Origin of the sequence: Streptomyces sp. NPDC018964 (genome assembly GCF_044390325.1) — a bacterium.
GTDB lineage: Bacteria > Actinomycetota > Actinomycetes > Streptomycetales > Streptomycetaceae > Streptomyces.
Map to the genome: position 1 here is coordinate 275,454 of NZ_JBIRYZ010000006.1, position 56,328 is coordinate 331,781.

The following is a 56,328-nucleotide window of genomic DNA, read 5'->3' on the forward strand; positions in this document are numbered from 1 at the left end:
CCGCCCCCCCCCCCCCCGCCGGGCCCCCCCCCCCCCCCCCCCCCCCCCCCCCCCCCCCCCCCCCCGGGGGGGGGGGCCGCGGTCCCCCCCCCCCCCCCCCCGCGGGGAGAGCTGGGCCTCCGGACTGGGGAGACCGCCGCTTCAGGTGGTACCGGTTACTGCATGACCGCCATGGCGAGCGCGCGGCGGGCGCGCCGGGAGGCGCGCTCGGCCCGGCGCTGCATCCGGCGAGCGGTCACCAGGCCCGCGGCCCGGCGCTCCCGCTGCGCCTCCTGCAGTCGCTCGTGCATATGCGCACGGGCCAGGGCTTCTGGGATGAGTTGCATCTCTCGGGTCCTGTTCTGGCGCGAGTCGTTCGCACCGCTGGTGGTGAAGTCTTCGGTCGCGGAGCCTGCGGGCTCGTGAGTGGACGGCATCATCGGGGCCTGCTTCTGGGGGTCGTGCGTGAGGGGGCGGTCGATCGTTCCTGGGGTGTTCATGCCGTGACCGGGTTCTTGCGCGGGCGGCCACGCGGCCGCTTGCGGGCGACGACAACTCCCTGGACGAACAGCTCGCCACCCCAGACGCCCCAGGGCTCGCGCCGCTCCTTGGCGCCGGCGAGGCAGGCCTCGATCAGCGGGCAGGTGCGGCAGAGGGACTTGGCGTACTCGACGTCCGCCGGCGACTCGGCGAAGAAGACCTCCGGGTCGTAGGAGCGGCACGGGACGGGTACGCCGAGGTTCTCGATGGCGTCGTCGAGCGCGGTGAGCGCGGTGAGCGGAGTCAAGGTCGGGTCCTCCGTGGAGCCGGGCTTGGGGATCGTGTCGGAAGGCGGTACGAACGGGACGTGCGCTTCGAGTTGCACGGGTCGTCTTCCTCGTCTGGTCGTTTCCGGCCGGTCGGCCGGGTGGCGGCTGGTACCGGGGTCTTTTCTTGTCCCGGGGCGCTTCGTTCTCCCCGCTTGAGGGAAAACAGAAGGGCCGCGGATCCCGGATGGGGTTCCGCGGCCCTGAAGGCGCCGGCCTGATCGGATCAGGCTGGATCACTCCAGGGTTCTGGCCCACGGAAGGCCCACATCAGGTGGTGCTGCGTCGTCTGCTTCCGGAATCCGGCACCGGCTGCCGCAAAGGCATAGGCCTTCGCCTGTGCCACTACCGCTTCCAGTGCCTCGGTCGGTCGCTCATCGCGCTCACGGACGGCAGGAGCCGCGGGAGCAAGGGAGGACGCCAGGTGTGCGGCACGGATGCCGGACAGACCGGTGCCCTGGTTCGAGGCGCCGAGCATGCACAGGGAGACGGCCGAGCGATCGGTCAGTTTGACGCTGGTGCTGGTGTTGATGCTGATCACTGGACTCGCCTCCTCTCGGCGTCTAGGGGACCGGGGTGAGCCGGTCCGCGGATATGCAAGTACAACACGGAGTCAGGGCCTTGGAGAAGGCCACCGTCCCCGTGCCTAAGAACCTATGGGGATTGCCGGGGCATGCGCAAACTATTTTTCCGACGAGTTGGGATCAGTCCTGATCCCGTTCCCCGTCGATGTCACGACCTGCGCAGATGGCCAGGACATCGGTTCCGTAGCGGCTCAGCTTGCGCATCCCCACTCCGGGGATCCTGGCCAGTGCGTGCGCGTCGTCGGGGACCGTCTCGGCGATGGCCATCAGCGTCTTGTCGGTGAAGACGCAGAAAGCCGGCTGCCCGCTGCGTCCCGCCTGGTCGGCGCGCCACTCACGGAGCCGCTCGTACAGGCCCTCGTCCATGTCGGTGGGGCAGTCCTCGCAGCGCATCAGCTTCATCTCGCCCGCGTCGGTCAGCGTGCGGCCGCACACCCGGCAGCGCGCGGGGCTGCGCTGCCCGCGCCTCGGACGCCGGACGTCCGAGGCGGACGCCGCCCCGGACGAGCCGTGCTCCACACCTCCCGTGCCGACCGCGCCGCCACGGCCCGCGGCGGCGTTCGAGCCGGGACGCAGCCCTTGGAGGAAACGGCTGGGGCGACGGTTCGGCCGGCTTCCGGGTGACCGGGAGAGCGCCCAGGAGAGATGGAGGCGCTCGCGGGCGCGGGTGACACCGACGTAGAGGAGACGGCGCTCCTCCTCGATCTGCTCGTCGGTCTTTGCGTAGGTGATCGGCATCATGCCCTCGGCGACGCCGACCAGGAAGACGACGTCCCACTCCAGGCCCTTGGCCGAGTGCAGCGAGGCGAGGGTGACGCCCTGGACGGTCGGGGCGTGCTGGGCGCCGGCCCGCTCGTCGAGTTCGGCGACGAGGTCGGCGAGGGTGGCGCCGGGCCGGGCGGCGGCGAAGTCATGGGCGAGGTGCACCAGCGCGGCCAGTGACTCCCAGCGCTCCCGGACCGCTCCGGAACCGGCCGGCGGCTGGGGTGTCCAGCCCTCGCCCGAGAGCACGGCGCGCACCTGGGAGGGCAGGTCGGGGGCGTCGTCGAGGAGGGTGTCGTTGCCGCCGAAGCGGGCCGCGCCGCGCAGGGCGATGCCGGCCTTGCGCACCTCGGGACGGCCGAAGAACCGCTCGGCCCCTCGCATCTGGTAGGGCACGCCGGCGTCGGCGAGGGCCTGCTCGTAGGTCTCGGACTGGGCGTTCGTCCGGAACAGGACGGCGATCTCGCTCGCCGGGACCCCCGCGTCGATCAGCTCACGGATGCGGCGGGCGGCACCCTCCGCCTCGGCGGGCTCGTCGGGGTACTCGGTGAAGACCGGCTCGGTCCCCGCGGCGCGCTGGGAGACCAGCTCCAGCCGGTGGTCGGCGGCCCGGCCACGGGCCTGGGCGAGCAGGCCGTTCGCCAGGTGGACGACCTGGGGGGTCGAGCGGTAGTCACGGACCAGCTTGACGACGGTGGCCCCGGGATGGCGGGTGCGGAAGTCGAGCAGGTGGTCGGGGGTTGCGCCCGTGAACGAATAGATCGTCTGGCTGGCGTCGCCGACCACGCACAGGTTCTCCCGCTCGCCGAGCCACAGTTCCAGCAGGCGTTGCTGGAGGGGGCTGACGTCCTGGTACTCGTCGACGACGAAGTGCTGGTACTGGGCGCGGACCTGCTCGGCGATGTCGTGCCGGTCCTGCAGGACCGCGACGGTCAGCAGCAGCACGTCCTCGAAGTCGATGACGGCGCGCTCGCGCTTGAGGTCCTCGTAGGCGGAGTAGAGCTGGGCGATCTCGGCGGGGTCGCGGGGGGACTCCCGGCCGGCCTTGGCGGCGGCGGCCGCGTAGTCGGCCGGGACGGTCTGGGTGACCTTGGACCACTCGATCTCCGCGGTGACGTCCCGCAGCTCGCCCCGGTCGAGCCGGATGCGGCAGGCGACGGCCGCGTCGGCGACCAACTGGATCTTGCGGTCGACGAGCCGGGGCAGGGAGCCGCCGATCGCTTTCGGCCAGAAGTACTGGAGCTGACGCAGTGCCGCGGAGTGGAAGGTGCGGGCCTGGACGCCGACGGCCCCGAGCTGGCGCAGCCGGCCGCGCATCTCCCCGGCGGCGCGGTTGGTGAAGGTGACGGCGAGCACGCTGGAGGGCTGGAGGATGCCCGCGCGCACCCCGTAGGCGATCCGGTGGGTGATCGCCCGGGTCTTGCCGGTGCCGGCGCCGGCCAGTACGCACACCGGTCCCTGCAGGGCGGTGGCCACGGCGCGCTGCTCGGGGTCGAGCCCTTCGAGCACCGCGTCGGCCGAGTCCGGTACCCGTGGGAAGAGGGTGGAGTGCGTTGCTGCTGTCACACAGCCATGCTGCCAGGTCGCCGGAGACGGATGAGCCGGTTGTCCACAGGGAGGGCCTCGCGGTCGTACTAATGCGGCGGGCATCACGGGGAGCCGTGCGGCACCCGGCGGGAATACTTGCGCTTTCACGTACGTTCCTCCCGCATCGAGGACTTCCCCGAGCCGCCGAAGGAGCGCGAGAGTCATGCAGAGCACTGTGACGATGTACAGCACCACGTGGTGTGGCTACTGCCGTCGGCTGAAGAGTCAGCTGGACCGCGAGGGCATCGCGTACACCGAGATCAACATCGAGCATGACCCGGAGTCCGCGGCCTTCGTCGAGAAGGCGAACGGCGGGAACCAGACGGTGCCCACGGTGCGCGTGGTCCCCTCCGTCGGCGGTGACGAGGTCGTGATGACGAACCCGAGCCTCGCCCAGGTGAAGCAGGCCCTCGCGGTCTGACGTCCTCCTGCGTCGTGCCCCCTCCGGTCGAGGTCACCGGAGGGGGCACGCTCGTGTTCAGGGGCGCGGGGAGGGCGGAACCGGCCGGATTCGAACCGGCGTCCTCGCGGTTTTGGAGACCGCGCGCGACGACCCCTGCGCTACGGCTCCGTCCGGCCCGACAGCGTAGCCGGTGTGCGGGACGGAGCCCCGGCTGCGTGGCGCCGGGGCTCCGCCGGAGTCCTGGGCGTCCCGTCAGAAGGCGCCGCGGGTCGGCAGCTCCTTGCCGTACCAGCGCTCGATCAGGCGGGCCGCGATCGAGATGCCGTACGGCGGGAGCACCTCGCCGGACTCGAAGGCGGCGCCGAGTTCGTCGCGGGAGAACCAGCGGGCCTCGTGGATCTCGTCGCCGTCGACGTCGATCTCGGTCGTGGTGGCGCGGGCGGTGAAGCCCAGCATGAGGCTGGACGGGAAGGGCCAGGGCTGGCTGGCGACGTACTCGACCTCGCCGACGCCGATGCCGACCTCCTCGTGGACCTCGCGGCGCACCGACTGCTCGATGGACTCCCCCGGCTCGACGAATCCGGCGAGCGTGGAGAAGCGGCCCTCGGGCCAGTGGACCTGGCGGCCGAGCAGGATGCGGTCCTGGTCGTCGACGACGGCCATGATCACCGCGGGGTCGGTGCGCGGGTAGTGCTCGGCGCCGCAGGCGGGGCAGCGGCGGATGTGTCCCGCGGCGGCGATGACGGTGCGCTCGCCGCAGCGGGAGCAGAAGCGGTGCAGCCGCTGCCAGTTCTCCAGGGCGACCGCGTGCACCATCAGGCCGGCCTCGCGCGGCGACAGGAGCAGTCCCGCCTCCCGCAGGCCCGCCGGGCGGGCGGAGTCGTCCATGCGGCCGGGCAGGGAGTCCTTCTGGAGGGCGAAGTAGCTGACGCCGTCCTCGTCGTTGCCGAGGAAGTAGCGGTGGGCCTCGGTGAGCGGGGCCTCGAAGGACGGGGTCATGACGAGTTCGGTACGTCCGTCCGCCGCCTCGTCGATGAGGACCTGACCGCCGGAGACCACGAAGCAGCGGGTCGAGGGGTGGCTCCACGCCGCCGCGAGCCATGCCTCGTCGAGCCGGTGGTGGGCGGCGCGGTCGATGCCGCTCGGGGCGGTGAGCGAGATGGGTCGGTCGGCGGTGTGGTCGGTCCAGGTGGTCACGGGTGCTTCCAACTCCCCCGGTGGAACGGATTGGGTCGGCGGGCGGTTCGGCGGGACGTGCGGCGGGAGGGACCGGGTCCTGCGGGGCGTGGCGGCGGGTCCCTTCCAGTGTGCCCCGCGCGGGTGTCCGGTCCGGACGGTGTGCGGGATCAGGGGGCGGGCCGCCAGTGCTCGGCGAGGTCGCCCCACAGGTACGCGCTGGTCTCGACGCCTTTGAGGAGCAGGTCCAGGTCGACCTTCTCATTGGGGGCGTGCCAGCCGTCGGACGGGACGGAGATGCCGAGGAACAGCACCGGTGCGCCGAGGACGTCCTGGAGGTCGGCGGCGGGTCCGGAGCCGCCCTCGCGGGTGAAGCGGACGGGTGCGTCGAAGGCGCGGCCCATCGCGCGGGCCACGGACCGCAGGGCCGGGTGGTCCAGCGGTGTCAGGCAGGGGCGGGTGGCGGGGCTGAAGGAGATCTCGTGGCGGATGCCGTCGGGCAGCTGTCCGGGCACCCAGGCGCCCACGGCCTCGCGCACGTGCTCGGGGTCCTGGCCGGCGACGAGCCGGAAGGAGAGCTTCACCATGGCGGAGGACGGGATGACCGTCTTGCTGCCGGGGCCCTGGTAGCCGCCGCCGATGCCGTTGACCTCGGCGGTGGGGCGGGCCCAGACGCGCTCCAGAGTGCTGTACCCGGCTTCGCCGTGGGTGCCGTGGGACCTGGCGGTGCGCAGCCACTGGTCCTCGTCGAAGGGCAGCTCGGCGAAGAGTTCGCGTTCGCGGTCGGTGAGCTCGACGACGCCGTCGTAGAAGCCGGGGATCGCCACGCGCGCGTGCTCGTCGTGGAGGGCGGCCACCAGGCGGGCGACGGCGGTGGCCGGGTTGGGCACCGCGCCCCCGAAGGAACCGGAGTGGATGTCCTGGTCGGGTCCGTACAGCCGGATCTCGCACTCGGCGAGGCCGCGCATGCCGGTGCACACGGTGGGGGTGTCCTCGGACCACATGCCGGTGTCGGAGACGATCACGGCGTCGGCGGTGAGCCGGTCCGCGTGCTGTTCGACGAGCGCGCGGAAGTGCGGGGAGCCGGATTCCTCCTCGCCCTCGATCAGCAGTTTCAGGTGGACGGCCGGGGTGGTGCGGCCGGTGGCGGCGAGGTGGGCGCGGACGCCGAGGGTGTGGAAGAACACCTGGCCCTTGTCGTCGGCCGCGCCGCGCGCGTAGAGGCGGCCGTCGCGGACGACGGGTTCGAAGGGCTCGCTGTCCCAGCCGTCCTCGCGGGCCGCGGGCTGCACGTCGTGGTGGCCGTAGACCAGCACGGTGGGTGCCCCGGGGTCGGCGGAGGGCCATTCGGCGTAGACGGCCGGGGCGCCGGGGGTGGGCCAGACCTCGGCGGTCGGGAAGCCGGTCTCCTTGAGTGCGGCGGCGAGCCAGTCGGCGCTGCGGCGCACGTCGGGCGCGTGGTCGGGCTGGGCCGAGACGGACGGGATGCGCAGCCACTCGGTGAGGTCGTCGAGGAAGGCGACACGGTGCTGTGCGATGTACGTACGGACGGCGCTGACGGCGGTGTCAACGGACTGGCTCATGTCCTCGAGCCTATCGGCCCGCGCCGGTGTCCTCGGAGTGCGGTATCTCACCGGGCGGCTCCCCGAGCAGCAGCCGCTCCAGCTCCGCGCGGCCGGGCAGGGGGTCGGGGCGGACGACCTCACCGGTGCGTACGTACAGGAACGCGGCCGTGACGGTCTCCGGGGGGACGCCCTGCTGTTCGGCCCAGGCGAGCCGGTAGACGGCGAGCTGGAGCGGGTCGGCGGTGCGGTCGCGGCCGGTCTTCCAGTCGACGATCTCGTACGTCGTCCCGTCCTCGTCGTCCTTCCGGTAGACGGCGTCGATGCGGCCGCGGACGACGCGGCCGGCGAGCGACAGCTGGAAGGGGGCTTCCACGCGGTGGGGCGTGCGGTGGGCGTACTCCGTGCGTTCGAAGGCTTCCTTGAGGGCCTCCAGGTCGTGTTCGTCGGCGATCTCGGCGTCGCTGCCGGGCAGCTCGTCCGGGTCGAGCATGGGCAGGGTCAGTTCCTCGAAGCGCGCCTCGACCCAGGCGTGGAAGCGGGTGCCGCGGCGGGCCGCGGGCTGCGGTGGGCGGGGCATGGGGCGGGCCAACTCCTGGGCGAAGCCGTCCGGGTCGGCGGCCAGGTGCAGCAGCTGGGAGGCGGTCAGCGAGGCGGGCAGCGGTACCTCGGTGACGCTCGCGCGGAGGTGCAGGAGCTCTCCGGTGAGGGCGTCGAGGTCGCGGTCCCAGGAGGCGACGGTACGGGCCTCCTCGGGGGTGAGAGGGGGGCGCGACGGGTGGGCGGGCTCCGCCGGGACGGGGCGTGTGGTGGGTTCCGGCGCCGTCGCCTGGTGCGGGACGGTGGGGCGGGCGGTGCTCCAGGAGTCCCAGTCGTCCGGGCCGGCGTCGGCGAAGGGGTCCTCCTCGGGGAGGGGGTCCTCGTCGTCGGGCGGTGGCGGCCAGTCCGGGTCGTCGTGGGTGTCCGGGTCGTGTACGGCCGTGGCGGGGCCGTCCGGGTGGGCGGCGAGGCGGTGGAGGTGGGCGAGGACGGTGTCGGCGGCCGCGCGGCGGCGGGCGAGGGCGGCGTCGTCGAGGGGCAGGGGCCACACCTGGTCGTCGACGGCCCGGTGCAGGGCGGGGTTCTCCTCGTCCTCGGCGGGCTCGTCGGCCCACGCCTCGATCTCGCCGTGTCCGGCGGCGCAGTGCGCGTGGAGGGCGTGGAGGAAGTCGGAGGGCCCGCGCGGTTTCTTCTGGCTGGGCCCCCACCAGTGGCCGGAGCCGAGGAGCAGTGAGCGGGGGCGGGTGAAGGTGACGTATCCGAGGCGGAGTTCCTCGGTGTGCTGGTGTTCCTTCATGGCCTCGTGGAAGGCCTTCAGGCCGCGGGAGTCCCAGGACTCGACGTCGGGCAGGGTGTCGGCGTCGCCGCGCAGTCCGTGCGGCAGCACCTTGCCCTGCGCGGTCCACTTCTCGCGGCCCTGGCCGCTGGGGAAGGTGCCGGTGACCAGTCCGGGGACGGCGACGACGTCCCATTCGAGGCCCTTGGACTTGTGCGCGGTGAGGACCTTGACGGTGTTCTCGCCGCCGGGCAGCGCGTTGTCGAGGCCCTTCTCGTACTGGGCGGCGGTGCGCAGGAAGGCGAGGAAGGCGAGCAGGGTGGCCTCGTTGTCGCCGGCGGCGAAGGACGCGGCGACGTCGAGGAAGTTGGAGAGGGTCTCGCGCCGGCGGGCGGCCAGGGCGTGCGGGGAGGCGGAGAGTTCGACCTCCAGGCCGGTGACGGCGAGGACGCGGTGCAGGACGTCCATGAGGGGGTCGGCGAGGGAGCGGCGCAGCTCGCGCAGTTCGGTGGCCAGGCGGGCGAAGCGCACGCGGGCGTCCGGTGAGAAGGGCAGGCCGTCGTCGTCCCCGCGGCCGTCCAGCGGTGTCTCCAGGAAGGTGTCGAGGGCGTCGGCGAGCGAGATCACCTCGGCCGGGTCGACGCCCTCGACGGCTTCGGCGAGCCGCCGGTCGGGGTCGTCGCCGTCCACGCGCGCGTGGGAGACGAGCCGTCGTGCGCGCCGCCCCAGCAGGGCGAGGTCGCGGGGGCCGATGCGCCAGCGCGGGCCGGTCAGCAGCCGTACGAGGGAGGCGTTGGCGCCGGGGTCCTGGAGGACCTCGCAGACGGCGACCAGGTCGGCGATCTCGGGCAGGTGGAGCAGCCCGGACAGGCCGACCACCTCGACGGGGACGTCCCGCGCGACGAGGGCGCCCTGGATCTCGGCGAAGTCGCCGGCCGTGCGGCACAGCACGGCGATCTCGCCGGGGGCCTTGCCGGTGTTCACGAGGTGGGCGATGGAGTCGGCGATCCAGTCGATCTCCTCCGCGTGGGTGGACAGCAGGGCGCAGCGGACGGTGCCGTCGCGTTCGGCGCCGGGGGCCGGGCGGAGGGCCTCCACGCCCGCGTGCATGGCGCGCAGCGGCTCGGCGAGGCCGTTGGCGAGGTCGAGGAGGCGGCCGCCGCTGCGGCGGTTCTCGCTGAGGGACTGGCGGGTGGCGGGGCGGCCGTCGGCGTGGGCGAAGTGTTCGGGGAAGTCGTCGAGGTTGGCGACGGAGGCGCCGCGCCAGCCGTAGATCGCCTGGCAGGGGTCGCCGACGGCGGTCACCGGGTGGCCGGTGCCGCCGCCGAACAGGCCGGCCAGCAGGACGCGCTGGGCGACGGAGGTGTCCTGGTACTCGTCGAGGAGGACCACGCGGAACTCGTCGCGCAGGAGGCGGCCCACCTCGGGGAGGGCTGCGAGCCGGGCGGAGAGGGCGATCTGGTCGCCGAAGTCGAGCAGGTCGCGTTCACGTTTGGCGGCCCGGTAGCGCAGCACCAGGTCGGCGAGCTCGCGCCGCGCGGCGGCCGCTTCGGGGACCTTGCGCAGGTCGGCGTTGGTGAGCCTGGTGTTCTCCAGGGTGCGCAGCAGCTCGGCGTCGTGGGCGCGCAGGTCCTCGGGCCGTACGAGGTGCTCGGAGAGCTCGGCGTCGAGGGTGAGGAGGTCGCCGACCAGGTCGGGGAAGGAGCGGGTGAGCGCCGGATAGAGGCCGGGGGCCTCGCGCAGGACGCGCGCGGCGAGCTGGTAGCGGGTGGCGTCGGCGAGGAGGCGGGAGGTCGGTTCGAGGCCGATGCGCAGGCCGTGGTCGGTCAGCAGGCGGCCGGCGAAGGCGTGGTACGTGGAGATCACGGGCTCGCCCGGGGGGTGGTCCGGGTCCGACGGGAAGGGGTCGGCGCGAAGCGCTGTCGTCGAGGGGTGCTGGCCGGGTGACGGGAGGGGGTCGGGGTCGGTGACGCCGGCCTTGATCAGCGCCTTGCGGACGCGTTCGGCGAGTTCACCGGCGGCCTTGTTGGTGAAGGTGAGGCCGAGCACCTGTTCGGGGGCGACCTGGCCGGTGCCGACCAGCCACACCACGCGGGCCGCCATCACCGTCGTCTTGCCCGACCCGGCTCCGGCCACGATCACCTGCGGGGCGGGCGGCGCGACGATGCAGGCCGTCTGCTCCGGGGTGAAGGGGATGCCGAGGAGCTCCTTGAGCTGATCGGGATCGTTGATACGGGCGGGCACACGCAGAATCTAGCGGCGGTCACTGACAACGGACGCCGTCGGAGCGCTCCGGGAGTGGAGAACCGCAGGTCGGTGCGGGGGGTGCGATGCGTCACGCCGGTCACTCGACCACGTGCCGCCCTTCGGGCCGGGCGCTGCACGAGGCGCGGAACGCGCAGTGGGCGCAGTGCTGGCCCGCGGTCGGGGTGAACCGTTCGTCGAGGACCTTGCCGGCGGCCGTGGCCAGCAGGTCACCGATCCACTCCCCCTCCGGCGGCTCCTGGGCCTGCACCTTGGGCAGGGTCTCGCCGCCGTCCCGTTTGGCGGCCCCCTGGCGCAGCTGGACGAGTTCGGCACCGCCCGGTTCGGGGCGCTCGCCGCCGAAGAGGTCGTCGACGGCGCCCTCCTGGACGGCGAGCTGGTAGACGGCGAGCTGGGGGTGGCGCTCCACCTCCTTGGCGCTGGGCGCCTGTTTGCCGGTCTTGAAGTCGACGACGTACGCGCGTCCCTCGCCGTCGGCCTCGACGCGGTCCATCTGGCCGCGGACACGGACCTCGTAGTCGCCCGCTTCGAGGGTGACGTCGAAGTCGTGTTCACTGGCCACCGGGGTGCGTCCGGAGCGGTCCATGACGTGCCACTCGAGGAAGCGTTCGAGTGCCACGCGCGCGTTCTCCTTCTCCTGCGCCGACTTCCACGGCGCGTCGAAGGCGAGCGCGTTCCACACCGAGTCGAGGCGCTCCATGAGGACGTCGAGGTCGGCCGGGGTGTGCCCGGAGGCCACCTCGTCGGCGAGGACGTGCACCACGTTGCCGAAGCCCTGGGCGGCGGTCGCGGGTGCGTCGGCCTTCACCTCGCGGCCCAGGAACCACTGCAGGGCGCAGGTGTTGGCGAGCTGGTCTAGGGCGCTGCCGGAGAGCACGACGGGCTGGTCGCGGCTGCGCAGCGGCACCTTGCTCTGCGTGGGCTCGAACATGCCCCACCAGCGGTAGGGGTGCGCGGAGGGCACCAGGGGGCGGCCGTCCTCGTCGGCGAGCGCGGCGAGCCGGGCCAGCCGCTGGGCGGCGGCCTCCCGCAAGGTGTCGGAGACCCGGGGGTCGACCGTCGTGGCGCGCAGTTCGGCGACGAGCGCGGCGACGGACAGGGGGCGGCGCGGGCGCCCGGTGACGTCCTTGGGCTCGACGCCCAGTTCGGTCAGGAAGCGGGAGGGCTGGTCGCCGTCGTCGGCGGGCGCCTTCACGGCCGTCACGACGAGCCGTTCACGCGCACGCGTGGCGGCGACGTAGAACAGGCGGCGTTCCTCGGCGAGCAGCGCGCCGGGGGTAAGGGGCTCGGCGAGTCCGTCGCGGCCGATGCGGTCGGCCTCCAGCAGGGAGCCGCGGCGGCGCAGGTCCGGCCACAGTCCCTCCTGGACGCCGGCCACGACGACCAGGCGCCACTCCAGGCCCTTCGAGCGGTGCGCGGTCATCAGGCGCACGGCGTCGGGGCGGACGGCGCGCCGCGTGAGGGTGTCGGCGGCGATGTCCTCGGCCTCGATCTCCTCCAGGAAGTTCAGGGCGCCCCCGCCGCCGGTGCGTTCCTCCGCGCGGGCGGCGGTCGCGAACAGCGCGCACACGGCGTCGAGGTCCCGGTCGGCGTTGCGGCCGGCCGCGCCGCCGCGCCGGGCGGAGCGTTCCAGGCGCCCCGGCCACGGTGTGCCGTCCCACAGGTCCCACAGGGCCTCCTCGGCCGTACCGCCGCCCGCCAGGCGCTCGCGGGCCCGGCGCAGCAGGCCTCCGAGGCGCTGGGCGCCCCGCGCGTAGGCGGGGTCGTGCACGGAGAGCCGCTCCGGTTCGGCCAGCGCCCGCGCGAGCAGCTCGTCCGAGGGCGGCGGCAGCGGGTTGCCCGCGGCCCGCTCCTCCTCGCGCAGGGCCCGTCCGAGGCGGCGCAGATCGGCGGCGTCCATGCCGGCGAGGGGGGAGGTGAGCAGGGTGAGGGCGGTTTCGGTGTCGAGCCAGCACGCTTCCGCTTCGGGGCCGGGCCCCGCGTCCTCCCGTTCGCCCGCCTCCGCCGTCGCCACCGCGCGCAGGGCCGTCAGCAGCGGGGCCACCGCGGGTTCGTGGCGCAGGGGCAGGTCGTTGCCGTCGATGTCCACGGGGACGCCCGCCGAGGTGAGCGCGCGGCGGACGGCGGGGAGGGTCCGGGCGCCCGCCCGGACCAGGACGGCCATGTCGTTCCAGGGAACGCCGTCCTCCAGGTGCGCCCGGCGCAGGATGTCGGCGATGTTGTCCAGCTCCGTGCCGGACGTCGGGTAGGTGTACACCTCGACCCGGCCGCCGTCCCGGTCCGGGGTCAGCTCCCGGTGGGCGCGGGCCTTCTCGGCGGGCAGGCGGGGCAGCGGCATGCGCCGGGTGAGCCGTCGGGTGGCCTCCAGCAGGGCGGCGCCCGAGCGCCGGGAGGTGCGCAGCACCGCGACCGGGGCCGGGCGGCCGTCCGCGCGGGGGAAGGTGTGCGGGAACTCCAGGATGCCGCCCACGTCCGCGCCCCGGAAGGCGTAGATCGACTGGTCGGGGTCGCCGAAGGCGACGAGGGTGCGTCCGCCGGCCAGTGCGCGCAGCAGCCGTACCTGGGCGGGGTCGGTGTCCTGGTACTCGTCGACGTAGACGGCGTCGTACCGCGCGGCCAGCTGTCCGGCGATCTCCGGGCGGCCGGCGAGGAGCACCGCGCGGTGGACGAGTTCGGCGTAGTCGAGGACGCCCTGCAGGTCGAGGACGTCGAGGTACTCGGCGAGGAAGGCGGAGGCGGCACGCCAGTCGGGGCGTCCGATGCGGCGGGCGAAGGCGTCCAGGGCGTCGGGGCCGAGGCCCAGTTCGCGGCTGCGGGCGAGCACCGCGCGGACCTCGTCGGCGAAGCCGCGGGTGGTCAGGCAGGCGCGCAGCTCGTCCGGCCAGCGCACATGGGCGAGTCCGAGCCGTTCCAGGTCCACCTGGCCGGCGAGCAGCTCGCGGACGGTGACGTCCTGCTCGGGGCCCGACAGCAGCCGCAGCGGCTCCACGAAGAGGCCGCTGTCCTGGTGGGCGCGGATCAGGGCGTAGCAGAACGAGTGGAAGGTGGTCGCCTGCGGGGCGCGCGCGGTTCCGATGCGCAAGGACATGCGGTCGCGCAGCTCGACGGCCGCCTTGCGGCTGAACGTCAGCACCAGGATGCGCTCGGGGTCCCCGCCACGGGCGATCCTCGCGGCCACGGACTCGACCAGGGTGGTGGTCTTTCCGGTACCCGGGCCTGCGAGAACGAGCAGCGGACCGGTCCCGTGGTCAACCACGGAGCGCTGTGCGGCGTCCAGTCGAGGGGGATTCACGCGGGCCGGCGGGGTACGCACCAGTCGATAAGCGCCACGGTTCCCCCGCCGCACCTGGGGGTGCGACAGGCCGTTGGTGGAGGAAGAGGAGCTCACGTGGTTCGCCGGTCCTGGTGGGTGTGCTGTGGGGCCGTTCGCCGCGTGTGCGGGACGGGGGGCGCGGGGTGAAGGGGGCGCGCGCAGCCGACGCTACGCCGGTGAAAAGTACGGAAGCAGGCTTTCCGCTTCTTCCCTCCGGCCACTCCGGCCGCACATGTCCCTTGCCTCACGAACGTACGTCATGCCACGAATGTGCTCCGTGTCACCTCGGGGGAACAGGGGTCACACGGCGGCGTGCGCGAGGGCGGAAGCTGTCAGGTGTGACCCTCGGTGCACCCGCCGCCGTCCCACCGCGCCCGCCTCATGTCGAGGCGCGGCACATGGCCCTCCGCGGCCCGGCCCGCCCCCTTCAGGGGTGTGCCCTCCGCGCGGTAGTGGCCGAGGGCCCTCAGCTCGTGGCCCGGCAGCAGCACGCCGTCCGCGCGGACGACACGCCACCACGGCACCGCTCCCCCGTACAGGGCCATCACGCGCCCGACCTGCCGGGGCCCGCCCTCCCCCAGCCACTCGGCCACGTCCCCGTACGTCATGACACGTCCCGGCGGGATCAGCTCGGCCACCTCGAGGACCCGCTCGGCGTACTCGGGCAGGGCGTCCGGGTGCTCCGGACCGCCGTCGGGCGGAAGGCTCTCCTGACTCATCCGGCCCATCCTGCCCCACCCCACCGACAACGTGACGCGTTCGCGCGTGTGCGCACGGCTCGCTCCGGAGCGGCGCTTCGGGCAGACTGTGCCGCCCGCGTTCGGACCCTGATGCCCCCTTGTGTCGGTACGGCATGCCACCATCGTGCGGGCGGTGACTGGTGATACAAGATCGAGAAGAGACGATGAAGCAGCAGGGTGCGCACCCCGAAGGCACGGAGGGCACCCCTGACGCCTCGTCGCGCCCGGACGCCGCGGACCCCGAGACGGCGCACATCGACGAGGTGGAGGGCGACGAACCGCTGCTCCCCGCGCGGGTGCACCGCCCGTCCGACCTCATGCGGCTCCTGGCGGGCGTCCTCGCCGTCGTGGTGCTGCTGGCGATCGCCGCGTTCGCCCACGGCACCACCTCGGGCCTGGAACAGGACATCAACAAGGGCACCGGGCAGGCGCCCGACCTGCTCATCAAGATCGCGGGCCTGGCCTCCAGCATCGCGATCCTCCTGGTGCCGGTGGCCTTCGCCATCGAGCGGCTGATCAAGCGGGACGGACTGCGGATCGCCGACGGCGTGCTCGCCGCCGTCCTCGCGCACGGTGTGACACTCGCCACCGACCTGTGGGTCGCCCGTGCCGCTCCGGACTCGATCCAGGAGGCGCTCACCCAGCCCTCCCCCGGCGACATCCACGCCCTGACCGACCCGGTGCACGGCTATCTGGCCCCGGTGATCGCGTACATGACGGCCGTCGGGATGTCCCGCAGACCCCGGTGGCGCGCGGTGCTGTGGGTGGTGCTGCTCCTCGACGCCTTCTCGATGCTCGTCACCGGGTACACGACACCGTTCTCGATCGCCCTGACGGTCCTGATCGGCTGGACCGTCGCCTACGGCACCCTCTACGCGGTCGGCTCGCCCAATGTGCGCCCCACCGGCCGCACCCTGATGGCGGGCCTGCGCACCGTCGGCTTCCGCCCCGTGACCGCGTCCCGGGTGGAGTCCGGCGACGCCGCCGAGACCGGGGACCGGGGACGCCGGTACTTCGTCACCCTGGAGGACGGTCCTCCGCTGGACGTCACGGTGGTCGACCGTGAGCAGCAGGCACAGGGGTTCTTCTACCGCGCGTGGCGCAACCTGGCCCTGCGCGGCTTCGCCACCCGCAGCAGCCTGCAGTCACTGCGCCAGGCGCTGGAGCAGGAGGCGCTGCTGGCCTACGCGGCCATCGCGGCCGGCGCCAACGCGCCCAAGCTGATCGCGACCTCCGAACTCGGCCCCGACGCGGTGATGCTCGTCTACGAGCACAGCGGCGGGCGCACCCTCGACTCGCTGCCGGACGAGGAGATCACCGACGAACTGCTGCGCGACACCTGGCACCAGGTACGGGCCCTGCAGTCCCGTCGCATCGCGCACCGCAGGCTGGTGGGCGACGCCATCCTGGTGGATCGTTCCGGCACGGTGATCCTCACCGATCTGCGCGTCGGCGAGATCGCGGCCGGCGATCTGCTGCTGCGCATGGACACCTCCCAACTGCTGGTGACGCTGGGGCTCAGGGTGGGGGCCGAACGCGCGGTGGCCTCCGCGCTGAGCGTCCTCGGCCCCGACACCGTGGCGGACTGTCTGCCGATGCTCCAGCCCATCGCGCTGAGCCGCTCCACGCGCGGGACCCTGCGCAAGCTGGCCCGGGAGCGGGCGGAACGCGAACGCGAGGCGGTCCTGGAGGCCTACCGGCAGTCCAAGCCGGCCCGCGCGGAGCACGGCGCCCACCAGATCGTGCTCGACAAGCCCGACAAGAAGGCCGTACGCGCGGAGCAGCGGGCCGAGAAGCGGGCCGTCGACGAGGCCCTGGAGGAGGCGCGCGAGGAGGACCTGCTCACCCAGATCCGGCACGAGGTGCTGCGGATCAGGCCGCAGGCCCCGGTGGAGCCGGCCCGCCTGGAGCGGGTCCGGCCGCGGACCCTGATCAGTTTCATCGCCGGTGCGATCGGCGCGTACTTCCTGCTGACGCAGCTCACCCACATCGAGTTCGGCCCGCTGGTCGAGAACGCGGAGTGGGGCTGGGTGGCCGCGGCGGTGCTGTTCTCGGCGGCCAGTTACGTCGCGGCGGCCATGGCCCTGCTCGGGTTCGTACCCGAGCGGGTGCCGTTCGTGCGGACCGTGGCGGCACAGGTCGCCGGGTCGTTCGTGAAGATCGTCGCCCCGGCCGCGGTGGGCGGCGTCGCCCTGAACACGCGGTTCCTCCAGCGCGCGGGGGTGCGGCCGGGGCTCGCGGTGGCGAGCGTCGGCGCGTCGCAGCTCTTCGGACTCGGCTGCCACATCCTGATGCTGCTGGCCTTCGGCTATCTCACCGGAACCGAGAAGACGCCCTCCCTCTCACCGTCCCGCACGGTGATCGGGGGCCTGCTGACGGTGGCGGTGCTGGTGCTCGTGGTGACCTCGGTGCCGTTCCTGCGGAAATTCGTCGTCACGCGCGTGCGGTCGCTCTTCGCGGGGGTCGTACCGCGCATGCTCGACGTGCTGCAACGGCCGCAGAAGCTGGTCACCGGCATCGGCGGCATGCTGCTGCTGACGGCCTGCTTCGTGATGTGCCTGGACGCCTCGATCCGGGCGTTCGGCGACGAGACGACCTCGGTCAGCATCGCCAGCGTCGCCGTCGTCTTCCTCGCCGGCAACGCACTGGGGTCGGCGGCCCCGACGCCGGGCGGTGTCGGCGCGGTCGAGGCGACCCTGACGGTCGGTCTCATCGCGGTCGGACTGCCCAAGGAGGTCGCCGCGCCGGCGGTGCTGCTCTTCCGGCTGCTGACGCTCTGGCTGCCGGTGCTGCCGGGCTGGCTGGCCTTCAACCACCTCACGCGCAAGGCCGCCTTGTGAGCGAGGGCCCTGTACCTCGTACGGCCCGTGTCCCGCGCGCCCCGCTCCGGGCGGCCGCAGGATGGGACCATGCCCCACCCCTTCCGTCCGCGTGCCGCCGCCCTGACCGCCTGCGCCGTGCTGCTGACCGCGCTGCTGACCGGCTGCGGTGAGGACGACGACAGGGACGAGGACCTGACGGAGCAGCAGCTCGACTGGACGGACTGCCCGGCTCCGTCCGAGGCGCAGGGCGGGGGTCCCGCCCCGTCGCCCCTCCCCGGCGGCCGAGGCGCATGGAGTTGCGCCACCATGAAGGCGCCGCTGGACTGGGACGATCCTCGGGGTGACACCATCGACCTCGCGCTGATCCGGGTCAGGTCGAGCGGCGCGGCGAGCGAACGCATCGGCTCCCTGATCTTCAACTTCGGCGGCCCGGGCGGCTCCGGCGTCGCCGCGCTGCCCGGGTTCGGCGAGAAGTACGCGACCCTGCGCACCCGCTACGACCTGGTGAGTTTCGATCCTCGCGGGGTCGGGCGCAGCGCGCCCGTGACCTGTCTGGACGACCAGCGGCTCGACACGTACCTCCAGCAGGACGCCACCCCCGACGACCGCGCCGAGCGCACGGAACTCCTCGACAGCACCGAGGAGTTCAACGCGGCCTGCGAGAAGAACTCCGAGCGGGTGCTGCCGCATGTGCGCACCACGGACGCCGCCCGTGACCTGGACCTGATGCGCCAGGTCCTCGGTGACGACCGGCTGCACTACTTCGGCGTCTCCTACGGCACCGAACTCGGCGGCGTCTACGCCCACCTGTTCCCGAAGAAGGTGGGCCGCGCGGTGTTCGACGCGGTCGTCGACCCCACGGAAACCGCGGAACAGGGCTCGCTCGGACAGGCGCGGGGGTTCCAGCTCGCCCTCGACAACTACGCCGAGGACTGTGTCTCGCAGAACGAGGAGTGTCCCGTCGGCGACAGCGCACAGGAGGTGAAGGACCGGATCGCCGAGCTGCTGGAGGACCTCGACGGCACACCCGTCCCCGGCGTCTTCCCGCGCGAACTGACCCAGTCCCTGGCGGCCAACGGGATCCTGCAGGCGCTGTACTCGAAGGACCTCTGGAAGTTCCTCACCGACGGTCTCGCCCAGGCGTACGACGGTGACGGAACGATTCTGATGGTGCTGTCCGACTCACTGAACGGGCGCAGCGAGAACGGCGAGTACAGCAACCTCATCCCGGCCAACGTGGCCATCAACTGCGCCGACGACGAACCCCGCTACACCGCCGAGGACGTGGAGCGCCGGCTGCCCGAGTTCCGGGCCGCGTCCCCGCTGTTCGGGGAGTACCTGGCGTGGGAAATGGTCGGGTGCACCGACTGGGCGGTGCCCGGGGCCGCCGAACATCCGGACGTCCACGCCCCCGGTGCCGCTCCGATCCTGGTGATCGGCAACACCGGCGACCCGGCCACACCGTACGAGGGGGCGCGCAGGATGGTGCGCGCGCTCGGTACGGGCGTGGGTGTGGAGCTGACGTACGAGGGGCAGGGGCACGGGGCCTACAACAGCGGGAACAGGTGCGTGCGGGACGCGGTGCACGGCTATCTCCTGGACGGAAAGGTGCCGGAGGCCGGGACCGTCTGCTCGTAAGCGGTCCTGCGGTCTGTGGTCCTGCGGTTCCGTTGTTACGCGGTTCTCCGCAAAACAGCAGGTCATAGCGTTATCCACAGGTCGCCCCGACGGATGGCGAATCTGCCTACCATGGCTCGACCGCCATCCGCGGCACCTGCGGACGGCCAGCGAGGGGGGAATTGGCTCATGACCCGTTTCACACGGTGGACGGCCCTGACGGTCGCCGCCGCGCTGCTGGCGGCCGGCTGCAGCGGCGGCTCGTCGGACGACGACTCCGGCAATGGCGGAAAGGACGGAAAGAGCGGCGGGACGGCGCTCGACTGGGGGCGCTGCAAGGCCTCCGGGGACGCCCCCGCACCGGGCGAGGACTGGCAGTGCGCCACCCTCCGGGTGCCGCTGGACTGGTCGAAGCCGGACGGCTCGACGATCGGGCTCGCCCTGATCCGGGCCGAGGCGACGGGCGAGGACCGCCTCGGCTCACTGCTGTTCAACTTCGGCGGACCGGGCGGGTCCGGCGTGTCGATGATGCCGTCCTACGCCACCACGGCCTCCGCACTGCGCGAGCGGTACGACCTGGTGAGCTGGGACCCGCGCGGGGTCGCCGCCAGCGAGGGTGTCCGCTGCCGCAGCGACAAGAGCATCCAGGCCGCCGAGTCGTCGGTGGACGGCACCCCGGACACCCCGGCCGAGGAACGGACGTTCCTCCAGGACGCCGCCGACTTCGGCAAGGGCTGCCAGGACGCCGCCGGGAAGCTGATGGCCCACGTCTCGACCACCGACACCGCTCGCGACATGGACCGCATCCGGCAGGCCCTCGGCGACGACCGGCTGAACTACTTCGGCATCTCCTACGGCACCGAGCTGGGCGGCGTCTACGCCCATCTCTTCCCCGAGAAGGTGGGGCGGATGACGCTCGACGCGGTGGTCGACCCGAGCGCCGACACCGTGGGCCACGCCAAGAACCAGACCCGGGGCTTCCAGACGGCCCTCGACAACTACCTGAAGTCCACCGGGCGGGACCCCGAGCAGGGTTCCCGGGAGATCGCGGAGCTGCTGGAGCGGATCGACTCCGACCCGTTGCCGACGTCGTCGTCCGGGCGCGAGCTGACGCAGACGCTGGCACTGACCGGCATCGTCCTGCCGCTGTACAGCAAGACCAGTTGGCCGGTGCTGACCAGCGCGCTGGAGGCGGCCGAGGAGGGTGACGGCACGGAGCTGCTGGCGCTGGCCGACGGCTACAACGAACGCGACGCCTCGGGGCGGTACGGCACGACGACCCACTCCCAGCGGGTCATATCGTGCCTGGACGACAAGCAGCGTCCGACTCCGGAGGAGACGAAGGAGCTGCTGCCCAAGTTCGAGGAGCTCTCGCCCGTGTTCGGGGCCTTCCTCGGCTGGGACACGGCCGGCTGGTGTCACGACTGGCCGGTGCCCGGTCAGTTCGACACCCCGGAGGTGAGCGCGCCGGGCGCGGCACCGGTCCTGGTCGTGGGCAACACCGGCGACCCGGCCACACCGTACGAGGGCGCCCGGAAGATGGCGGACGAGCTGGGCGAGGACGTCGGTGTGGTGCTCACCTGGAAGGGCGAGGGCCATGGCGCGTACGGCAGTGGGAGCGACTGCGTCGACTCCACGGTGAACGCGTACCTGCTGGACGGCACGGTGCCCGAGGACGGCAAGATCTGCTCGTGACGACGGCGGGGGCTCCGCGCACTCGTGGTGCCCGGAGCCCCCGCGTCGGCTCGTGTTCGTACCGGGGTCGGTCAGTAGACCGGCTTCTCCGGCTCGATCTGGTTGACCCAGCCGATCACGCCGCCGCCCACGTGGACGGCGTCGGCGAAGCCCGCGGACTTCAGGACGGCGAGGACTTCCGCACTGCGGACACCCGTCTTGCAGTTCAAGACGATCTTCTTGTCCTGCGGCAGGCTCTCCAGGGCGTTGCCCATGAGGAACTCGTTCTTGGGGATCAGGCGGGCGCCCGGGATGGACACGATCTCGAACTCGTTCGGCTCGCGGACGTCGATGAGCTCGATGTTCTCGCCGTCGTCGATCCACTCCTTGAGCTGCTTGGGAGTGATCGTGGAGTCGGCGGCCGCCGCCTGGGCCTCCTCGGACACGACGCCGCAGAAGGCCTCGTAGTCGATGAGCTCGGTGACGGTCGGGTTGTCGCCGCAGATCGCGCAGTCGGGGTCCTTGCGGACCTTGACCTGGCGGTACTGCATCTCCAGGGCGTCGTAGATCATGAGCCGGCCGACCAGCGGCTCACCGATGCCGGCGAGCAGCTTGATCGCCTCGTTGGCCTGGATGGAGCCGATGGACGCGCACAGCACGCCCAGGACGCCGCCCTCGGCGCAGGAGGGGACCATGCCGGGGGGCGGGGGCTCCGGGTAGAGGCAGCGGTAGCAGGGGCCGTGCTCGGACCAGAAGACCGACGCCTGGCCGTCGAAGCGGTAGATCGAACCCCATACGTACGGCTTGTTCAGCAGCACGCAGGCGTCGTTGACCAGGTAGCGGGTCGCGAAGTTGTCCGTGCCGTCGACGATCAGGTCGTACTGGCTGAACAGGTCCATCACGTTGTCGGCCTCGAGCCGCTCCTCGTGGAGGACCACGTTCACGTACGGGTTGATGCCCTTGATCGTGTCACGCGCGGACTCGGCCTTGGGGCGGCCGATGTCGGACTGGCTGTGAATGATCTGGCGCTGCAGGTTCGACTCGTCGACCTCGTCGAACTCCACGATGCCGAGCGTGCCCACGCCCGCCGCGGCCATGTACATCAGACCCGGCGAACCCAGGCCGCCGGCGCCCACGAAGAGCACCTTCGCGTTCTTCAGCCGCTTCTGCCCGTCCATGCCCACGTCGGGGATGATCAGGTGGCGGGAGTACCTGCGGACCTCGTCTACGGTGAGCTCGGGGGCCGGCTCGACCAGGGGTGGCAGCGACACGGGGACTCCGTTGGTCGGTCAATCACTACGGTTGTTCTTCACTCAACACTGCCATGGCCTTTTTCATTCCGAGACACCCGTCCCGACACGCGAGACGATGTCGTCCCAGTAGCCGGGCAGGGGCTCCCAGGGGGCAGTGCGGGCGCGGTGCCCCCTGGGGTGGGTGTAGTCCGTGAAGTAGATCGTCGCGGCGCCCTGCCAGCGGGCGACGCGCAGGGCCTCGTCCAGGTGCGGGCGGGGCACTCCGTGCACGAAGTGACAGAAGCGTTCGGGCGGGTGGTCGGCGGTCCACTCCGCCACCTGCGACCAGCGGTAGTCGCTCCACGGGCCGGAGAAGGTGACCAGCTGGTCGGCGTGTTCGGCGTATCCCGGGTACGGGTGGGTGCCGTGGCCGAGGACGACGTGGGCGTCATGGAGCGCCCGGAGTGCGGTGATCGTGCGCCGGATCCCGGGGAGCGCGGCCCGGTCGGCGGGACAGCGGTCCAGCAGGAAGCCGTCGACCTGGTACCAGTCGATGAAGCGGTGGGCGTCCGAGATCACCTCACCGAACGCACGGGTGCCGTGTGCCGTGTCGAGGCGGCCGAGGACGCGGACACCGGCGTCGCGGAGGCGGCCGACCGCTTCCAGGCAGTGCGGGTCGGGCCGGATGCCGGGGCCGTCGGCCACGTCGAGGGTGACCCAGTGCAGAGGGGTGCCCCGGCGGGCGAGTTCCCTCCACTCGGTCGGGGCGACGAGGGGGTGCGCGAGGCCGGGGACGCCGATGTCCGTACGGACGCCGGTGCTCGCCGTACCGGCTTTGACGCTGGTCAGATACGGCATGCCGCCTCCATCCAGATGTCGGCGAGGGACTCCTCGAGGTTGATCCGGGGGCGCCAGCCGAGGCGGTCGCGGGCGGTGCGGACGTCGGCCTGCTGCCAGCTGCCGCAGCCGTCGGGGTACGGGAAGGCGACGGGGGTGGTGGGGGGGTGGTCGAGGTCGGGACGGGGGTGGCCGATCGTGGTGCGGAGGGGGGCGGAGGGGTGGGGCGCGTGGGGTACGTGCGGTGGGTGTGGGCCCGGAGGGGTGTCCAGTTCGTTGAGGGCGCCGCCGTAGCCGGCCACCCTGGCGAGGATCCCGGCGGCGTCGCGGAGCCGGACGGCGCGGCCCGAGCCGATGTTGATGACGCCCTGCGCGGCGGAGAGGGAGGCCGCGTGGACGGCGCGGGCCACGTCGCGGACGTCGATGAAGTCCCGTTGCGCGCCGAGACCGCCGAGCTTCAGCTCGTTGTCGCCGGACTGCATGGCGCGGCGCATCGCCTCGGCGAGGCGGCCGAGGGGGGAGCCGGCGGGGGTTCCCGGCCCGACGGGTGAGAAGACCCGGAGGACCACGGCGTCCAGGCCGGAGCCGAGGACCAGCTCGGTGGCGGCGAGCTTGCTGACGCCGTAGGGGCCGCCGGGGCGGGGGACGGCGTCCTCCGCCGTGGACGAGCCGGGCTGGCTGGGTCCGTACTCCGAGCCGCAGCCGATCTGTACGAGCCGTGCGCCGCAGCCGCTGCGGCGGAGGGCCTCGCAGACGGTGGCCACGGCGACGGTGTTGTGCCGGGTGAGTTCGCGGGCGCCGCCTCTCGTGGTGCCGGCGCAGTTGACGACCACGCCGGGGTGGACGGCGTCGAGGAACCGGGTGAGGGCGCCGGGGCTGCCGGTGGCGAGGTCGAAGCGGACGTCGGCGTCGTCGCCGCGGCCGAGCGCGGTGAGCTGGACGGCGGGGTCGGCGAGGAGGCGGTCGGTCACGAAGCGGCCGATGTAGCCGTTGGCTCCGATCAGGAGGACTCTCATCGGGCGGCTCCTTCGGCGTCCGGGATGGTCATGGGGTGGGCTCCTTCGGGTGTGTTTCCTGTGGCGCGGGCGCCTGATGCCCGTGGGTGGGGCGGGGTCTTCGGTGACCGCGGGCCGGTGCCGGGGCGGGGGGTGGTGGGTGCATCAGCGCTTCCCGGCGCTTGTGGGGTGCTCCGCGTGGGTGTGGGCCGGGGGGGCGCAGCCCGGCGCTTGCGGGGTGCTTCCCCTGGAGGGGGTGCCTCCAGCCCGCCCGTGCCGCCCCGGAAGCACCTCCCCGGCCCTTCGGACACCGGGGGAGGCACGACTGCCCGCGGACGGCGGGTGCCGGCCCCGTGTCGTCATCGCGGTCGCTCCGGGCTGATGTGCGCCGAGGCTCGGGCGAGTCTGCGGGAGGCGTGGATCAGCAGGGTCAGCGCCGCCACCCCGCAGGTGAGGGTGGGAAGGGCGGCCGGGCTCCAAGTGCCGGTCAGGGTCTGGACCGGGACGGCCAGGGCGTCGCAGCCGGGAAGGCGGGCCGCGAAGAGCGTGGCCAGGGCCGTCGCCTGAGCGGTCGCCGTGATCGTGAGGATCACTCTCGGCGCATGGGTGAAGCCGTGGATCGTGAGGAGGCGGGCCAGGAAGAGAAGGCCGCCCAGGGCGAGCGTCGAGGGCAGGGCGAGGGGCTCTCCGAGGAGCGTGGACGTCACCGTGAGCAGAACGGCCACCGCGCCCAGGAACAGGGCGAACACCCCGATGAGCACCGGGCGTACGGAAGCCGAGAAGTCCTTCAGACCACGGCTCGACGCCAGCCGGCGGCGGACACGGGCGGTGAAGAGGCGGGCCGTCCAGGCGGCGGGCGCGCAGGACAGGGCGAGCGCCACGACCGGGGCGACGGTGAGCGGCCAGTCCCCCTCCGCCGTGCCGTCGGGCGGACCGTCGGGGCCGCCGGTGACCGCCGTGCCGAGCAGACCGTCGCCCAGGAGGGCGTAGCCGAGGAGCCAGCAGGTCCAGGTCGCCGCGGCGGAGCGGGAGGGGATGTCGGTCCGGGTGCTCAGCGGGCCCCGGCGCAGTGCCGCGCGCAGGGCGAGGGTGACGGCCAGGATGCCGGTGGCCGCCACGTAGAGGCGGGTCTGGCCGTGGGTGAGGCGCAGGGCGGTCACCGTCGCCACGCACAGGGCGCCGGGGAGCAGGGTGAGGACGGTCCAGTCGGCGCGCGCCCCCGGACTCGTGGCGGCCGGGGCGGGCGGAGGGGGTGCGTCGTCGCGGGGGACCCTGGCGTAGAGCTCCTCCGCGAGGGAGAAGACGTCGCGGTGGCGGAAGCGGGCGGCGGTTCGGTCGGTGATGCCGTGGGCCTCCAGGCCCGCCGCGATCTCCAGGGGGTCCACCGCCCGTTCGCACAGGTCGCGGTGGTGGTGCAGCAGCGCCTTGACCGGGTCGGCCGAGCCGGTCGGAGTGCTGCGGTTCAGTTCGCCGAGGTCGTTCATCGGGCTGTCTCCGTGGCGGGTACCCGGGTGTCCATGGCCCACGTGGGAACGGCACGGGGGGCGGGGTCGGTCCAGTGGCCGGGGACGTGGGCCTCGGCGGGGGTGGCGAAGGGCAGTGGGCCGCCGGTGTCGTCGAGGAGGAGGCGACGGACCGGTGTGCGCGCGACGATCTCCAGGTAGAGGCCGTGGAACGCCGCGATGTTCTGGTCGACGGTGAACAGTTCGAGTGCGCGGGCGCGCGCGGCGGCACCGAGGCGTACGCGGCGCTCGGGGTCGCGCAGCAGGGAGACGCACGCCTCGGCGAGCGCCTGCGGATTGCGCGGCGGTACGACGAGACCGGTGCCGCCGATGGCCTCCACGACCGCGCCGACGTCCGTGGAGACCGTCGCGCGTCCGCAGAGCATCGCCTCGACGAGGCCGGCCGGGAAGCCCTCGACGACGCTGGAGAGGACGGTCACGGCGCCCGAGGCGTACGCGTCGGCGGGGGTGGCCAGGCCCGGGCCGCCGATCTCCTCGAAGGAAACCGGGCCGGCGCCCGCGGAGTGCGGGCCCTCGGCCTCGTCCGGGAAGAGGTGCGCGGCCAGTGCCTCGCAGTGGCCGAGGTAGGCGGCGCCCTCCGGGCCCGACGGGCCGCCGATGATCCGCAGCCGGGTCCTCGGCTCCTCCTTGCGGATCTCCGCGAAGGCGTGCAGCAGCGAGACCAGGTCCTTGGCGGGTTCCACGCGGCCGACCCAGACGAGGGTGTGCGGGTCCGCGTCCTCCGGGGACTCCCCCGCCTCCTCGAAGGGCGCGGCGTCCATGCCGGGGTACACCGTGCGGAGCTTCGCCCGGTCGGCGCCGCAGCGCTCCTGCCAGCGGCGGGCATGCGTGTTGCCCGGTGTGATGAACGCGGCCCGGCGGTAGGTCTCCGCGGCGAGCCTGCCGTGGAAGGCGGCGAGCAGGGAGCGGACCGCGGGTGGGGCGTCGGGGCGGGTGAGGTAGTGCGTCCGCAGGCGTACGCCGTACTCGGTGACGAGGAAGGGGACGCCGAAGAAGTGGTGGGCGAGCAGGCCGGGAAGGGCCGCCGCTCCGCCGGCGGCGGCGTGGCACAGGTCCACCGCGCCCAGTCCGTCCTCCTCGTACCAGTCGAGCGAGAGGGGGCGCAGGGCGCGCTCCAGGTGCGCGGCGACGGCCAGCAGATCGGGTACGCGGGCCTCACGCGCCGTACGCAGGGCGCCAGGCGCACGACAGGCGCGCTCCAGGGCGCGTACGGCCGTCTCGGAGCGGAGTGCGGCCACCAGGCCGCCTTCGTCGCGGGCGAGTTCGGCGAGGCCCCGGAGAGCGGTGGCGAAACGGTCCGCCTCGGGGGTCGCGGGTCCCGGGCCGGGAGTGGCGGGGTCCGTCTCGGCACAGAGGGCGGCGGCCAGTTCGCCGTAGTGCTCCGAGAAGCGCCGGCGTGCGCGGCGGCCGTACACCACCCCGTCGTCCTCGGCCGCCCACAGCGGCGCGGTGCGGACCCGGCCGACCTGGGGCGGCAGCGGGACCCAGCCCGCGTCCTCCTGGGCTTCACCGGTACTGAACGCGTAGACGTCGAACTCGTGTTGGCCGAGTCCCCGCACCAAGCGGTCGCACCAGAGCCCGCCCTCACCGCCCACGTACGGATAACCACCCTCCGTAAGCAGTCCGATGCGCACGTGTGCACCCCCGATCTCCCGTGTGGGGAGCCGCCGTTGTCCGGCGGCTCGCAACGGGACGAACGTATGCGGACGAGGAGGCGGCGTGATGGACGGTTGTCCGTCACGCCACCAAAAGGGGTGAACGGGCGTAACTTTCCCGCACGGGACGCGTTCCGCTGTGCTGGGCCGTCGGTCCGTGATCGGCGGGCATCCGTCGGACGTCCGCCGGGCGGTCAACTCTTCGGGTACGGCCAGGCGTTCGGGCGGCAGCTGATTCCGTCGTGGTCGAGGAACTTGGTCTGCTGCTGCATGACCGGGGCGAGGTCGCCGTCCTTGTCACAGGTGACGTGGTTGTGGCCCAGGCGGTGGCCGATCTCGTGGTTGATCAGCATCTGGCGATAGGCGTGCATCTCGTCGCCGTAGGTGTCCGCTCCCCGCGCCCAGCGGTCGGCGTTGATCATCACGCGCTCGGTGGCCGCCGAGTCGCAGGAGACGTTGTCCACGGTGGTGTCCAGGCCGGACTTGGCGCACCAGTCGGCGGTCGTGTCCGGACCGGCGAGGGTGATCACGAAATCGACCTCGCCGGAGTGGACGCGCTCGAAGGTGCGCGCGCCGTTGTGCGCCCAGCTGCGGTTGTCGTTGAGCGTCCTGTGGACCGCCTCGGCGAAGAGTTCGCCGTCGAGGCCGAGCCCCTGCTCCACGTCCACGCGGTAGGTGACCTTCTGCCCCTTGCCCGGAGCCTTGTCGATGCCGGGGATCGCGTCGAACTTCCCCGTGCCCCCGCGCGCGGCGCTCAGCGGGTACTTCTTGTCCATCTTCTGCTCGTACGTCAGCGGTTCGGCGCTGGGTGCGGAGGGGGTCTCCCGGTCCTCCCCGCGCGAGGCGGAGTCCCGGGCGTCGCGCGCCTGCTCGCCGGCGGCCTGCGCCCGTACGCCCGTGCCGTCGCGTTCGTCGGCGACCTGCCCGGCCACGACGACGGCCAGCACGGTGGTGACGGCGGCGGCCGCGATTCCGGTGAACGCCCGCCCCTTGCCGCCCCTGGCCGGTGTGGGCCCTCCGGTCGGCGGCGCACCGGCGCCGGGACCGGCGGGAACGCCGGCGGCCGGGACCGCGCTCCGGCCGGTGACGCCGGCACGGGGATCCGCGGAGCCCGGCGGGCGGGGCACGGAGGCGGACGCGCGGGGGGAGGAGAAGTCGGCGTCCTCGCCGAAGGCGTCGAGGTAGTCCTGGCGCGGCCCTCCGGGAGGGACCTGCCGCTGCCGCGGGAGGGGCGCGCCCTGGCCCGCCCGCGCGCCGTGGGCCCCGGCCGCCGTACGACCGTCCGGCGTTCCCCAGCCGCCCCCGGGTTCCCGCTGCTCGGGATGCCCGCCACGGGCCCGGGGAACGCCATGGGCGGGAGTTCCGTCGGGCAGCCGGGGAACCCCGTGCGCGGGGGTCCCGTCGGGCAGCCGGGGGAAGCCGTGCGCGGGCGTTCCGTCCGGGAAGCGCGGCACGCCATGTGCGGGCGTGCCGTCCGGGAGCCATCCGTCCGGGAGGCGCGGCACGCCGTGCGCGGGCGTGCCGTCCGGGAAGCGCGGTACTCCGCCGGCCGGTGTCCCGTGTTCCGCCGTTCCGTACGCCGGAGGAGCGCCGTGTCCCCAGGCTCCCCCCGTGGGCCCCTGTTGTGGCGGGGGCGCGGGCGTCCTGCGCGGTTCCGGGCCGGCCGCCCGCGCCCTGCTCGCCCGTCCGGTCCCTGACGAACCGTCCGGGGCCGGACGACCGTCCCGTACGGCGCTCTTGTCCGCGGTGCCGCCCTTCGGGGCGGGCCCACGGCGGCTGTGGCGTCCCACGTCGCGCCTCAGCCCCTCGTGTTCTCAGCGGTGGTACCCCCACCGGTGCCGGTGGGTGAACCCGGAGCGCCCTGCGCGCCCGGCTCACCAGTATCCCCCTGATCCGCCGAATCCGTTGTATCCGCGAGGAGTTCACGGAAGGCGAGGGCCACCGTCCCGGGGTACTCCATCATCGCGACGTGCCCCGCCTCCGGAATCGTCACCAGCCGGCAGTCCCGGAAGGCGCGCGCCGACCGCTGGGCCATGCGGAAGCCGACGAGCTGGTCCCGGCCGCCGTAGACGAGCAGGGTCGGTGCGAGCACCCGCTCGGCCTGGCGCCACAGCCCCTGCTGGCCACCCAGCAGATAGGCGCTGACGAGCCCACGCGCGGAGCGCGCCATCGCGTCCCAGAAGTACGGCAGCCGCAGCCGCCGCTCCATCTCCTGCACGGCGTTGCGGAACCCCTCCGGCGACACCCGCGCGGGATCGCCGTAGCAGAGCCGCACCACACCCCGGACGTGCTGCTCCGCCGTCCACTCGCGGGTGATCCGGGTGAACAGCGGCGCGACCCCGGGCACCGCCAGCAGCCCCGTGGGGACGGCGGTGCGCTGCACCCGCAGCTCCGGCAGGGCCGGTGACACGAGCGTGAGGGTGCGGACGAGGTCGGGGCGCACGGCGGCGACGCGGGTCGCGACCGCGCCGCCGAGCGAGTTGCCGAAGAGGTGCACCGGGCCGCGGCCGGTCGTGTCGAGATAACGGATCACCGCGCGTGCGTGCGCGGTGACGGAGTAGTCGCCGTCGTCCGGGGGCGGGGAGTCCCCGAAGCCCGGCAGGTCGACGGCCTCGCTGTCGACGACGTCGTCCAGCAGCGGCATGAGCGCCGACCAGTTCAGCGAGGAACCGCCGAGCCCGTGGACGTAGAGGGCGGACGGCAGCCCCTCCCGCGCGGGCGGCCGCGACCGCACCGACAGCGTGACCCCGGGCAGCTCCACCGAGCTCAGCCGCTCACCCTCCGCGACCCTGACCGCCGCCACTTCGGGAAGCACGCTTGCGGGCGGCACGGACGGCAGCTCGGTCGAAGACATGCGGCAATGTTACGAGACGATCACGCGGTGGTTCGTGTGTTCGCCGTCACAAGCCGCCACGTGGGGTGCCGCTCCGGACCACCCCTTGTGGCGGAGCCCGCCGCGCGCTCCCCGTCACGCTCCGGTCACGGATCGCATAGCGTCCGAATCGGGTGTCTCCTAGGCTCGTAGGGAGGGCACCCGCACATCGTCCCCGCGTTCTTCGGGGACGATCGCGGCAGACGTTCGCAGGAAGGGAGCCCGGCATGGCCGTAGATCCGACCGACCCCGAGACGTTCGTGGAGGACGAGGACACCCGCGAGGGCGAGGAGTTCGACGTCGAGGCGCCCGAGGTCGACGCGGCCGAGCAGCACACGGAGGTGAAGCCGGACCGCGACGACCCGATGACCGGCGTCGAACCCGACCGCGCCAGCGAGGCGGACCTGATGGAACAGGCCAGGATCGTCTCCCTCGACGAGGACGACTACCGGTGACGAGCGCACCGGCGAGGACCGCCGCCGAGCAGTGAGGAGGAAACTTCTTGCCCGCTCTGACAGCTTTTGAAACCGTCCGTATGGCTTTCACCGTCGTCCGGTACGTGAAATTCTGCGCTCTCACCGCGCACACCACGATTACCGAAAAGTACGATGGCGGCGCGGCTCACACCGCACGTGGACGACAATGGGAGGCGGCGTGACAGCCATCGAGCAGACAGACGCGGTACGCCCGAGGGGTACACGCCTGCCACGCCGTGCCCGACGGAACCAGTTGCTGGGCGCCGCCCAGGAGGTCTTCGTCGCGCAGGGCTACCACGCGGCCGCGATGGACGACATCGCCGAGCGCGCGGGCGTCAGCAAGCCGGTGCTCTACCAGCACTTCCCGGGCAAGCTCGATCTGTATCTCGCCCTGCTGGACCAGCACTGCGAGGCCCTGATCCAGTCGGTGCGCCACGCGCTGGCGTCGACGTCGGACAACAAGCAGCGCGTGCGGGCGACCATGGACGCCTACTTCACGTACGTCGAGGACGACGGCGGCGCCTTCCGCCTGGTCTTCGAGTCGGACCTGACGAACGAGCCCGCCGTGCGCGAGCGCGTCGACAAGGTGACCAACGAGTGCGCGGAGGCGATCTGCGACGTGATCGCCGAGGACACCGGGCTGTCGCGGGCGGAGTCGATGCTGCTCGCCTCGGGGCTCGGCGGTCTCGCCCAGGTGGTGGCGCGGTCCTGGCTGCACAGCGACCGCAGCGTGCCGCGCGACCAGGCGGTGCAGCTGCTGGCCTCGCTGGCCTGGCGGGGCATCGCGGGATTCCCGTTGCACGGCAACGAACAGCACCACTGAGGAGGGCGGCGGGCGTCGGCGGCCGTTTTGTTCCCGCCGGCTGTTCGCTCCTGGCGTTGCCGGGCGCAGCGTGTACGTCCCCTCACCGGGCTAATGTGTGCTGGTACGGCGCGGAAGGTCGCGCACTTCACTGACCGTCGGAGGGACATAGCCGTGGAGGTCAAGATCGGCGTGCAGCACGCGCCCCGCGAGATCGTTCTGGAGAGCGGTCAGAGCGCCGAGGAGGTCGAGCGCGTGGTGGCCGAGGCGCTGGCCGGGAAGTCGCAGCTGCTGAGCCTCGTGGACGAGCACGGCCGCAAGATCCTGGTCCCGGCCGACCGTCTCGCCTACGTCGAGATCGGCGAGCCGGCCCCGCGCAAGGTGGGCTTCGGCGCGCTGTAGGCGCGACCGGCAGTCGAGGGGTCGTGGAAGGGCCCGGCGGTGCGAGACCGCCGGGCCCTTCGCATGTGCACGAACGGCGCACAGATCCTTCACAGGGAGGATTGGATTTCGCAGGTCAGGGGTAGACCGGGCTACGACCGATGTGAGCAGGCCGGCCATGTGGGAGGGACCCCGACATGCTCTTGGAAGCGCTCAGCTCCGCGATCCTCGGCCTGGCTCTGGCGTGGGCGGCCGCCCGCCGTCTGCCGCATCGTCTGCCCGCCCGCGCCCTGGTCCTGCCGACCGGTGTGACCGGAGCGCTGTTCGGCGCCTTCCTCATGAGCACCGCGCTGGACGCCGGCAACCTGCTGACGATCCTGCTCGGTGCGGTGATCGTGTCCGTGGCGTCCCTGTCGCTGCTGCTGCGGCCGGCGGGAAGACTGCGCCGCCGGTCGGCGACCGCGTGAGCGGTCGCCGGGGGTGAGCCGGCCGGGTGCGGCATGCGGCGCCCCGGGGCGTCACTCAGCCCCTTCCTGGCTCGCGAGCCCCAGCACCGGGATCCGCTCGGCTTGACCGTGGTGCCGCGGGAGCGTCCCGTGTCGCGCGGGCGGCTGGACGTTCTCTCGCCCCCGCCGCCCCTTCCCGTCCCTAGGGGCTTCGCCCCCAGACCCCCTTCGCGCAGTTCCCCGCGCCCCTAGGGCCCGGCCCCCCTTGCGCCCACGCGGCGGAGCCGCATGTCGGTACAGCCCCGCGCCCCTAGGGCCCTGCCTACGCCGCCAGTCCCAGGGCCGCCATGCGCTTGGTGTGTGCCTCGGTGATGCGGGAGAACATCCTGCCGACCTCGGCGAGGTCGAAGCCGTCCGCGACGCCGCCCACGAGCATGGTCGACAGCGCGTCCCGGTCGGCGACGACCCGCTGGGACTGCGACAACGCCTCGCCCATCAGCCGCCGCGCCCACAGCGCGAGCCGTCCGCCCACGCGCGGGTCCGCGTCGATCGCCGCGCGCACCTTCTCGACGGCGAAGCCGCCGTGGCCGGTGTCGTCGAGCACCGCCAGCACCAGGGCACGGGTGTCGGAGTCCAGGCGGGCCGCGACCTCGCGGTAGAAGTCGCTGGCGATGGAGTCGCCGACGTACGCCTTGACCAGCCCCTCCAGCCAGTCGGAGGGCGCCGTCTGCCTGTGGAAACCGTCGTACGCGGCGACGAACGGCTCCATCGCGAGCGTCGGCTCCTCGCCGATCCCGGCGAGCCGGTCGCGCAGCCGCTCGAAGTGGTGGAACTCGGCCGACGCCATCTTCGCCAGCTCCGCCTTGTCCGCCAGCGTGGGCGCCAGCTTGGCGTCCTCCGCCAGCCGCTCGAACGCCGCCAGCTCGCCGTACGCGAGCGCGCCGAGCAGGTCCACGACAGCGGCGCGGTACTGGGGGTCGGCGGAGGCGGCCGCCCAGTCCATGGCGGCGACGCCGGTGGGTCCGGCGGAGGTGTCGGGGGTGTCCGCGGCGTTGTCAGGCTTGTCAGAGCTCGTCATGAAGCGCACAATAGCCCGCTCGTCACGCCCGGAAGGTCCTGGCCGATCAGTGTGACGACGACTACGTGACCAAATCGGCCATGGCGTGTGCGCGAATCCGGGGTATGGTGGTAATGCGCCTGCTGAGCACTCTCACGTACTCGACAGGCCGCATGTATGAGGATGCCCGGTCGGAGGCCCGATCGGCTCCGACCCGACAGCCCTCCTTGCCGTACACCACACTGTGTGCGGATTCCGGAGGGGGACCCTCAGCGGTACGAGCGCTCGAGCGTCGGCAGTGGTCCCGTGCCCTACGGCATCGCCCGTAAGGCAGCCGACGTCCCCGGCACGGTTTCTGCACGACCCCCGCGCTCGCCTCGCACCGCGCACACAGAAGAGGCAGCACCCTGACTACGACGTTCCGAGAGCTCGGAATCCTCCCCGAGACCGCCGAGGCCCTGGAGGCCGTCGGCATCATCACCGCCTTCCCCATCCAGGAGATGACGCTCCCCGTGGCCCTGTCGGGCACGGACGTCATCGGCCAGGCCAAGACCGGCACCGGAAAGACGCTCGGCTTCGGCCTTCCGCTCCTCGAGCGCGTCACCGTCCCCGCCGATGTCGAGGCCGGCCGCGCGAAGCCCGAGGACCTCACCGACGCGCCGCAGGCACTGGTCGTCGTCCCCACCCGCGAGCTGTGCACGCAGGTCACCAACGACCTGCTCACCGCGGGCAAGGTGCGCAATGTGCGGGTCACCGCGATCTACGGCGGCCGGGCCTACGAGCCGCAGGTCGAGGCGCTGAAGAAGGGCGTCGACGTGGTCGTCGGCACCCCGGGCCGGCTGCTCGACCTCGCCGGACAGAAGAAGCTCGACCTCAAGCACGTGAAGGCCCTCGTCCTCGACGAGGCCGACGAGATGCTCGACCTCGGCTTCCTTCCCGACGTCGAGAAGATCATCAACTTCCTTCCGGCCAGGCGCCAGACCATGCTGTTCTCGGCCACCATGCCGGGCGCGGTGATCGGTCTGGCCCGGCGGTACATGTCGCAGCCGACGCACATCAACGCCACGTCCCCGGACGACGAGGGCGCGACGGTCGCGAACACCACGCAGTTCGTCTACCGCGCGCACAACATGGACAAGCCCGAGATGGTCGCGCGGATGCTGCAGGCCGACGGCCGCGGCCTGGCCATGGTCTTCTGCCGCACCAAGCGCACCGCCGCCGACCTCGCCGACCAGCTCAAGCAGCGCGGCTTCGCCTCCGGCGCGGTCCACGGCGACCTCGGTCAGGGCGCCCGCGAGCAGGCGCTGCGCGCGTTCCGCAACGGCAAGGTGGACGTGCTCGTCTGCACCGACGTCGCCGCCCGCGGCATCGACGTCGAGGGCGTGACGCACGTCATCAACTACCAGTCCCCCGAGGACGAGAAGACGTACCTGCACCGCATCGGCCGCACCGGCCGCGCGGGGGCGAAGGGTACGGCGATCACGCTGGTCGACTGGGACGACATCCCGCGCTGGCAGCTGATCAACAAGGCGCTGGACCTGGGCTTCGGCGACCCGGTGGAGACGTACTCCACCTCCCCGCACCTGTTCTCGGACCTCGGCATTCCCGAGGGCACCAAGGGCATCCTGCCGCGCTCGGAGCGTACGCGCGCCGGGCTGGACGCGGAGGAGCTGGAGGACCTGGGCGAGCCGGGCGGGCGCGGACCGCGCGGGCGCGGTGGCCGGGGCGGGCGCGACGACGCTCGTTCCGCGGAGCGCGAGACCGCCGCGCGTACGCCGCGCCGCCGTCGCCGCACGCGCGGCGGTGCGGTGCTGGACGAGGCGGCGCGGCAGCCCGTGAGCCCGGCCGCCGAAGGCGCCGGCGCGGCGGAGACCGACGCGGTCGCCCGCACCCCGCGCCGCCGTCGCCGTACGCGCGGCGGGGTCCCGGCCGGGGCGACGACCGCGGTGGAGGCGGCGGAGTCCGCCGTCGACACGGCGGAGGGGACGGCGGCGGAGGCCGTCGAGACTCCCGCGAAGCCGCGCCGCCGCCGGACGCGCCGGGGCGCGGCGGACACGGCAGCCGCCGTGGTCACCCCGGTGGCCGAGGAGACCACGGTGGCCGAGGCGCCTCCGGTGGTTGCGGAGCCCGAGGCCCCGGTGGTCGCGGAGCCCGAGGCTCCGGTCGCTGAACCGCGCCGTCGCCGCACCCGCAGGACCGCGGACACCGCGGTGGTGGAGACGGAGGAGGCGACCACCGAGCCGGCCGAGGCGACGGAGGTCAAGCCCCGCCGCACCCGGAAGACCGCGGCCAAGAAGACCGAGGCCGCCGTCGACGCGGTCGAGGCCGGTGCCGAGGTGGTCGAGGAGGTCAAGCCTCGCCGCACCCGCAAGACCGCGGCCAAGAAGGCGGAGACCGCCGTCGACACCGCGGAAGGCACCGCCGAACCGGCCGAGGCGGTCGAGGAGGTCAAGCCTCGCCGCACCCGCAAGACCGCGGCCAAGAAGGCGGAGACCGCCGTCGACACCGCGGAAGGCACCGCCGAACCGGCCGAGGCGGTCGAGGAGACCAAGCCCCGCCGCACCCGCAAGACCGCGGCCAAGAAGACCGAAGCGGCCGTCGACACCGCGGAAGCCGCCGAGGCCAAGCCCCGGCGCCGCACCCGCAAGGTCGCCGAGGCGGAGCCGGAGCCGGCCGTCGCCGTCGGGATTCCGGCGCAGACGGTTCCGGAGGCCGAGGCGGTCGAGGAGACCAAGCCGCGCCGTACGCGGAAGGCCGCGGCCAAGAAGACCGAGGCCGCCGTCGACACCGCGGAAGCCGCCGAGGCCAAGCCCCGGCGCCGCACCCGCAAGGTCGCCGACATTCCGGCACAGGCCGAGGCGGTCGAGGAGACCAAGCCCCGCCGCGCCCGCAAGGCGGCGGCCGTGGTCGAGCCGGAGCCGGAGGCCAAGCCCCGGCGGACCCGCAAGGCGGCCGCCGCCGCGGAGTCCTCGGAGGGCTGACGCGACGAACCGACGGCCCGGCCCCACGGGGGCCGGGCCGTCGGCGTGTCCGCACCCGCTACCCTCACCCCGTGACCAGCCACTCCCCCTCCTCCCCGCCCGCCGGCTCCGGCGCCCGCGCCCGCCGACTCCGCACCTCGCGCGGCGAGTTCGCCGTCGTGGACGTGCCACCGGCCGCCGGGGTGACGGCGCGGGGGGTCGCGCTGCTGCTGCCCGGATACACCGGCAGCAAGGAGGACTTCACGCTGGTGCACGAGCCGCTCGCCGCGCGCGGCTACCGCACCGTCGCCGTGGACGGGCGGGGCCAGTACGAGTCGGACGGGCCCGCCGACGACGAATCCGCCTACGAACAGGACGAGTTGGCGCGGGACGTCCTCGCGCAGGCGGACGCGGTCGGTGCGCCCGTGCACCTCGTCGGGCACTCGCTCGGCGGCCAGATAGCCCGTGCCGCCGTCCTCCTCGACCACTCCCCCTTCCGCTCGCTCACCCTGGTCTCCTCCGGTCCCGCGCGGATCTCCGTCTCCCAGGAACAGCGCGTGAAGCTGCTGCGGGACGCGCTCGCGGTGATGTCGATGGCGGAGTGCTGGGAGGCGATCCTAGCCATGGGCCCGCCCGAGGAGGTGGGGGGTCCGGCGCGCGGGCCCGGCGGTCCGGAGCACCTGCGGCGCCGCTGGCTGGGCACCAGTCCCGCGCAGCTGCTGGCCACCGGGAGGCAGTTGTGCACGGAACCGGACCGGGTCGCGGAACTGGCCGCCGTGCCCCTGCCGTTCCACGTCCTGTCGGGGGCACGCGACGACACCTGGCCGGTGCCGGACCTCGACGGGATGGCCCTCCGCCTCGCGGCGCACCGTACCGTCGTCGACGGGGCCGAGCACTCGCCCGCCGCCGACCGTCCCGCACCGACCGCCCGCGCCCTCGCCGACTTCTGGGACGGGCTCGCCCGCACCCCTTAGCGCTGCTCAGTACTGCGCCTGCAAGTGGTCCCAGAAACCGTCGCGCAGGACGCGCCGCAGGTCCGCCTGGCCGCGCAGGGAGTACTGCAGCAGTCCCTCCGCCTCCACCAGCAGGTCCTGGTCGACGGATCCGGGCAGGTAGGGGTGGCCGGGGAGCAGTTCCACCAGCGTGTCCCGGCCCCGGGCGGCCAGCCACTTCGCGGCGATCTGCGCGCCGACGAACCGGACGTCCTCGCGGGCGGGTCGGCCCGTCGCGGGCTCGTACGCCTGTGCCGTGCGCCGGGAGACGTACGGCTTGAAGAAGTCCAGGTCGAGCGTGCGCTGGCTGTCGACCTCCCAGAGCAGCGGCTCGGCCTGGTTGCGGCCCTCGGGCGCCTCGATGCCCCAGAGGTGGACCCGGGCGCCGTACCCCTGGGCCGCCTCGACCGCCGAGACGAGGTCCTCGTCGCCGCCGAGCAGGGCCGCGTCGCTGATGGCGCGGTGCCGGGCCAGCGACTCCAGGTCGCTGCGGATCAGTGAGTCGACGCCCTTCTGCTGGTTGTTGGCGTTGAGGTTGCCGAGGCGGACCTTGACGTCCGGGAGTTCGGCGATGGACTGCTGCTCGGCGGTGTGGATGCGGCGCCTGGCCCCGTCGTACCAGTAGACCCGCAGCAGCCTGCTGTCCGCGAAGACGGTGCGTGCGCGGTCGATGAGCGCGTCGATGAGTCCCTCGGCGTCGAGGTCGAAGGCCCGGCGGTCCTCCGTGCCGGCCACGAGCCGTCCCGCGGCGGCGTACAGGTAGCCCGCGTCGACGAAGATCGCGTGCGTCGAGGGCGTCTTCGCCACCTCGGCGAGCATGCGCTGGAGCAGCTCGTTGGTGCGGTCGATACGGGCGTGCAGCGCCGCGAGGTCTTCGTTCATCACCTCCATTGTCCCGGTGGTCACGCTACGAACACAACCGGTCCCGGTCGGTCTCCTTCGAAACCCTTACCGGTCAGTATTTAGCTGATCGAAAAATTTCCTTAGCGTAGGGAATGTTTGCACCACACAGGCCGTTGAACCCGTCATGGAACAGGGGCCGAGCGGCCCGTGGACCACCCACCGAGTAGTTCTCCTCCAGGAGGATGACCAGACGAAGGGAGAAGCCCCATGCGCTTCGAGATCATGCGACTCGACGACGTCGACGGCACGCCCGTGGACACCACCGTCGTGGACGCCGCCTCCGTCAACCGCATCGTTCAGCAGGCCGCCGCCATCGGACAGCGCCTGTGGATCCGCCCGGCCGACACCCCGGCCTCATAACGCGCGACACGCGGAGGAGCGGCCACACGGGCCGGTCCTCGCGCACGTACAGCCCGGAGCCCCCGCACCGTCATCGGTACGGGGGCTCCGGGGCGTCCGGCGCCGGGTCAGCCGCCCCGGATCACCTGGGTGACGCCGTTGATGATCTGCTGCACGGCGATCGCGGAGAGCATCATGCCGGCCAGGCGCGTCACCAGCACCACGCCGCCGTCCTTGATGACCCGGATGATCAGCAGCGAGTACCGCATCACCAGCCACAGCACGACGTGGATGGCGAGGATCGCCGACCACACCGAGACCTGCCCGGTGACGCCGTCGGCCTTCTGCACGGCGAGGATGACCGACACGATCGCACCCGGCCCCGCCAGCAGCGGCATGCCCAGCGGGACCAGCGCGACGTTGACGTCCTTGGTCTGCTTGGGCTCGTCGGTCTTGCCGGTGAGCAGGTCCAGCGCGATCAGCAGGAGCAGCAGTCCGCCCGCGATCATCAGCGCGGGCACCGACACGTGCAGGTAGTCGAGGATCTGGTGGCCGAGCAGTCCGAACACGGTGATCACACCACCGGCCACGCAGACGGCCTGGAAGGCCATCCGCTTCTGCATCTTGGCCGGCCGGCCCGCGGTCAGGGCGAGGAAGATCGGGGTGATCCCAGGGGGATCCATGATGACGAAAAGGGTCAGGAAGAGGGAGCCGAAGACGGCGACGTCGAGCATGACAGCCTTGCTGGGAAACGGACGGAGAAAGCCGAAGCCGAGGAGCGGATGGAGAAAGGCGCGGGAGGAAAGGCGCCGGGGAAGGAGGAAGGCGCGGGAGGTGGAGGGGGAAGCCTCAGGCTCCGCCGGTCCCCGGCACCGGGAACGCCCCGGTCGCCCGTCGCGTGATCTCGCCGTACACCTCGGGGTCCGTCATGAACTCGCCGAGGACGCAGGTCTTGCGGCTGCCGTGGTAGTCGCTGGAACCGGTCACCAGGAGCCCCAGTTCCTTCGCGAGGCCGCGCAGCCGCGCCCGGGTCTGCGGGTCGTGGTCCATGTGGTCGACCTCGATGCCGTCGAGGCCGGCCGCGGCCAGCTCGGCGATCGCGGACTCCGGCACGGTCCTGCCCCGCTTGCTCGCGGCGGGGTGCGCGAAGACGGCGACTCCGCCCGCGCCCTTGACCAGCCGCAGGGCCTCGAAGGGGTCGGTCTCGTGCTTCTCCATGTGGGCCCGGCCGCCGTCGGCCAGCCACTCCCGGGTGAACGCGTCGTTCACCGTGGGTACGACGCCCAGCTCGACGAGCGCGCTGGCCACGTGGGGGCGGCCCACCGAGCCGTCGCCGGCGATCCGCGCCACCTGTTCCCAGGTGACCGGCACCCCCAGCGCGTTCAGCTTGGCGATCATGCCCTGGGCCCGCGGCACCCGGTCGTCCCGGACCAGCTCGCGCTCGGCGAGCAGTGCGGGCTCCTCGGGGTCGAAGAGGTAGGCCAGCATGTGCATGCTGATGCCGTCGAGCCGGCAGGAGAGTTCCGCTCCGGGGACCAGCGTGAGTCCCGGCGGGAGCGCGGAGAGCGCCTCGGCGTACCCGCGGGTGGTGTCGTGGTCGGTCAGCGCGACGACGTCGAGACCGGCGGCGGCCGCCTTGCGGACCAGCTCGGCCGGCGTGTCCGTACCGTCGGACGCGGTGGAGTGGGTGTGCAGATCGATACGCACGACGCATGACTCCAAGCGGGACGGGCGGACGGGGACGCTCCAGGATAACCGGATCTCACACGTCCCCTGTCACACCCGAACCCGCTGTGCGCCCCCTACCTGCCCGCTGTGCGGCGCCTACGCCTCCAGCAGGCGCGGTGACAGCGCGCCGCAGGGCACCAGCTCCACCTCGGCCCCCACGTCCCGCAGGTCGGCGAGGACCAGCTCGTCGTACATCAGCATCCCGGACTGCTCCGGCCACACCACCGCCCACAGCCACATCCCGAGCGCCTCGCCCGCGAAGACGGCACGGTCGTCCGGCGTTTTGGCGACGTGCCAGAGCGGGGTCGGGCGGCCGGCCGCCAGCACCTTGGCCTGGGGTGGCTTCTCGATGTTCATGTACGGCCCCGGGTCCGGGCCGTCGACGCCCGCGTACCGCGCGCCGAGGCCCACGCCGAGCTCCTCGGCGACCAGGATGAGCTCTCCCATGCCGCCGAGCGGTCCCGGCCCGGTGCACGCGACGGCGGTCGCCCGGCCCCCGCCGCGGTCGTCGCCCGCGCTGGCCACGCCCGTGAACAGCCAGCCCACCGGCAACGGCCAGGGCATCCACACCGGCACCTTCGTGCGGTGCACGACGACTTCGAGAGCCTCGACGCTCGGTGGTATCACCGGCTGCAGCGGGTGCACGGTGCCGTGCACGTCGCACTGCCAGGCATCCGAGAAAAGGCCGGGAGCCCTGACCCGGCCACCGCACTTCGGGCAACTGGGTTCGCCCCTCATAGGGCCCCACGGTCCTACCCCTGCCGCGCCACGTCAAGGACGATCACCCGGCCGGCGCACGTCTCCCCCGGAACGAACGGACCCTCGCGGGTGACCGTTCGCTCCAATGGCCGCATCGCGGACCGGCCGTCAGACGATGGGTCCGGGCCGCCGGCGTCAGGCCAACGGGACGGACTTCCGGGACGGATCCCGCAGGTCCGTGCACTGGTCCAGCCAGCGCTCCTGAAGGGCCTGGGCACCGTGCACCCGCTTCCAGGCCGCCTCGTTCGGGGTCATCGGCAGCAGCGGCAGGAACCGTACGGGGTCCAGGGGCTCGTCGAGCTCCAGGTCCTCCACCAGGCCGCCCGGCTCGGCGACCAGCACCGAGGTGAACGGGGCGCCGGGCCACAGCGGTTCACCCACGTCCAGCGAGGCACCGGGGGCCACGACCACGCCCTCGACCTGCGGGGACGCGGCCAGCACGGCGAGCGGACGGAGCACCTTGTCGGTGTCCGCGACGCCCCCGCGGACGGACAGCACCAGCTCGACGCGCGGCCCCCTGACCGGGTCCGCGATCACCGCCGTGGGGTCGGTCATGGGCTGCGCGGACATGCCGAGCGTGGCGTAGCGCACGATGTCGCCCTCGTGGAAGCGCAGCACCTCGATGCGGTCCGTGCCCAGGAAGGTGACCGCCGCCCGGGCGTCCGGTTCGCCCAGCGTCGTGCGCAACCGGGCCTCGACCAGAGGAAGAACATCAGCCATGCGGCGAGCATAGAACTCGTCAGTACCGGGCAAAGCAGAGCCTTGACACGGCAGTCGGCTGATACGCTTGGCCGGTGGTTCGGGCAGCACGCAGAAGCGTCCGATCGTCCCGAACGCCTGTGTGATGCCCCCCGTTCCAGGGGGAATCCCCAAGGGGATTGTGGATCGTCCCTCACGGGGGACCGGCCGGAGGAGGTGGGGCTGGCATGGACCGAAGTCGACCGTGCAGTAGCACCCGCTCTTCCGCCCTCTGACGCAACTGCTCCTGTCTGGCTCCCGCCTTTCGTCCGCGCGTCTTCATCGGAAGAGCATTTCGTTCTGTCTGATCTGCCCCAGTAGCTGTATCAGCGACGAAGCTCGCCACCGCGACGGTGCGGTGCTCCCCGCTTTGTGGACGTGCCAAACATCCGCAGTTCAGGACGTCCTCATTCCGGGTTGTTCCACCCGTCGTCCCGGCGCCTTTCGTTGCATGTATGCGAAGGAGCCCGCCATGTCGATGATCCGCGACCTGCGCGCCGTGGTCCGTCCCTCCTCCCGTGTCTCGCTGCGCAAGGAGAGCGGCCCGTACGACGCCACCCGTGACCCCGCGACGACCACCGCCGTCGTCGACTGCGCCGTCTACCGCGACGGCCGCCGCCTGGTGACCGAGGGCGGCCCGCTCACCCCGCACGAGGCGATGCGGCTGGTGCGCCGCGACGGAGGCTTCGTGTGGATCGGCCTGCACGAGCCGAGCGAGGCCGAATTCGCCGGGATCGCCCGGGAGTTCGGGCTGCACCCGCTGGCCGTGGAGGACGCCGTCCAGGCCCATCAGCGGCCCAAGCTGGAGCGCTACGACGACTCGCTGTTCACGGTCTTCAAGACCGTCCACTACGTCGACCACGACGAACTCTCCGCCAGCAGCGAGGTCGTCGAGACCGGTGAGGTGATGTGCTTCACCGGCCGGGACTTCCTCATCACCGTCCGGCACGGCGGGCAGGGCTCCCTGCGGGCCCTGCGGCACCGCCTCCAGGACGACCCCGAACTGCTGGCCAAAGGCCCCTCGGCCGTGCTGCACGCCATCGCCGACCACGTGGTGGACGGCTACATCGCGGTGGCCGACGCGGTGCAGGACGACATCGACGAGGTCGAGACGGAGGTCTTCTCGCCCGGCCGCAAGGGCTCCCCGCGCGGTACCGACGCCGGACGGATCTACCAGCTCAAGCGCGAGGTCCTGGAGTTCAAGCGGGCCGTGTCGCCGCTGCTGCGGCCGATGCAGCTGCTGAGCGAGCGGCCGATGCGGCTGGTCGACCCGGACATCCAGAAGTACTTCCGCGACGTGGCCGACCACCTGGCCCGGGTGCAGGAACAGGTCATCGGCTTCGACGAACTGCTGAACTCCATCCTCCAGGCCAACCTCGCCCAGGCCTCCGTGGCGCAGAACGAGGACATGCGGAAGATCACCTCGTGGGCCGCGATCATCGCCGTACCGACGATGGTGTGCGGGGTGTACGGGATGAACTTCGACCACATGCCCGAGCTGCGGTGGAAGTACGGCTACCCGCTGGTCCTGGGGGTCACGGTCGTCCTCTGCCTGGGCATCCACCGGACGCTGAAGCGCAACGGCTGGCTGTGAGGGCACCCGGATAGGCTGGGCCCATGACAGGTGCGCTGCTCGACCGGGCCCTCATCGAGGAGGCCACGAAGAAGTCCGGCCTCGTCTGGGTCGAGGTGCCCGGCACCGCGGCCCGCGCGCTGTGGCACGTGTGGCACGAGGGTGCCGCCTGCGTGGTCGGCGACGGTCCCGGGGAGCAGCCGCTGCCGGGGCTGGCCGACGGCGTGTCCGCCGAGGTGACGGTCCGCAGCAAGGACAAGGGCGGCCGGCTGGTCTCCTGGACGGCGACGGTCGTCGAGCTGCCGTCCGGTTCCGAGGAGTGGGCGGCGGCGGTCGCCGAGCTCAAGGGCAAGCGGCTCAACGCGCCCGACGGCGAGGCGATGACCGGGCGCTGGGCCCGCGAGTGCCGGGTCCTGCGCCTGGAGCCGACCGGGGCGACGGCCCCGCTCCCCGACGGCTCCCTGGCCGAGGCCCCGCTGCCGACACCGGTGACGACCCGGCGGCCCGTCCCGGCAGGACTGCCCCGGCTGCTACTCAAGAAGAGGAAGCGGCGGGCCTAGGGACGCCGTGCGGATCCGGCCGGGGAGACGCTCCCTCCAGAGGGGCACCCCGTCGTCCCCGCCCGGCTCGGCACGGGCGCAGGGCGCCGTCGTCCGGAGCCGGCCCGATCCGGACGACGCCCCTCAGGACGTCGGGAGCTGCTTGCCGTAGTCGAGGGTCTCGCCCTCGGCCGGTTCCTTCAGCTCGAAGTCGGTGCCCCAGGACGAGAACCTGAGGGTCCCCGCCTTCCCGGCCCGCACCAGGCGCACCGGGTACGGCTTGCCCTCCAGCGAGACGTCCAGGGTGCCGCCGGAGCCTTCGTCCCCGGTGACGCGGATGGTGCGGACGCCCGACTGCTCGTGGTGGCCGTCCGTGGCCAGCTTGCCGTGCAGGGTCAGCAGACCACCGAGGAGGACATTCTTGTCCGTGAAGCCGATGAACTTCTTGTACGACGGATCGCCCTGCGGCACCTTCACGTACTTCTCGGCGAGCTTGTCGGCCGCCGCACCGTCCCCCTCACCGTCCTCCTGCCCCCAGAACTCGGCACCGGCCTTCAGATACAGCTCGTCGTCGACCCGCAGCAGGCGAAACGTCTCCCCCTCGGTGGTGACCGAGCCGATGCCGCCCTGCTCCTTCAGCCGCATGTCCAGCGTGTACGTGTGTCCGCTGGTGACCACGGTGCCGTGCAGCCGTACGGCACCGACCGACTCGGCGGCCTTCTGGGCCCTGCTCCGGATCTGGTCGGCGGGCAGTCTGCCGACACCGTTGGTGCCCTCGTTCGGATCCTCGGAGCATCCCGTGAGCGCGGTCCCCGTCACGAGCAGCGCACACACGGCGCCGACCAGCACGGCCCTGCGGGAACGGCCCCGGTAGATCGGAATCACAGGTGGGCTGCCTCTCTGACGGGGGACCTGAACGGCGTACCGCAGAGTACCGGGGCCGGGTGGACGGGGCGGAGCCAGTCCGTCCGGACCCGGCCACCGGCGCACGGATGATCGGTACGGGCTAGCCTGAAGCCCACCCGAGCGGGCAATGCGGATGACAGACGCGGCAGGCAGTACACGGCAACGAAAGACCCCGCACGGAAAGGAGTGGCGGCCATGGCAGGGGGCGCCCCCCGGTTCTTCGTCTCGCACGTCTCCGGCGTCGCCGTCTTCGATCCGGCCGGCGACCAGGTGGGGCGCGTGCGCGATCTGGTCGTCGTCCTGCGTCCCGGCCGGCGTCCGCCGCGCCTGCTCGGCCTGGTGGTCGAACTCTCCACCCGCCGCCGCATCTTCCTGCCCATGAACCGGGTGACCGCCGTGCAGTCCGGCCAGGTCATCACGACCGGGGTGCTCAACGTGCGGCGCTTCGAGCAACGGCCCACCGAGCGGCTCGTCTTCGGTGAGCTGCTCGACCGGCGGGTGACGCTCGTGGAGAGCGGGGAGGAGGTCACCGTCCTCGACCTGTCGGTGCATCAGCTGTCGGCCCGCCGCGAGTGGGAGATCGACCGGGTGTTCGTGCGCAAGGGGAAGAAGGGCGGCGCGTTCCGGCGCGGCAAGGGCGAGGCGCTGACCGTCGAGTGGTCCGCGGTCACCGGGTTCTCCCTGGAGGAGCAGGGGCAGGGCGCCGAGAACCTGCTCGCCACCTTCGAACAGCTCCGCCCCGCCGACCTCGCCAACGTCCTGCACCACCTCTCCCCCAAGCGGCGCGCGGAGGTGGCCGCCGCCCTCGACGACGACCGGCTCGCCGACGTACTGGAGGAGCTGCCCGAGGACGACCAGATCGAGATCCTCGGCAAGCTGAAGGAGGAACGCGCCGCCGACGTCCTGGAGGCCATGGACCCCGACGACGCGGCCGACCTGCTCGGCGAGCTGCCCGAGGCGGACAAGGAGCGGCTGCTGAGCCTGATGCAGCCCGGCGACGCCGCCGACATGCGGCGCCTGATGTCGTACGAGGAGCACACGGCGGGCGGTCTGATGACGACCGAGCCGATCGTGCTGCGGCCCGACGCGACCGTCGCGGACGCCCTCGCCCGGATCCGCGAGCCGGACCTCTCCCCCGCGCACGCCGCGCAGGTCTACGTCTGCCGTCCGCCGGAGGAGACGCCCACCGGCAAGTACCTGGGCACGGTCCACTTCCAGCGCCTGCTGCGCGACCCCCCGTACACGCTGGTCGGCTCGATCCTGGACGACGACCTCCAGCCCCTGGACCCGGACGCGGCGCTGCCCGTGGTCGCCGGGTTCTTCGCCACGTACGACATGGTGGCGGCGCCCGTGGTCGATGAGACGGGGTCGCTGCTGGGCGCGGTGACGGTGGACGACGTACTGGACCACATGCTGCCCGAGGACTGGCGGGAGACGGAGTTCCACCTCGACGAGGACGAGAGCGAGGACGAGGGGGTGGTGACCGATGGCTCCTGAGCGCGACGGCGTGCGCGAGCGCGTGCCGGTGGGCGCCACGGCCGCCGGGCGGCCGCGCACGCCCCGTCTGGACCAGCCGCGCCCTCCCAGGCGCCGCTTCCTGCCCGAGTGGGACCCGGAGGCCTTCGGACGGCTCTCGGAGAGCGTCGCGCGGTTCCTGGGCACCGGGCGGTTCATCGTCTGGATGACGTTCGTCATCGTCCTGTGGGTGGTGTGGAACGTGTCCGCGCCGAAGGAACTGCGCTTCGACGAGTACCCGTTCATCTTCCTGACCCTGATGCTGTCCCTCCAGGCCTCCTACGCCGCCCCGCTGATCCTGCTCGCGCAGAACAGGCAGGACGACCGGGACCGGGTCAACCTGGAGCAGGACCGCAAGCAGAACGAGCGGTCGATCGCGGACACCGAGTACCTCACCCGGGAGATCGCCGCCCTGCGGATCGGGCTCGGGGAGGTGGCCACCCGGGACTGGATCCGCTCGGAGCTCCAGGACATGGTCAAGGAGCTGGAGGGGCAGCAGAACGGGCACAAGGAACATCAGGGGACCTTCCCGGTGATGCGGGCGGAACACCCGCCGGGACGTGACGCAGACGACCACTGACGTCCTTACCGGCGGGTGCGCCCGGCGCCGTACCATCGTCCCTATGGCTACGGAAGACGCGGTGCGCGAGGCACTGGCGACGGTGAACGACCCCGAGATCAACCGGCCCATCACCGAACTCGGCATGGTCAAATCGGTGGAGATCGGTGCGGACGGCGCGGTCGCGGTCACCGTGTACCTGACGGTCTCCGGCTGCCCCATGCGGGACACCATCACGCAGCGCGTGACGGACGCGGTCTCCCGGGTGGAGGGCGTCACCCGGGTCGACGTGACGCTGGACGTCATGAGCGACGAGCAGCGCAAGGAGCTGGCCAGTGCCCTGCGCGGCGGCCAGACCGAGCGCGAGGTGCCCTTCGCCAAGCCGGGCAGCCTGACCCGGGTCTACGCGGTCGCGTCCGGCAAGGGCGGCGTCGGCAAGTCGTCGGTGACGGTGAACCTGGCGGCGTCGATGGCGGCCGACGGCCTGAAGGTCGGTGTCGTGGACGCCGACATCTACGGCCACTCGGTGCCGCGCATGCTGGGCGCGGACGGGCGTCCCACCCAGGTCGAGAACATGATCATGCCGCCGTCGGCGCACGGCGTGAAGGTCATCTCCATCGGCATGTTCACCCCGGGCAACGCGCCCGTGGTGTGGCGCGGCCCGATGCTGCACCGCGCGCTCCAGCAGTTCCTGGCGGACGTGTACTGGGGCGACCTCGACGTGCTGCTGCTCGACCTGCCGCCCGGCACCGGTGACATCGCGATCTCCGTGGCCCAGCTGGTGCCGAACGCGGAGATCCTCGTCGTCACCACGCCCCAGCAGGCGGCGGCCGAGGTGGCCGAGCGGGCGGGGTCCATCGCCGTGCAGACGCACCAGAAGATCGTCGGCGTGGTCGAGAACATGTCCGGGCTGCCCTGCCCGCACTGCGGCGAGATGGTCGACGTCTTCGGCACGGGTGGCGGCCAGACGGTCGCCGACGGCCTGACCCGGACGACCGGTGCGACCGTGCCGGTGCTCGGCGCCATCCCGATCGACGTCCGGCTGCGCGAGGGCGGCGACGAGGGCAAGCCCGTGGTGCTGTCCGACCCCGACTCCCCGGCGGGCTCGGCGCTCCGCTCGATCGCCGGCAAGCTGGGCGGGCGGCAGCGGGGCCTGTCGGGCATGTCCCTGGGGATCACCCCGCGCAACAAGTTCTGAGGGTTCCCACGCGGAAGGGCGCCGTCCGGTGTGGACGGCGCCCTTCCGGTCACTCGCTCAGGCGGGCTCGCGTGTCCGCTCAGGCGGCTCCGCGTGCCTGCTCAGGCGTCGTACGCGGTGATGTTCTTGACCACGGCGAAGCCGAGGCCGTACGCGCTCATGCCCCTGCCGTACGCGCCCACGTGCACGCCCTCCCGCGTGGAACCCGCGAGCACCCAGCCGAACTCGGACTCCCGGTAGTGGAAGGGCGTCGGCACCCCGTCCACGGGCAGGGACAGCGTCGACCAGTCCTCGCCCTCCAGGTCGTCCGCGAGGACCCAGGCCGTCTCCGTCTGCTGCTCCAGCCAGTCGTCGCGCAGGGAGTGGTCCATCTGGCCGGGCCAGGTGAAGGACAGCAGCCCCACCCCGGCGAGCCAGGCGGCGGAGGAGACCGAGGTGGCCTCCAGCAGACCGGTGCCGTCGGCGCTGCGGCGCACCGGGTTGGCGGCCACGGTCACCACGACCGCGAACCTCTCCTTGGTCTCCTGGTCGCTCCCGGCCGTGTACTCGCTGCGCACCGAGGGCTCGTCGCCGTGCCCGACCGATCCGTGCGCGACGGCTCCGTCGGCCGCCAGTCCGACCTGCATCAGCCAGCGCGGTCCCGTGAAGGCCTCGTCGAGGCCGTACCAGGGGAAGGGCGCACGCAGGTAGTCGTCGACCGTACGCCGGACGGAGGGGACGTGCCGTCCGTCCTCCTCGGCCGCCGCCTGCGCGACTGCCCGACTCGTCGTCTCCATGTGCCCGGACGCCTCCTCAGCTCTCGTCGGACCGGGCGGCCCGCCCCCCTTCGGGCGTACTCGTCCGTTCCGCACAACAACTCGGCAGCATAGCCACCTTGACGCCACAGGCTGGAAAACCGCCCGGCGCGTGGGCCGCACGGACGCCCTGATCAGGCCGTGCGCGGCCCGGGTGGAGTATGAAACGCGTCACGTACGCGGGAGCGCGCGCTCCCCCGCGCCCGGCTCAGGTGGCGTCCATGTCGAAGGGCGGGCGGTCGTCGGCCGCCGGTGTCCCGGGCTTCTTCGTCATGTTCACGCGGCCGTCGGCCGAGCCGGAGGTAGGGGTGGGGGAGGGGTCGGTGTCGCGGCCGTGGACGGCGTCCGTGACCTCAGCCATCTCCTTCTTCAGGTCGAAGCCGTTACGGATCTCCTTGAGCCCCAGGTCGTCGTTGTCCAGCTGCTTACGGATGAACGTCTTGGGGTTGAGGTCCTCGAACTCGAAGTCCTTGAACTCCGGGCCGAGCTCCTGCCGGATGTCCTGCTTGGCGTTCTCCGAGAAGTCCCGGATCTTCCGGATCGTGCGCGTCACGTCCTGGATGACCTTGGGGAGCTTGTCCGGACCGAAGACGAGCACGGCGAGGATGATGAGCGTCACCAGCTCGAGCGGTCCTATGTCATTGAACACCTGAAGCTCCTCGCGATGCCTTCGGTCCTCGGTCCTCGGGGCGGCCTGCGGTCTTCCGTGGTCCGGGCCGGGTCCACGGTACCCGGCCACCCCGTGCGTCCGGTACCGTCCCGGGGCTCATCCGCCTCAGTCGCCCTCCGAGGAGCCGAGCGTCAGGGTGACCGTCCGCTCGTCGCCGTCCCGCTCCAGGGTGAGTTCGAGGCGGTCGCCGGGGCGGTGGGCGCGGGTCTTGACGATGAGTTCCTCACCGGAGTGGACGCGTCGGCCGTCGACCTCCGTGATGACGTCACCAGCCTCGATCCCGGCCTTGGCGCCGGGGCCGCCGACGCTGACCGGGGGTCCGCCGTCGCCGCCCTTCTCCGCGACGCGGGCGCCGTCGCCGCCGTACTGCATGTCGAGGGTGATGCCGATCACCGGGTGGCTGGCCTTCCCCGTGTTGATCAGTTCCTCGGCGACGCGCTTGCCCTGGTTGATGGGGATGGCGAAGCCGAGTCCTATGGAGCCGGACCGGCCGGCGTCGGGGTCGGTTCCGCCGTCGGCGGAGCGGATGGCCGAGTTGATGCCGATCACCCGGGCCTTGGCGTCGAGCAGGGGGCCACCGGAGTTGCCGGGGTTGATCGGCGCGTCGGTCTGCAGGGCGTCGACGTACGACACGTCGCTGCCGTCGCCCTTCTCGCCGCCGGCGGTGATGGGCCGCTCGCGAGCGCTGATGATGCCGGAGGTGACGGTGCCGGCCAGGTCGAAGGGGGCGCCGATGGCGACGACGGGGTCGCCGACCCGCACGTTGTCGGAGTTGCCGAGCGGCAGGGGGGTGAGTCCGCTGACGCCCTTCACCTTCACGACGGCGAGGTCGTAGCCGCTGTCCCGGCCCACGACGGTGGCTTCGGCGGTGTCACCGCTGTGGAAGGTGACGGTGATCTCGCCGTCGTCCCCGGCGGGTTCGACGACGTGGTCGTTGGTGAGGATGTGGCCGCGCCCGTCGAGCACGAAGCCGGTGCCGGTGCCGGCCTCGTCGGCGCCGCTGACGTGCAGCGTGACGACGCTGGGCAGCGCCTGTGCGGCGATTCCGGCGACGCTGCCGGGGGCGCGTCCCGACGCCTCCTTGCCGGCCTGCGGAAGCTCCACGGTGCCCATGCCGCCGTTGCGCTCCAGATACGTGCCGACGATCCCGCCGATGCCGCCGGACACGAGCGCGAGCAGCACCGCGGCGCCGACGAGCACCCGGCCGCGCCGCTGCTTCCGGTCGGCCACGACGTGCCCGGTCTGCTGCAACGGCGCGGTGGCGGCAGCCGCCGCCCAGGGGTCGTAACGGCCCCAGGGGTCGGCGGCCGGGGTGTCCCGGGGCGGGAGCACCTGGGTGTCCGGCTGCGCTTGCGCGGGGACGGCGGGCGCCGCGGGAGCCCCGTGCGGCCCGGCGTCCGCGAGGGCGGGTGCGCCGTGCGGCGCGGGCACGCCCGGGGGCACGGGTGTGCCGTGCGGTCCCGTGCCCGGGCCCGAGGAGGACACCGGGGATGCGCCGTGCTGCGCGGGTGCATCTGGAGGCACGGGTGCGCCATGCTGCGCGGGCACGCCCGAAGGAACGGGTGCGCCGTGCGGTCCCGTGCCCGGACCCGGGGAAGACACCGGGGATACGCCGTGCTGCGCGGGCACGCCCGGCGGGACAGGTGCGCCGTGCGGTCCCGTGTCCGGGCCCGGGGAGGACACCGGGGATGCGCCGTGCTGCGCGGGTGCGGTGGGGGGTGTCGTGTCCGGGGGCGTGGGAGGGGCCGCAGGCGTCATGCCGTGTGCGGGTGTCGCCGCCGGGTGCTGTACGGGCGGGGCGGGTGCCCAGGGGCCCGGTTCACCGTACGGCGGGGTGCTGTACGGGTCGGGGTCGTGCAGGGGCCTCTGCTGCTCGGGGACGGAGGGCTCGAAAGCCACCGGCGGCGGGTCGGAGAGCGTGGGCGCCGAGGCGGCCGGGGGAACGGACCCGGCAGAGGTGCCGGACGCGGCGGGGGCCTGAACAGCCGGGGACACGGACCCGGTGGGCTCGTCGGCGGGGGCACCGGATGCCGTGGGATCCGCGGCTCCGGGGCCGGACGTGGGGGCGCCGGGGGCGGGCTCGGCGGGTGGGGTCTCGGGGCCGTCGGGCCGTAGGGGGCGGTCCAGTTCGTAGTCGCCCCGGTGGTCGTCGCCCGTGGCGGCCGGCCCGCTGTCCGGGCTGGCCAGTTCGAAGTCGCCGTCGTGTCCCTCGGGACGCGTGGTCGGCTCCTCCCCCGGTGGGCCCGGCTTCCCCTCGTTCATGCTCTCCCCACGGCTGGACACGGCACCGCGCGACGGCGGCGGCCGCGAAACTACTGGCTCGGCACCCGGCAGGGCCTGGGCGCGCCCCCTGGATTCAATCAGGTTCGCGCGCCCCTGCGCACTGGACGACTCAGCGGGACGTCGGCGTGGGGGCCGGTGTCGTGCCGGCGGTGACGAGGCCGGGGTCCTTGAGCCCGGTGGGGGCGGCCCACGTGGTCAGGGTGAGCGGCGGGGTCGAGGTGAGCGGTCGTATCAGCGGGGACAGCAGCGTCGCACCCCCCGTCATCGGTGTGCCCGACACGGGGTGGCGCTGCGTCGGCGCCGGGATCCCGGGCAGCAGCGGCGCGGAGACCGCGGTCGGGGCGGCCGGGGTCTCCGCGGCCGCGCTCCGGCCCGTCGGCTGGCCCAGCAGCGGTCCCACGCCGCGACGCCGCTGGGACTCGGGCACCGCCACGCCCGTGCCCTGCGTGCGCATCGGCGTGACGTTGCTGCCCTTGCCCGCGCCGCGCGCCTCCGTGTCGGCGGGCGTGCTCGTGGTGACCCCGCCGAGTGCGATCGCGGCCAGCGACACCGCCCCGGCCGCGACGAACGCGAACCGCAGCCCGCGGGAGGACGTCCGGTCGGTCTCGTGGCGGCTGACGTCATGGAGGGCGAGGCCCCGGCCGCCCGCGACGTCCGGCAGCGCCGGCTCGTGCCGCCGGACGGGCGCATAGGCGAACTCGAAGCGCTCGCTCCGTCTGGTCCCGAAGACCCCGGAGCCCCCGCCGAACCGCCCCGGCGTACCGCCCGGCAGTCTTCCGCCGCCCAGCGGCGAGCCGCCGTCCCCGAGGTCGCCCCCGGCCGGCAGCCCTTGGAGGCGGGCCAGGAAGCTCTCGGAGGGCGGCGGGGGCGCCGCCTGGGCGAACACGTTCTTCAGACGGCGCTGCGCGTCCACCTCCGCCTTGCACTTCGCGCAGGTGGCGACGTGTGCCAGTACGCGCTCGCGCGCGTCATGACCGAGCTCCCCGTCCACCAGGGCGGAGAGTCGGTCTCCCAGGTGCTGCTCCGCGAGGTGCCCCTCGGAGGACTTCGGCTGTGAACCGCTCACGCGCTCGCGCCCCCTCCTCCCAGTGCGGGAACACGCGGCACGAAGGAGCGGCGCTCCGCGCGCGCCTTGGGCGAGCGGTGCGCGAGGGCCTTGCGCAGCTGGGAACGGCCGCGGTGGATCCGGGACCGGACGGTGCCGAGCTTGACGCCCAGGGTGGCCGCGATCTCCTCGTACGACAGGCCTTCGATGTCGCACAGGACGACGGCGGCGCGGAACTCGGGGGCGAGGGTGTCGAGGGCCTGCTGGACGTCCGCGTCGAAGTGGGCGTCGTTGAACACCTGCTGCGGCGTGGGCTCCTTGCTGGGCAGCCGCTCGGCCGCGTCCTCGCCCAGCGCGTCGAAGCGGATGCGCTGCTTGCGGCGGACCATGTCCAGGAAGAGGTTGGTGGTGATGCGGTGCAGCCAGCCCTCGAAGGTGCCCGGCGTGTACGTCGACAGGGAGCGGAAGACGCGGACGAAGACCTCCTGGGTGAGGTCCTCGGCGTCGTGCTGGTTGCCGGTGAGGCGGTAGGCGAGCCGGTAGACCCGGCCGCTGTGCATGCTGACGATCTCCTCCCAGGTGGGCGGAGTCCACGCCTGCCCGTCCGCGTCGGTGGAGAAAGTCGCGGTCTGGGCCGGGTCGCCGGCGCGGTCGTGGTCAGCAGCGGTGTCGTTCACGGATTTCGGCCTGCCCGCCGATCCGAGGAAGCGCCGCAGCACTCCTCCGCGATCCACAGGCGCAGCCGCACCTCCCCTGTCGGCTCTGGTGGTGTCCAGTGGAGCCCCTACCATAGCCACCTCGCCCGTTAGCTCCGGATAAGCGGTTTTACGAGAATTTGATCTGGGCTGCCACGGCTCATACGGCTGCGTCAGCACTTGCTCGGCGTCCTCGTCCACTGCCTGCCCCCCGTCACGGCACACGCCACTTGCTCGTCCCTTTAAACGACCGGTCCCATCTGCGGGTTCCCGACACCAACGGATACAGTCACGCCCAGGCATCCACGGGGACGGGAGAGGGTCATTACCGCCAACCGGCAGACGAGCTGGGCGTTCGCCGACGCCTATGTCGCCGAGGACGAGGCGCTGCACTGGGCCCGGGACCGGGCCCGTGTCGCAGGGCTGCGCTCGGTGTCGCCCGGCACGGGCGCGGCACTGCGGTTGCTCGCCGCCAGCGTGGACGCCAAGGCGGTCGCGGAGATCGGCACCGGCTGCGGGGTCTCCGGGATCCACCTGCTGCACGGGATGCGGCCGGACGGGGTGCTGACCACGGTCGACCAGGAGCCGGAGCACCAGCAGTCCGCCCGGCAGGCCTTCCGCGACGCCGGTTTCGCCGGGAACCGGGCCCGGTTCATCCCCGGCCGCGCGCTGGACGTCCTGCCCCGTCTCGCGGACGCCGGTTACGACCTGGTCTTCTGCGACGGCGACCGGCAGGAGTACCAGGACTACCTCGCCGAATCGTTGCGTCTGCTGCGCCCGGGAGGCCTGGTCGCCTTCGAAGGGGTCTTCGCGAACGGACGCACGGTGGACTCCGGGCCGCAGCCCACGGAGGTGCTGCGGCTGCGGGAGCTGGTGCGGACCGTGCGCGAGAGCACGGAACTGGTGTCGTCGCTGCTGCCGGTGGGGGACGGGCTCCTCTGCGTCGTCAGACGGTGACCGGCGGACGCGGTCCGCTCCCTTCCACCCGTACTCCACCCGTACGCGAAACAGCCGCCCCGGCACCGCGTGCGGCGCCGGGGCGGCTGAAAGGGTATGGTCGCTTGCGCGTCAGCCGACGACCTTCTTGAGGGCGTCGCCGAGCGCGTCGGCCTCGTCCGGGGTCAGCTCGACGACGAGCCGACCGCCGCCTTCGAGCGGAACGCGCATGACGATGCCCCGCCCCTCCTTGGTCACCTCGAGCGGGCCGTCGCCCGTCCGCGGCTTCATGGCCGCCATGCTCGTTCCCCTTCCTGAAACCCAGCTAAACCGTCTGAGCCGACGGCCCACTGAAGGGCACCTGCGGTCCTTGAAGCAGGACACACGCCACCGGCATCGAACACATTGCTTCCAGGCCATTATCCCGCATGGCGGGACCCGATGACCAACATCGGTCGGCATCGCTTGGGCAACGCGCGCGAGCAAAACCACTCAATTCGGCGATGTGACTGCGATACTGCGCCGCCGCACACACCTCGATCGATCGGAAACCGACGGGAATCGTTTGACGCAGGTCACACGCCGGCCGTGCGCCGCGGTCGGTGATCTCCGTCATGCTGTCCTGCAGACGGGGCCGTACCGGCCGGTACGCGCCGAGCCGCCACACGGAGGGACACACCATGGCCGACACCGTGCTCTACGAGGTGAGTGACGGGCTCGCGACGATCACGCTCAACCGTCCGGAGGCGATGAACGCGCTCAACGTCGAGGCGAAGGCCGCCCTCCGGGACGCGGTCCGGTCCGCCGCGGACGACGACGCCGTACGGGCCGTGCTGCTGACCGCGGCCGGGGACCGGGCGTTCTGCGTCGGGCAGGACCTCAAGGAGCACATCGGGCTGCTGCTCGAGGACCGGGAGACCGGGTCGGGGCGGACGATGAGCACGGTGCGCGAGCACTACAACCCGATCGTGAAGGCGATCGCCGGGGCGGCGAAGCCGGTGGTCGCGGCGGTGAACGGGGTCGCGGCGGGCGCCGGGTTCGGCTTCGCGCTGGCCGCGGACTACCGGATCGTCGCGGACACCGCGGCGTTCAACACCTCGTTCGCCGGGGTCGCGCTGAGCGCGGACTCCGGGATCTCCTGGACGCTGCCGCGCGTGGTCGGCCCCGGGCGCGCCACCGACCTGCTGCTCTTCCCGCGCAGCGTCTCCGCGCAGGAGGCGTACGAGCTGGGCATCGCCAACCGGCTGGTCCCGGCGGCGGAGCTGCGCGCGGAGGCGGAGAAGGTGGCGCGGGCGCTGGCCGAGGGTCCGACGGTGGCGTACGCGGCGCTGAAGGAGTCCGTGGCGTACGGGCTGAGCCACTCGCTGGAGGAGGCCCTGGAGAAGGAGGACGAGCTCCAGACCCGGGCGGGCTCCTCGGAGGACCACGCGATCGCGGTGCGGGCGTTCGTGAACAAGGAGAAGCCGAAGTATCTGGGGCGGTGAACCCTCGCCCCTATATGGGGCGGGCCTTTACCAGGGGCTCCGCCCCCGGACCCCCGTGTCGGCCCGAAGGGCCTCGTCCTCAATCGCCGGACGGGCTTTTTCTTGCCACGCACGTCTCCAGGTGGTCGTCGACCAGGCCGCAGGCCTGCATCAGGGCGTACGCCGTGGTCGGGCCGACGAAGCGCAGGCCGCGCTTCTTCAGTGCCTTGGACAGGGCCGTCGATTCCGGGGTCACCGCGGGGACGTCGGCGAGGGTCTTCGGAGCCGGCCGGCCGTCCGGGTCGGGGGCGTGGGACCAGATCAGGGCGTCCAGGTCGCCGGGCGCCCATCCGGCCAGTTCGCGGGCGTTGGCGAGGGTCGCGTCGATCTTGGCGCGGTTGCGGATGATGCCCGTGTCGGCCAGCAGCCGTTCGCGGTCGGTGTCGGTGAACTCCGCGACCGCGGCGATCTCGAAGCCGGCGAAGGCGGCGCGGAAGCCGGGGCGGCGCCGCAGGATGGTGATCCAGGACAGTCCGGACTGGAACGCCTCCAGGCTGAGGCGCTCGAAGAGGGCGTCGTCGCCGTGGACCGGGCGGCCCCACTCCTCGTCGTGGTACGTCGTGTAGTCCGGGGCGGACAGGGCCCAGGGGCAGCGCGGGAGGCCGTCCGGGCCGGCGGGGGCGGCCGCCGCCGCCTCGCTCACGTCCGTCTGCTCCCTCATAGCCGTCTCCTCGCTCACCGCTGCCTCCTGGCTCACCGCTGCTCGTCCTCGCGGTGCGGGGCGGGCTTGTCCAGGGAGATGTGGGCCGCGGCGGCGCGGGCGCCGGCCAGCGCGGACTCCAGGTCGGCGAT

49 protein-coding genes and 1 tRNA gene (1 of these 50 cut by a window edge) are annotated in these 56,328 nt (G+C 72.8%); 18 read left to right on the forward strand and 32 right to left on the reverse strand.

Translation table 11 applies throughout. The annotated features are described in order from the left end of the window. Positions 1-155 precede the first annotated feature (155 nt). The 4 genes from ACH5AO_RS13010 to ACH5AO_RS13025 all read right to left on the reverse strand — a co-directional run bounded on the left by ACH5AO_RS13010 (position 156) and on the right by ACH5AO_RS13025 (position 3,781). The gene (locus ACH5AO_RS13010) at positions 156-479 is read right to left on the reverse strand and encodes a hypothetical protein (protein ID WP_398924300.1); all 324 of its coding nucleotides are present in this window, start codon (positions 477-479) and stop codon (positions 156-158) included. Further along, positions 476-844 (reverse strand): WhiB family transcriptional regulator, encoded by a 369-nt coding sequence (locus ACH5AO_RS13015; protein ID WP_398924301.1) that lies wholly within the window; start codon positions 842-844, stop codon positions 476-478. The genes ACH5AO_RS13010 and ACH5AO_RS13015 overlap by 4 nt, the downstream gene beginning before the upstream one ends. 167 nt (positions 845-1,011) lie before the next feature. Beyond that, on the reverse strand, positions 1,012-1,326 hold the full coding sequence (locus ACH5AO_RS13020; RefSeq protein WP_398924302.1) for a hypothetical protein: 315 nt from the start codon (positions 1,324-1,326) through the stop codon (positions 1,012-1,014). A gap of 163 nt (positions 1,327-1,489) precedes the next feature. Beyond that, entirely contained in the window at positions 1,490-3,781 is a 2,292-nt protein-coding gene (locus tag ACH5AO_RS13025) for an ATP-dependent DNA helicase UvrD2 (protein ID WP_398924303.1), read from the reverse strand. A gap of 100 nt (positions 3,782-3,881) precedes the next feature. Between ACH5AO_RS13025 and ACH5AO_RS13030 the strand changes: the two genes are divergently transcribed. Continuing rightward, positions 3,882-4,139 (forward strand): mycoredoxin, encoded by a 258-nt coding sequence (locus tag ACH5AO_RS13030; protein ID WP_398924304.1) that lies wholly within the window; start codon positions 3,882-3,884, stop codon positions 4,137-4,139. Positions 4,140-4,214: 75 nt separating this feature from the next. On the opposite strand, the gene ACH5AO_RS13035 is transcribed toward ACH5AO_RS13030, so the two are convergent. From ACH5AO_RS13035 to ACH5AO_RS13060, 6 genes are all read right to left on the reverse strand, one after another. Then, positions 4,215-4,289: transfer RNA gene (locus ACH5AO_RS13035), tRNA-Trp, on the reverse strand. An 84-nt stretch (positions 4,290-4,373) separates the two neighbouring features. Next, on the reverse strand, positions 4,374-5,318 hold the full coding sequence (nudC, locus tag ACH5AO_RS13040) for an NAD(+) diphosphatase (RefSeq protein ID WP_398924305.1): 945 nt from the start codon (positions 5,316-5,318) through the stop codon (positions 4,374-4,376). Positions 5,319-5,467: 149 nt separating this feature from the next. Further along, the gene (locus tag ACH5AO_RS13045; RefSeq protein ID WP_398924306.1) at positions 5,468-6,880 is read right to left on the reverse strand and encodes a dipeptidase; all 1,413 of its coding nucleotides are present in this window, start codon (positions 6,878-6,880) and stop codon (positions 5,468-5,470) included. A 10-nt stretch (positions 6,881-6,890) separates the two neighbouring features. Further along, positions 6,891-10,418 carry an ATP-dependent DNA helicase gene (locus ACH5AO_RS13050; RefSeq protein WP_398924307.1) on the reverse strand — a complete coding sequence of 1,176 codons (3,528 nt, stop codon included), beginning with the start codon at positions 10,416-10,418 and terminating at the stop codon, positions 6,891-6,893. Positions 10,419-10,518: 100 nt separating this feature from the next. Beyond that, positions 10,519-13,827 (reverse strand): ATP-dependent helicase, encoded by a 3,309-nt coding sequence (locus ACH5AO_RS13055; protein WP_398924308.1) that lies wholly within the window; start codon positions 13,825-13,827, stop codon positions 10,519-10,521. Between the two features lie 257 nt (positions 13,828-14,084). Beyond that, complete coding sequence (locus ACH5AO_RS13060) at positions 14,085-14,471, reverse strand: MGMT family protein (RefSeq protein WP_398924309.1); 387 nt, start codon at positions 14,469-14,471, stop codon at positions 14,085-14,087. 185 nt (positions 14,472-14,656) lie between these two features. Between ACH5AO_RS13060 and ACH5AO_RS13065 the strand changes: the two genes are divergently transcribed. The 3 genes from ACH5AO_RS13065 (at position 14,657) to ACH5AO_RS13075 (ending at position 20,626) form a co-directional block, all read left to right on the forward strand. Then, positions 14,657-17,332, forward strand: a complete 2,676-nt coding sequence (locus tag ACH5AO_RS13065; RefSeq protein WP_398924310.1) for a lysylphosphatidylglycerol synthase domain-containing protein — start codon at positions 14,657-14,659, stop codon at positions 17,330-17,332. Between the two features lie 69 nt (positions 17,333-17,401). After that, the gene (locus tag ACH5AO_RS13070) at positions 17,402-18,952 is read left to right on the forward strand and encodes an alpha/beta hydrolase (protein ID WP_398924311.1); all 1,551 of its coding nucleotides are present in this window, start codon (positions 17,402-17,404) and stop codon (positions 18,950-18,952) included. Between the two features lie 168 nt (positions 18,953-19,120). Next, positions 19,121-20,626 (forward strand): alpha/beta hydrolase, encoded by a 1,506-nt coding sequence (locus ACH5AO_RS13075; RefSeq protein ID WP_398924312.1) that lies wholly within the window; start codon positions 19,121-19,123, stop codon positions 20,624-20,626. A gap of 71 nt (positions 20,627-20,697) precedes the next feature. Here the strand turns inward: ACH5AO_RS13075 and moeZ are convergent, their stop codons facing one another. From moeZ to ACH5AO_RS13110, 7 genes are all read right to left on the reverse strand, one after another. Further along, the gene (gene moeZ, locus ACH5AO_RS13080) at positions 20,698-21,876 is read right to left on the reverse strand and encodes an adenylyltransferase/sulfurtransferase MoeZ (RefSeq protein WP_398924313.1); all 1,179 of its coding nucleotides are present in this window, start codon (positions 21,874-21,876) and stop codon (positions 20,698-20,700) included. 63 nt (positions 21,877-21,939) lie between these two features. Continuing rightward, positions 21,940-22,695, reverse strand: a complete 756-nt coding sequence (locus ACH5AO_RS13085; RefSeq protein WP_398924314.1) for a spherulation-specific family 4 protein — start codon at positions 22,693-22,695, stop codon at positions 21,940-21,942. Beyond that, positions 22,683-23,690: an NAD-dependent epimerase/dehydratase family protein gene (locus tag ACH5AO_RS13090; protein WP_398924315.1), complete on the reverse strand. Its 1,008-nt coding sequence runs from the start codon at positions 23,688-23,690 to the stop codon at positions 22,683-22,685. The genes ACH5AO_RS13085 and ACH5AO_RS13090 overlap by 13 nt, the downstream gene beginning before the upstream one ends. A 338-nt stretch (positions 23,691-24,028) precedes the next feature. After that, entirely contained in the window at positions 24,029-25,153 is a 1,125-nt protein-coding gene (locus tag ACH5AO_RS13095) for a hypothetical protein (protein ID WP_398924316.1), read from the reverse strand. Beyond that, positions 25,150-26,826: a DUF3492 domain-containing protein gene (locus tag ACH5AO_RS13100; RefSeq protein WP_398924317.1), complete on the reverse strand. Its 1,677-nt coding sequence runs from the start codon at positions 26,824-26,826 to the stop codon at positions 25,150-25,152. The genes ACH5AO_RS13095 and ACH5AO_RS13100 overlap by 4 nt, the downstream gene beginning before the upstream one ends. A 215-nt stretch (positions 26,827-27,041) precedes the next feature. Beyond that, positions 27,042-28,637: a DUF3152 domain-containing protein gene (locus tag ACH5AO_RS13105; protein ID WP_398924318.1), complete on the reverse strand. Its 1,596-nt coding sequence runs from the start codon at positions 28,635-28,637 to the stop codon at positions 27,042-27,044. Positions 28,638-28,645: 8 nt separating this feature from the next. Then, entirely contained in the window at positions 28,646-29,701 is a 1,056-nt protein-coding gene (locus tag ACH5AO_RS13110) for an alpha/beta fold hydrolase (RefSeq protein WP_398924319.1), read from the reverse strand. 245 nt (positions 29,702-29,946) lie between these two features. On the opposite strand from ACH5AO_RS13110, the gene ACH5AO_RS13115 reads away from it, so the two are divergent. The 4 genes from ACH5AO_RS13115 (at position 29,947) to ACH5AO_RS13130 (ending at position 31,845) form a co-directional block, all read left to right on the forward strand. Then, a complete protein-coding gene (locus tag ACH5AO_RS13115; protein ID WP_398924320.1) occupies positions 29,947-30,174 on the forward strand; it encodes a hypothetical protein in 228 nt (75 codons plus the stop codon). Positions 30,175-30,373: 199 nt separating this feature from the next. Then, complete coding sequence (locus ACH5AO_RS13120; RefSeq protein ID WP_085574399.1) at positions 30,374-31,018, forward strand: TetR/AcrR family transcriptional regulator; 645 nt, start codon at positions 30,374-30,376, stop codon at positions 31,016-31,018. A 153-nt stretch (positions 31,019-31,171) separates the two neighbouring features. Next, positions 31,172-31,399, forward strand: coding sequence for a DUF3107 domain-containing protein (locus ACH5AO_RS13125; RefSeq protein WP_019522837.1), 228 nt, complete (start codon positions 31,172-31,174; stop codon positions 31,397-31,399). Positions 31,400-31,575: 176 nt separating this feature from the next. Further along, positions 31,576-31,845, forward strand: a complete 270-nt coding sequence (locus ACH5AO_RS13130) for a hypothetical protein (protein ID WP_398924321.1) — start codon at positions 31,576-31,578, stop codon at positions 31,843-31,845. A gap of 301 nt (positions 31,846-32,146) precedes the next feature. Here ACH5AO_RS13130 and ACH5AO_RS13135 read toward each other — a convergent pair whose 3' ends face one another. Next, the gene (locus ACH5AO_RS13135) at positions 32,147-32,902 is read right to left on the reverse strand and encodes a ferritin-like domain-containing protein (protein WP_398924322.1); all 756 of its coding nucleotides are present in this window, start codon (positions 32,900-32,902) and stop codon (positions 32,147-32,149) included. A gap of 479 nt (positions 32,903-33,381) precedes the next feature. On the opposite strand from ACH5AO_RS13135, the gene ACH5AO_RS13140 reads away from it, so the two are divergent. Further along, positions 33,382-35,862 (forward strand): DEAD/DEAH box helicase, encoded by a 2,481-nt coding sequence (locus ACH5AO_RS13140; RefSeq protein WP_398924323.1) that lies wholly within the window; start codon positions 33,382-33,384, stop codon positions 35,860-35,862. A gap of 71 nt (positions 35,863-35,933) precedes the next feature. Continuing rightward, complete coding sequence (locus ACH5AO_RS13145; protein ID WP_398924324.1) at positions 35,934-36,815, forward strand: alpha/beta fold hydrolase; 882 nt, start codon at positions 35,934-35,936, stop codon at positions 36,813-36,815. 6 nt (positions 36,816-36,821) lie between these two features. Here the strand turns inward: ACH5AO_RS13145 and ACH5AO_RS13150 are convergent, their stop codons facing one another. Beyond that, positions 36,822-37,724, reverse strand: coding sequence for an NYN domain-containing protein (locus ACH5AO_RS13150; RefSeq protein ID WP_398924415.1), 903 nt, complete (start codon positions 37,722-37,724; stop codon positions 36,822-36,824). A 219-nt stretch (positions 37,725-37,943) separates the two neighbouring features. Between ACH5AO_RS13150 and ACH5AO_RS13155 the strand changes: the two genes are divergently transcribed. Beyond that, the gene (locus ACH5AO_RS13155) at positions 37,944-38,096 is read left to right on the forward strand and encodes a hypothetical protein (protein WP_106979586.1); all 153 of its coding nucleotides are present in this window, start codon (positions 37,944-37,946) and stop codon (positions 38,094-38,096) included. Positions 38,097-38,203: 107 nt separating this feature from the next. Here the strand turns inward: ACH5AO_RS13155 and ACH5AO_RS13160 are convergent, their stop codons facing one another. The 4 genes from ACH5AO_RS13160 to ACH5AO_RS13175 form a co-directional block, all read right to left on the reverse strand. Beyond that, positions 38,204-38,809, reverse strand: coding sequence for a MarC family protein (locus tag ACH5AO_RS13160; protein ID WP_361750538.1), 606 nt, complete (start codon positions 38,807-38,809; stop codon positions 38,204-38,206). A 115-nt stretch (positions 38,810-38,924) separates the two neighbouring features. After that, positions 38,925-39,782, reverse strand: coding sequence for a PHP domain-containing protein (locus ACH5AO_RS13165; protein WP_398924326.1), 858 nt, complete (start codon positions 39,780-39,782; stop codon positions 38,925-38,927). Between the two features lie 117 nt (positions 39,783-39,899). After that, the gene (locus ACH5AO_RS13170) at positions 39,900-40,541 is read right to left on the reverse strand and encodes a DUF6758 family protein (protein ID WP_398924327.1); all 642 of its coding nucleotides are present in this window, start codon (positions 40,539-40,541) and stop codon (positions 39,900-39,902) included. Between the two features lie 156 nt (positions 40,542-40,697). Further along, entirely contained in the window at positions 40,698-41,282 is a 585-nt protein-coding gene (locus ACH5AO_RS13175; RefSeq protein WP_398924328.1) for a suppressor of fused domain protein, read from the reverse strand. Positions 41,283-41,772: 490 nt separating this feature from the next. Between ACH5AO_RS13175 and ACH5AO_RS13180 the strand changes: the two genes are divergently transcribed. Next, complete coding sequence (locus ACH5AO_RS13180) at positions 41,773-42,894, forward strand: magnesium and cobalt transport protein CorA (RefSeq protein WP_398924329.1); 1,122 nt, start codon at positions 41,773-41,775, stop codon at positions 42,892-42,894. A gap of 23 nt (positions 42,895-42,917) precedes the next feature. Then, positions 42,918-43,433, forward strand: coding sequence for a hypothetical protein (locus ACH5AO_RS13185; RefSeq protein WP_398924330.1), 516 nt, complete (start codon positions 42,918-42,920; stop codon positions 43,431-43,433). Between the two features lie 123 nt (positions 43,434-43,556). Here ACH5AO_RS13185 and ACH5AO_RS13190 read toward each other — a convergent pair whose 3' ends face one another. Then, a complete protein-coding gene (locus tag ACH5AO_RS13190) occupies positions 43,557-44,297 on the reverse strand; it encodes a hypothetical protein (RefSeq protein ID WP_398924331.1) in 741 nt (246 codons plus the stop codon). Positions 44,298-44,513: 216 nt separating this feature from the next. Here ACH5AO_RS13190 and ACH5AO_RS13195 point away from each other — a divergent pair, with 216 nt between their 5' ends. Genes ACH5AO_RS13195 through ACH5AO_RS13205 form a run of 3 tightly spaced genes read left to right on the forward strand, consistent with a single transcriptional unit; the run spans position 44,514 to position 47,590 of the window. Beyond that, positions 44,514-45,815, forward strand: coding sequence for a magnesium transporter MgtE N-terminal domain-containing protein (locus ACH5AO_RS13195; RefSeq protein WP_398924332.1), 1,302 nt, complete (start codon positions 44,514-44,516; stop codon positions 45,813-45,815). Beyond that, the gene (locus tag ACH5AO_RS13200; protein ID WP_398924333.1) at positions 45,805-46,413 is read left to right on the forward strand and encodes a DUF1003 domain-containing protein; all 609 of its coding nucleotides are present in this window, start codon (positions 45,805-45,807) and stop codon (positions 46,411-46,413) included. The genes ACH5AO_RS13195 and ACH5AO_RS13200 overlap by 11 nt, the downstream gene beginning before the upstream one ends. Positions 46,414-46,456: 43 nt before the next feature. Continuing rightward, positions 46,457-47,590, forward strand: coding sequence for an Mrp/NBP35 family ATP-binding protein (locus ACH5AO_RS13205; RefSeq protein ID WP_398924334.1), 1,134 nt, complete (start codon positions 46,457-46,459; stop codon positions 47,588-47,590). Positions 47,591-47,691: 101 nt separating this feature from the next. On the opposite strand, the gene ACH5AO_RS13210 is transcribed toward ACH5AO_RS13205, so the two are convergent. The 5 genes from ACH5AO_RS13210 to sigE all read right to left on the reverse strand — a co-directional run bounded on the left by ACH5AO_RS13210 (position 47,692) and on the right by sigE (position 53,059). Further along, positions 47,692-48,366, reverse strand: a complete 675-nt coding sequence (locus ACH5AO_RS13210; RefSeq protein WP_398924335.1) for a hypothetical protein — start codon at positions 48,364-48,366, stop codon at positions 47,692-47,694. A gap of 226 nt (positions 48,367-48,592) precedes the next feature. Next, on the reverse strand, positions 48,593-49,033 hold the full coding sequence (locus tag ACH5AO_RS13215; RefSeq protein ID WP_398924336.1) for a sec-independent translocase: 441 nt from the start codon (positions 49,031-49,033) through the stop codon (positions 48,593-48,595). Between the two features lie 126 nt (positions 49,034-49,159). Further along, the gene (locus tag ACH5AO_RS13220; RefSeq protein ID WP_398924337.1) at positions 49,160-51,316 is read right to left on the reverse strand and encodes a trypsin-like peptidase domain-containing protein; all 2,157 of its coding nucleotides are present in this window, start codon (positions 51,314-51,316) and stop codon (positions 49,160-49,162) included. Positions 51,317-51,446: 130 nt separating this feature from the next. Further along, positions 51,447-52,403: an anti-sigma factor family protein gene (locus ACH5AO_RS13225; protein WP_398924338.1), complete on the reverse strand. Its 957-nt coding sequence runs from the start codon at positions 52,401-52,403 to the stop codon at positions 51,447-51,449. After that, positions 52,400-53,059 carry an RNA polymerase sigma factor SigE gene (gene sigE / locus ACH5AO_RS13230; protein WP_217129483.1) on the reverse strand — a complete coding sequence of 220 codons (660 nt, stop codon included), beginning with the start codon at positions 53,057-53,059 and terminating at the stop codon, positions 52,400-52,402. The genes ACH5AO_RS13225 and sigE overlap by 4 nt, the downstream gene beginning before the upstream one ends. 276 nt (positions 53,060-53,335) lie before the next feature. Here sigE and ACH5AO_RS13235 point away from each other — a divergent pair, with 276 nt between their 5' ends. Beyond that, positions 53,336-54,034, forward strand: coding sequence for an O-methyltransferase (locus tag ACH5AO_RS13235; protein ID WP_398924416.1), 699 nt, complete (start codon positions 53,336-53,338; stop codon positions 54,032-54,034). Between the two features lie 111 nt (positions 54,035-54,145). On the opposite strand, the gene ACH5AO_RS13240 is transcribed toward ACH5AO_RS13235, so the two are convergent. Then, positions 54,146-54,313 carry a DUF3117 domain-containing protein gene (locus ACH5AO_RS13240; protein WP_003966491.1) on the reverse strand — a complete coding sequence of 56 codons (168 nt, stop codon included), beginning with the start codon at positions 54,311-54,313 and terminating at the stop codon, positions 54,146-54,148. Positions 54,314-54,693: 380 nt separating this feature from the next. Between ACH5AO_RS13240 and ACH5AO_RS13245 the strand changes: the two genes are divergently transcribed. Then, on the forward strand, positions 54,694-55,497 hold the full coding sequence (locus ACH5AO_RS13245; RefSeq protein ID WP_398924339.1) for an enoyl-CoA hydratase/isomerase family protein: 804 nt from the start codon (positions 54,694-54,696) through the stop codon (positions 55,495-55,497). 79 nt (positions 55,498-55,576) lie between these two features. Here ACH5AO_RS13245 and ACH5AO_RS13250 read toward each other — a convergent pair whose 3' ends face one another. Together ACH5AO_RS13250 and ACH5AO_RS13255 are read right to left on the reverse strand one after the other, a co-directional pair. Next, a complete protein-coding gene (locus ACH5AO_RS13250) occupies positions 55,577-56,197 on the reverse strand; it encodes a DNA-3-methyladenine glycosylase I (RefSeq protein ID WP_398924340.1) in 621 nt (206 codons plus the stop codon). Positions 56,198-56,229: 32 nt separating this feature from the next. Next, positions 56,230-56,328: the 3' portion of a DivIVA domain-containing protein gene (locus ACH5AO_RS13255; RefSeq protein WP_398924417.1), read on the reverse strand. It continues 258 nt past the right edge of the window; 99 of the gene's 357 nt are visible here — the last part of the coding sequence; its start codon lies beyond the right edge, outside the window — the gene reads right to left on this strand; its stop codon occupies positions 56,230-56,232.

Coding starts and splice junctions, on each gene's coding strand:
- ACH5AO_RS13150 (WP_398924415.1), bottom strand. CDS start 37,724: ATGGAGGTGATGAACGAAGACCTCGCGGCGCTGCACGCCCGTATCGAC.
- ACH5AO_RS13245 (WP_398924339.1), top strand. CDS start 54,694: ATGGCCGACACCGTGCTCTACGAGGTGAGTGACGGGCTCGCGACGATC.
- ACH5AO_RS13025 (WP_398924303.1), bottom strand. CDS start 3,781: ATGCCCGCCGCATTAGTACGACCGCGAGGCCCTCCCTGTGGACAACCG.
- ACH5AO_RS13110 (WP_398924319.1), bottom strand. CDS start 29,701: ATGTCTTCGACCGAGCTGCCGTCCGTGCCGCCCGCAAGCGTGCTTCCC.
- ACH5AO_RS13070 (WP_398924311.1), top strand. CDS start 17,402: ATGCCCCACCCCTTCCGTCCGCGTGCCGCCGCCCTGACCGCCTGCGCC.
- ACH5AO_RS13085 (WP_398924314.1), bottom strand. CDS start 22,695: ATGCCGTATCTGACCAGCGTCAAAGCCGGTACGGCGAGCACCGGCGTC.
- ACH5AO_RS13200 (WP_398924333.1), top strand. CDS start 45,805: ATGGCTCCTGAGCGCGACGGCGTGCGCGAGCGCGTGCCGGTGGGCGCC.
- ACH5AO_RS13180 (WP_398924329.1), top strand. CDS start 41,773: ATGTCGATGATCCGCGACCTGCGCGCCGTGGTCCGTCCCTCCTCCCGT.
- ACH5AO_RS13065 (WP_398924310.1), top strand. CDS start 14,657: ATGAAGCAGCAGGGTGCGCACCCCGAAGGCACGGAGGGCACCCCTGAC.
- ACH5AO_RS13250 (WP_398924340.1), bottom strand. CDS start 56,197: ATGAGGGAGCAGACGGACGTGAGCGAGGCGGCGGCGGCCGCCCCCGCC.
- ACH5AO_RS13030 (WP_398924304.1), top strand. CDS start 3,882: ATGCAGAGCACTGTGACGATGTACAGCACCACGTGGTGTGGCTACTGC.
- ACH5AO_RS13075 (WP_398924312.1), top strand. CDS start 19,121: ATGACCCGTTTCACACGGTGGACGGCCCTGACGGTCGCCGCCGCGCTG.
- ACH5AO_RS13130 (WP_398924321.1), top strand. CDS start 31,576: ATGCTCTTGGAAGCGCTCAGCTCCGCGATCCTCGGCCTGGCTCTGGCG.
- ACH5AO_RS13155 (WP_106979586.1), top strand. CDS start 37,944: ATGCGCTTCGAGATCATGCGACTCGACGACGTCGACGGCACGCCCGTG.
- ACH5AO_RS13175 (WP_398924328.1), bottom strand. CDS start 41,282: ATGGCTGATGTTCTTCCTCTGGTCGAGGCCCGGTTGCGCACGACGCTG.
- ACH5AO_RS13220 (WP_398924337.1), bottom strand. CDS start 51,316: ATGAACGAGGGGAAGCCGGGCCCACCGGGGGAGGAGCCGACCACGCGT.
- ACH5AO_RS13115 (WP_398924320.1), top strand. CDS start 29,947: ATGGCCGTAGATCCGACCGACCCCGAGACGTTCGTGGAGGACGAGGAC.
- ACH5AO_RS13090 (WP_398924315.1), bottom strand. CDS start 23,690: ATGAGAGTCCTCCTGATCGGAGCCAACGGCTACATCGGCCGCTTCGTG.
- ACH5AO_RS13045 (WP_398924306.1), bottom strand. CDS start 6,880: ATGAGCCAGTCCGTTGACACCGCCGTCAGCGCCGTCCGTACGTACATC.
- ACH5AO_RS13060 (WP_398924309.1), bottom strand. CDS start 14,471: ATGAGTCAGGAGAGCCTTCCGCCCGACGGCGGTCCGGAGCACCCGGAC.
- ACH5AO_RS13010 (WP_398924300.1), bottom strand. CDS start 479: ATGAACACCCCAGGAACGATCGACCGCCCCCTCACGCACGACCCCCAG.
- ACH5AO_RS13095 (WP_398924316.1), bottom strand. CDS start 25,153: ATGAACGACCTCGGCGAACTGAACCGCAGCACTCCGACCGGCTCGGCC.
- ACH5AO_RS13140 (WP_398924323.1), top strand. CDS start 33,382: ATGACGCTCCCCGTGGCCCTGTCGGGCACGGACGTCATCGGCCAGGCC.
- ACH5AO_RS13210 (WP_398924335.1), bottom strand. CDS start 48,366: ATGGAGACGACGAGTCGGGCAGTCGCGCAGGCGGCGGCCGAGGAGGAC.
- ACH5AO_RS13205 (WP_398924334.1), top strand. CDS start 46,457: ATGGCTACGGAAGACGCGGTGCGCGAGGCACTGGCGACGGTGAACGAC.
- ACH5AO_RS13185 (WP_398924330.1), top strand. CDS start 42,918: ATGACAGGTGCGCTGCTCGACCGGGCCCTCATCGAGGAGGCCACGAAG.
- ACH5AO_RS13170 (WP_398924327.1), bottom strand. CDS start 40,541: ATGAGGGGCGAACCCAGTTGCCCGAAGTGCGGTGGCCGGGTCAGGGCT.
- ACH5AO_RS13195 (WP_398924332.1), top strand. CDS start 44,514: ATGGCAGGGGGCGCCCCCCGGTTCTTCGTCTCGCACGTCTCCGGCGTC.
- ACH5AO_RS13240 (WP_003966491.1), bottom strand. CDS start 54,313: ATGGCGGCCATGAAGCCGCGGACGGGCGACGGCCCGCTCGAGGTGACC.
- ACH5AO_RS13135 (WP_398924322.1), bottom strand. CDS start 32,902: ATGACGAGCTCTGACAAGCCTGACAACGCCGCGGACACCCCCGACACC.
- ACH5AO_RS13160 (WP_361750538.1), bottom strand. CDS start 38,809: ATGCTCGACGTCGCCGTCTTCGGCTCCCTCTTCCTGACCCTTTTCGTC.